The sequence below is a fragment of the Flavobacteriales bacterium genome (assembly GCA_016700415.1).
Taxonomy (GTDB): domain Bacteria; phylum Bacteroidota; class Bacteroidia; order Flavobacteriales_F; family PHOS-HE28; genus PHOS-HE28.
On the sequence record CP065018.1, the window covers coordinates 3,294,001 to 3,351,259 of the forward strand.

General features: G+C 60.3%; 54 protein-coding genes, 2 tRNA genes and 1 pseudogene (2 of these 57 running past the window's edge). 36 read left to right on the plus strand and 21 right to left on the minus strand.

All coding sequences use genetic code 11. The features are described from left to right. The 5 genes from mutS to IPP95_13730 all read left to right on the plus strand — a co-directional run. Positions 1–222, plus strand: partial view of a DNA mismatch repair protein MutS gene (gene mutS, locus IPP95_13710; protein ID QQS72210.1) — the end only. It extends 2,442 nt beyond the left edge of the window; only the last 222 of its 2,664 coding nucleotides appear in the window; its start codon lies off the left edge, out of view; its stop codon occupies positions 220–222. Then, positions 219–3,209 (plus strand): hypothetical protein, encoded by a 2,991-nt coding sequence (locus IPP95_13715; protein QQS72211.1) that lies wholly within the window; start codon positions 219–221, stop codon positions 3,207–3,209. The genes mutS and IPP95_13715 overlap by 4 nt, the downstream gene beginning before the upstream one ends. A 65-nt stretch (positions 3,210–3,274) precedes the next feature. After that, positions 3,275–3,347: transfer RNA gene (locus tag IPP95_13720), tRNA-Gly, on the plus strand. 342 nt (positions 3,348–3,689) lie between these two features. Beyond that, positions 3,690–3,774 (plus strand) — tRNA-Leu (locus tag IPP95_13725). A 7-nt stretch (positions 3,775–3,781) separates the two neighbouring features. After that, positions 3,782–4,603 (plus strand): tRNA glutamyl-Q synthetase, encoded by an 822-nt coding sequence (locus tag IPP95_13730; GenBank protein QQS72212.1) that lies wholly within the window; start codon positions 3,782–3,784, stop codon positions 4,601–4,603. 151 nt (positions 4,604–4,754) lie between these two features. On the opposite strand, the gene IPP95_13735 is transcribed toward IPP95_13730, so the two are convergent. Further along, positions 4,755–5,906 carry a Fic family protein gene (locus tag IPP95_13735; protein QQS72213.1) on the minus strand — a complete coding sequence of 384 codons (1,152 nt, stop codon included), beginning with the start codon at positions 5,904–5,906 and terminating at the stop codon, positions 4,755–4,757. Positions 5,907–6,077: 171 nt separating this feature from the next. Then, complete coding sequence (locus tag IPP95_13740) at positions 6,078–6,380, minus strand: DUF4190 domain-containing protein (GenBank protein QQS72214.1); 303 nt, start codon at positions 6,378–6,380, stop codon at positions 6,078–6,080. A gap of 543 nt (positions 6,381–6,923) precedes the next feature. On the opposite strand from IPP95_13740, the gene IPP95_13745 reads away from it, so the two are divergent. The 5 genes from IPP95_13745 to IPP95_13765 all read left to right on the plus strand — a co-directional run bounded on the left by IPP95_13745 (position 6,924) and on the right by IPP95_13765 (position 12,560). Next, positions 6,924–7,658, plus strand: a complete 735-nt coding sequence (locus IPP95_13745; GenBank protein QQS72215.1) for a hypothetical protein — start codon at positions 6,924–6,926, stop codon at positions 7,656–7,658. A 156-nt stretch (positions 7,659–7,814) separates the two neighbouring features. Continuing rightward, the gene (locus IPP95_13750) at positions 7,815–8,207 is read left to right on the plus strand and encodes a DUF423 domain-containing protein (protein QQS72216.1); all 393 of its coding nucleotides are present in this window, start codon (positions 7,815–7,817) and stop codon (positions 8,205–8,207) included. 70 nt (positions 8,208–8,277) lie between these two features. Further along, positions 8,278–9,894 carry a phosphoenolpyruvate carboxykinase (ATP) gene (pckA, locus tag IPP95_13755; protein ID QQS72217.1) on the plus strand — a complete coding sequence of 539 codons (1,617 nt, stop codon included), beginning with the start codon at positions 8,278–8,280 and terminating at the stop codon, positions 9,892–9,894. A gap of 81 nt (positions 9,895–9,975) precedes the next feature. After that, a complete protein-coding gene (locus IPP95_13760) occupies positions 9,976–11,433 on the plus strand; it encodes a hypothetical protein (protein QQS72218.1) in 1,458 nt (485 codons plus the stop codon). 113 nt (positions 11,434–11,546) lie between these two features. Continuing rightward, positions 11,547–12,560, plus strand: coding sequence for an ABC transporter substrate-binding protein (locus tag IPP95_13765; GenBank protein ID QQS72219.1), 1,014 nt, complete (start codon positions 11,547–11,549; stop codon positions 12,558–12,560). Here the strand turns inward: IPP95_13765 and IPP95_13770 are convergent. The 8 genes from IPP95_13770 to IPP95_13805 form a co-directional block, all read right to left on the minus strand. Then, positions 12,554–13,024 carry a DUF962 domain-containing protein gene (locus IPP95_13770; GenBank protein QQS72220.1) on the minus strand — a complete coding sequence of 157 codons (471 nt, stop codon included), beginning with the start codon at positions 13,022–13,024 and terminating at the stop codon, positions 12,554–12,556. The genes IPP95_13765 and IPP95_13770 overlap by 7 nt on opposite strands. A 12-nt stretch (positions 13,025–13,036) precedes the next feature. After that, entirely contained in the window at positions 13,037–13,558 is a 522-nt protein-coding gene (locus IPP95_13775; protein QQS72221.1) for a DinB family protein, read from the minus strand. 73 nt (positions 13,559–13,631) lie between these two features. Continuing rightward, a complete protein-coding gene (locus IPP95_13780) occupies positions 13,632–14,567 on the minus strand; it encodes a hypothetical protein (protein ID QQS72222.1) in 936 nt (311 codons plus the stop codon). Then, on the minus strand, positions 14,564–14,887 hold the full coding sequence (locus IPP95_13785) for a tetratricopeptide repeat protein (GenBank protein QQS72223.1): 324 nt from the start codon (positions 14,885–14,887) through the stop codon (positions 14,564–14,566). The genes IPP95_13780 and IPP95_13785 overlap by 4 nt, the downstream gene beginning before the upstream one ends. Positions 14,888–14,990: 103 nt before the next feature. Beyond that, positions 14,991–16,520, minus strand: a complete 1,530-nt coding sequence (locus tag IPP95_13790) for a hypothetical protein (GenBank protein ID QQS72224.1) — start codon at positions 16,518–16,520, stop codon at positions 14,991–14,993. Then, entirely contained in the window at positions 16,507–17,412 is a 906-nt protein-coding gene (gene miaA, locus IPP95_13795) for a tRNA (adenosine(37)-N6)-dimethylallyltransferase MiaA (GenBank protein ID QQS72225.1), read from the minus strand. Before miaA ends, IPP95_13790 begins: the two co-directional genes overlap by 14 nt. After that, positions 17,409–17,960 (minus strand): hypothetical protein, encoded by a 552-nt coding sequence (locus IPP95_13800; GenBank protein QQS72226.1) that lies wholly within the window; start codon positions 17,958–17,960, stop codon positions 17,409–17,411. Before IPP95_13800 ends, miaA begins: the two co-directional genes overlap by 4 nt. 134 nt (positions 17,961–18,094) lie before the next feature. Beyond that, a complete protein-coding gene (locus IPP95_13805; protein QQS74281.1) occupies positions 18,095–19,495 on the minus strand; it encodes an HD domain-containing protein in 1,401 nt (466 codons plus the stop codon). Between the two features lie 233 nt (positions 19,496–19,728). Here IPP95_13805 and IPP95_13810 point away from each other — a divergent pair, with 233 nt between their 5' ends. Further along, complete coding sequence (locus IPP95_13810) at positions 19,729–20,160, plus strand: nucleoside deaminase (protein ID QQS72227.1); 432 nt, start codon at positions 19,729–19,731, stop codon at positions 20,158–20,160. 13 nt (positions 20,161–20,173) lie between these two features. Here IPP95_13810 and IPP95_13815 read toward each other — a convergent pair whose 3' ends face one another. The 3 genes from IPP95_13815 to IPP95_13825 form a co-directional block, all read right to left on the minus strand. Further along, a complete protein-coding gene (locus IPP95_13815; GenBank protein ID QQS72228.1) occupies positions 20,174–21,283 on the minus strand; it encodes a glycosyltransferase family 9 protein in 1,110 nt (369 codons plus the stop codon). Positions 21,284–21,340: 57 nt separating this feature from the next. After that, entirely contained in the window at positions 21,341–22,327 is a 987-nt protein-coding gene (locus tag IPP95_13820; GenBank protein ID QQS72229.1) for a hypothetical protein, read from the minus strand. 207 nt (positions 22,328–22,534) lie between these two features. Further along, positions 22,535–23,341, minus strand: a complete 807-nt coding sequence (locus IPP95_13825; protein ID QQS72230.1) for a 2,3,4,5-tetrahydropyridine-2,6-dicarboxylate N-succinyltransferase — start codon at positions 23,339–23,341, stop codon at positions 22,535–22,537. A 203-nt stretch (positions 23,342–23,544) separates the two neighbouring features. On the opposite strand from IPP95_13825, the gene ruvX reads away from it, so the two are divergent. The 4 genes from ruvX to IPP95_13845 all read left to right on the plus strand — a co-directional run bounded on the left by ruvX (position 23,545) and on the right by IPP95_13845 (position 25,921). Next, positions 23,545–23,961, plus strand: a complete 417-nt coding sequence (gene ruvX, locus IPP95_13830) for a Holliday junction resolvase RuvX (protein QQS72231.1) — start codon at positions 23,545–23,547, stop codon at positions 23,959–23,961. 171 nt (positions 23,962–24,132) lie between these two features. Beyond that, positions 24,133–24,714 carry a peptide deformylase gene (locus tag IPP95_13835; GenBank protein QQS72232.1) on the plus strand — a complete coding sequence of 194 codons (582 nt, stop codon included), beginning with the start codon at positions 24,133–24,135 and terminating at the stop codon, positions 24,712–24,714. Next, a complete protein-coding gene (locus tag IPP95_13840) occupies positions 24,711–25,286 on the plus strand; it encodes a hypothetical protein (protein ID QQS72233.1) in 576 nt (191 codons plus the stop codon). Before IPP95_13835 ends, IPP95_13840 begins: the two co-directional genes overlap by 4 nt. Further along, positions 25,283–25,921 carry a thioredoxin family protein gene (locus IPP95_13845; GenBank protein QQS72234.1) on the plus strand — a complete coding sequence of 213 codons (639 nt, stop codon included), beginning with the start codon at positions 25,283–25,285 and terminating at the stop codon, positions 25,919–25,921. The genes IPP95_13840 and IPP95_13845 overlap by 4 nt, the downstream gene beginning before the upstream one ends. Positions 25,922–25,967: 46 nt before the next feature. On the opposite strand, the gene IPP95_13850 is transcribed toward IPP95_13845, so the two are convergent. Further along, positions 25,968–26,471 (minus strand): hypothetical protein, encoded by a 504-nt coding sequence (locus tag IPP95_13850; GenBank protein QQS72235.1) that lies wholly within the window; start codon positions 26,469–26,471, stop codon positions 25,968–25,970. An 84-nt stretch (positions 26,472–26,555) separates the two neighbouring features. On the opposite strand from IPP95_13850, the gene IPP95_13855 reads away from it, so the two are divergent. From IPP95_13855 to IPP95_13890, 8 genes are all read left to right on the plus strand, one after another. Further along, complete coding sequence (locus IPP95_13855; protein ID QQS72236.1) at positions 26,556–27,458, plus strand: DMT family transporter; 903 nt, start codon at positions 26,556–26,558, stop codon at positions 27,456–27,458. 194 nt (positions 27,459–27,652) lie between these two features. Further along, positions 27,653–28,399, plus strand: a complete 747-nt coding sequence (locus tag IPP95_13860; GenBank protein QQS72237.1) for a glycosyltransferase family 2 protein — start codon at positions 27,653–27,655, stop codon at positions 28,397–28,399. A 243-nt stretch (positions 28,400–28,642) separates the two neighbouring features. Next, a complete protein-coding gene (locus IPP95_13865) occupies positions 28,643–30,346 on the plus strand; it encodes a glycosyltransferase family 39 protein (GenBank protein QQS72238.1) in 1,704 nt (567 codons plus the stop codon). Between the two features lie 45 nt (positions 30,347–30,391). Next, positions 30,392–31,558, plus strand: coding sequence for an aminotransferase class I/II-fold pyridoxal phosphate-dependent enzyme (locus IPP95_13870; GenBank protein QQS72239.1), 1,167 nt, complete (start codon positions 30,392–30,394; stop codon positions 31,556–31,558). Positions 31,559–31,856: 298 nt separating this feature from the next. Then, positions 31,857–33,524 (plus strand): amino acid permease, encoded by a 1,668-nt coding sequence (locus IPP95_13875; protein QQS72240.1) that lies wholly within the window; start codon positions 31,857–31,859, stop codon positions 33,522–33,524. A gap of 203 nt (positions 33,525–33,727) precedes the next feature. Beyond that, positions 33,728–35,764, plus strand: coding sequence for a BatA domain-containing protein (locus IPP95_13880; protein ID QQS72241.1), 2,037 nt, complete (start codon positions 33,728–33,730; stop codon positions 35,762–35,764). Beyond that, positions 35,761–37,035 carry a dihydroorotase gene (locus IPP95_13885; GenBank protein ID QQS72242.1) on the plus strand — a complete coding sequence of 425 codons (1,275 nt, stop codon included), beginning with the start codon at positions 35,761–35,763 and terminating at the stop codon, positions 37,033–37,035. Before IPP95_13880 ends, IPP95_13885 begins: the two co-directional genes overlap by 4 nt. Positions 37,036–37,153: 118 nt before the next feature. Continuing rightward, positions 37,154–38,239, plus strand: a complete 1,086-nt coding sequence (locus IPP95_13890; protein ID QQS72243.1) for a COX15/CtaA family protein — start codon at positions 37,154–37,156, stop codon at positions 38,237–38,239. Here IPP95_13890 and IPP95_13895 read toward each other — a convergent pair. From IPP95_13895 to mutY, 5 genes and pseudogenes are all read right to left on the minus strand, one after another. Beyond that, positions 38,129–38,725: a hypothetical protein gene (locus IPP95_13895; GenBank protein QQS72244.1), complete on the minus strand. Its 597-nt coding sequence runs from the start codon at positions 38,723–38,725 to the stop codon at positions 38,129–38,131. The genes IPP95_13890 and IPP95_13895 overlap by 111 nt on opposite strands. 73 nt (positions 38,726–38,798) lie before the next feature. After that, on the minus strand, positions 38,799–40,082 hold the full coding sequence (gene gldE / locus IPP95_13900) for a gliding motility-associated protein GldE (GenBank protein QQS72245.1): 1,284 nt from the start codon (positions 40,080–40,082) through the stop codon (positions 38,799–38,801). Between the two features lie 74 nt (positions 40,083–40,156). Continuing rightward, positions 40,157–40,597 (minus strand): single-stranded DNA-binding protein, encoded by a 441-nt coding sequence (gene ssb / locus IPP95_13905; GenBank protein ID QQS72246.1) that lies wholly within the window; start codon positions 40,595–40,597, stop codon positions 40,157–40,159. Positions 40,598–40,661: 64 nt separating this feature from the next. Continuing rightward, the gene (locus IPP95_13910; protein QQS72247.1) at positions 40,662–42,158 is read right to left on the minus strand and encodes a T9SS type A sorting domain-containing protein; all 1,497 of its coding nucleotides are present in this window, start codon (positions 42,156–42,158) and stop codon (positions 40,662–40,664) included. Positions 42,159–42,283: 125 nt separating this feature from the next. Further along, positions 42,284–43,341, minus strand: a pseudogene (gene mutY, locus IPP95_13915) (A/G-specific adenine glycosylase). 69 nt (positions 43,342–43,410) lie between these two features. On the opposite strand from mutY, the gene IPP95_13920 reads away from it, so the two are divergent. From IPP95_13920 to gcvP, 9 genes are all read left to right on the plus strand, one after another. Further along, positions 43,411–43,704 (plus strand): integration host factor subunit beta, encoded by a 294-nt coding sequence (locus tag IPP95_13920; GenBank protein ID QQS72248.1) that lies wholly within the window; start codon positions 43,411–43,413, stop codon positions 43,702–43,704. 26 nt (positions 43,705–43,730) lie between these two features. Beyond that, positions 43,731–44,270: a tetratricopeptide repeat protein gene (locus tag IPP95_13925; protein ID QQS72249.1), complete on the plus strand. Its 540-nt coding sequence runs from the start codon at positions 43,731–43,733 to the stop codon at positions 44,268–44,270. A 202-nt stretch (positions 44,271–44,472) separates the two neighbouring features. Beyond that, a complete protein-coding gene (locus tag IPP95_13930; protein ID QQS72250.1) occupies positions 44,473–46,023 on the plus strand; it encodes an Rne/Rng family ribonuclease in 1,551 nt (516 codons plus the stop codon). A 104-nt stretch (positions 46,024–46,127) separates the two neighbouring features. Further along, a complete protein-coding gene (locus IPP95_13935) occupies positions 46,128–46,607 on the plus strand; it encodes a RecX family transcriptional regulator (protein ID QQS72251.1) in 480 nt (159 codons plus the stop codon). Positions 46,608–46,676: 69 nt separating this feature from the next. Beyond that, positions 46,677–47,777 carry a peptide chain release factor 2 gene (gene prfB, locus IPP95_13940; GenBank protein ID QQS72252.1) on the plus strand — a complete coding sequence of 367 codons (1,101 nt, stop codon included), beginning with the start codon at positions 46,677–46,679 and terminating at the stop codon, positions 47,775–47,777. A 211-nt stretch (positions 47,778–47,988) separates the two neighbouring features. Then, positions 47,989–48,339 (plus strand): arsenate reductase (glutaredoxin), encoded by a 351-nt coding sequence (arsC, locus tag IPP95_13945; GenBank protein QQS72253.1) that lies wholly within the window; start codon positions 47,989–47,991, stop codon positions 48,337–48,339. Between the two features lie 34 nt (positions 48,340–48,373). Further along, positions 48,374–49,768 carry a class II fumarate hydratase gene (gene fumC / locus IPP95_13950; GenBank protein QQS72254.1) on the plus strand — a complete coding sequence of 465 codons (1,395 nt, stop codon included), beginning with the start codon at positions 48,374–48,376 and terminating at the stop codon, positions 49,766–49,768. A 63-nt stretch (positions 49,769–49,831) separates the two neighbouring features. After that, complete coding sequence (locus IPP95_13955) at positions 49,832–50,023, plus strand: hypothetical protein (GenBank protein QQS72255.1); 192 nt, start codon at positions 49,832–49,834, stop codon at positions 50,021–50,023. A 202-nt stretch (positions 50,024–50,225) separates the two neighbouring features. After that, positions 50,226–53,105, plus strand: a complete 2,880-nt coding sequence (gene gcvP, locus IPP95_13960) for an aminomethyl-transferring glycine dehydrogenase (protein QQS72256.1) — start codon at positions 50,226–50,228, stop codon at positions 53,103–53,105. 38 nt (positions 53,106–53,143) lie between these two features. Here the strand turns inward: gcvP and IPP95_13965 are convergent, their stop codons facing one another. Both IPP95_13965 and IPP95_13970 read right to left on the minus strand, forming a co-directional pair. After that, the gene (locus tag IPP95_13965) at positions 53,144–53,899 is read right to left on the minus strand and encodes an ATP-binding cassette domain-containing protein (protein QQS72257.1); all 756 of its coding nucleotides are present in this window, start codon (positions 53,897–53,899) and stop codon (positions 53,144–53,146) included. Further along, positions 53,896–54,636, minus strand: a complete 741-nt coding sequence (locus tag IPP95_13970) for an ABC transporter permease (protein ID QQS72258.1) — start codon at positions 54,634–54,636, stop codon at positions 53,896–53,898. Before IPP95_13970 ends, IPP95_13965 begins: the two co-directional genes overlap by 4 nt. Positions 54,637–54,796: 160 nt before the next feature. Between IPP95_13970 and IPP95_13975 the strand changes: the two genes are divergently transcribed. From IPP95_13975 to IPP95_13990, 4 genes are all read left to right on the plus strand, one after another. Further along, positions 54,797–54,991, plus strand: a complete 195-nt coding sequence (locus IPP95_13975; protein QQS72259.1) for a hypothetical protein — start codon at positions 54,797–54,799, stop codon at positions 54,989–54,991. Then, positions 54,975–55,604, plus strand: coding sequence for a SprT-like domain-containing protein (locus IPP95_13980; GenBank protein ID QQS72260.1), 630 nt, complete (start codon positions 54,975–54,977; stop codon positions 55,602–55,604). The genes IPP95_13975 and IPP95_13980 overlap by 17 nt, the downstream gene beginning before the upstream one ends. A gap of 21 nt (positions 55,605–55,625) precedes the next feature. Beyond that, positions 55,626–56,717: an NTP transferase domain-containing protein gene (locus tag IPP95_13985; GenBank protein QQS72261.1), complete on the plus strand. Its 1,092-nt coding sequence runs from the start codon at positions 55,626–55,628 to the stop codon at positions 56,715–56,717. Between the two features lie 480 nt (positions 56,718–57,197). After that, positions 57,198–57,259: the 5' portion of a sodium:solute symporter family protein gene (locus IPP95_13990; protein ID QQS72262.1), read on the plus strand. 1,408 nt of this gene lie beyond the right edge of the window; the window shows 62 of its 1,470 coding nt (coding positions 1–62); the start codon lies at positions 57,198–57,200; its stop codon lies beyond the right edge, outside the window.

The window sequence follows — 57,259 nt, forward strand, 5'->3', positions numbered from 1 at the left end:
AAAAAGGAAGCAGGCCCCGCAGTGCCCAAGCCCGCCACCGCCAGCCTTGGCCGCGAGCCGCAGCTCAGCTTCTTCCAGCTCGACGACCCTGCGCTCGAAGGCATCCGCGACGAGCTGGAGGCCCTCGACATCAATACACTGACGCCTGTTGAAGCACTGATGAAGTTGAATGAGATCAAGCGGATGGCAGGAGCGGGCCGATCAAGGCTGAAGAAGGCATGAAGCCCGAAGTGCCGGGCACACCGACCTCCGCGGACCGCTGGGCGGAGCGCTGGGGCTGGGCGATCATCGCGGCGGCGGTGCTGTTGGTCTATTGGCCGTTGAGCACCTTCAGCTACGGCATGGTGCAGGGCGATACGCTCGATTGTTGGATGCCGTGGCGCTGGTTCATCGCCTCGGCCTTGCAGGACGGCCACTTCCCGCTCTGGGACCCCTTCGCGCAATCCGGCTATCCGATCTATGCAGACCTACAAGGCCCCGCGTGGTACCCGATGTCCATCGTGCTGGGCGGCACCATCGGCCACACGCTTTACACCTTGCAGGCGCTCTTCCTCGGCTACGTCATCGTGGGCGGCATCGGGATGATGCGCTTGGTCCGCCGGATCGGAAGTGATGCGCGGATCGCCTTGGTCATCGGCCTGGCCTATGCGCTGAGCGGCTTCTTCACCGCGCACGAAATGCACTTCTACGCGGTGATCAGTGCGGCCCTGCTGCCGTGGCTGATCAGCGCACAACTGCGGCTGATCGAGCGGCCTTCGTGGCGACCGGCGGTGGAGGCGGCCATCTTCCAGGGCCTGCTGCTCACGGGCGGAAACCACACTTTTACCCTCATCGGCACATGGCTGCTGCTGGCACTGATCATCGTGTATGCGGTGCGCGCATGGCGCAAGAGCGACCGCGCCTTCGTCTTCCGGTTGTTGCGTTACGAGGTCCTGTTCGCCGTGCTCACCTTGGTCATGGCCGTCGGTACGATCTACGCGTATGTGGAGGTATCTCCTTATTTGGCGCGGTCCGCGGGCATGACCTACAGCGATGCCGCGGTGAACCCCTTCACTTGGCACGCGGCCTGGTCCTACTTCTTCCCTTATGCTGTGGGCACCGATGCGGCCTGGCTCGGCACCGATCCCACCATGGCGAACGGCTATGTGGGCGTGCTGGTGCTGCTGTTCACGGTGCTGGCCGTTTTCCGCAGGCGCACCGTGGTGGAAAATGTGATCGCCGTCTTCGGGATCCTTTGCCTGTTGGCCTCCTTCGGTGCTGCGCTTCCGGTACATCGGGTCCTCTGGTCCGTGGTGCCGGGCTTGGACCTGTTCCGCTTCCCCAGCTATTACCAATGGTTCACCGCTTTGGCCGCTGCGGTGCTGGCAGCGGGCACCCTTTCCCAATGGCCCGCGTTGATGGCCAAGCGGCCGCGCGTGTTGAAAGGCGCGATCGGTATCGCTATTCTGATCGTCGGGGCAGCGCTGGTGCGGGCCTGGATGATGCATACGAGCGAGCCGCCGTTCGGGCAGGGCGATACGGTTTACGAGCAAATGACCGGCCTCTGGCGCTGGCACCGGGTGCTCCTCGCGGCTCCGGTGTCCTTGCTCGCGCTGATCGGGCTGTGGTGGTGGGCCACGGCGAAAAAGCGCCGCTGGTGGCCGTTGCTCCTCCTGGTCTTTATTGAGATGGGCTGGGCTACCACGCTCGCCCAATGGAACACCGCCCTCGGCGACTATTCCCCCGCGATGCTCCAAGGCCGCATCGATGAGCAGCCCAAGGGGCCCGTATGGCCGGAATTGGTGCCGATGGGCAACAACACCGACGGCTCCGCCACGCTGAAGTACATCTGGAAGAACGTCCAGAATTTCGAAGGAAAGCCCTCGCACGACGGCTTCAATTCCTTCTGGCTGAAGGATGCGAACCGGATCGCGGCGGAGGAGCCGGGCCTGTTCGCCGCCATGAAGCTCCAACCCTTGGTCTACCTCACGGACAGCGTGGTGCAGGCGGGGCAGTACGATCCCGCAACGGTGGATCCCGCCAACGACAGCGCACTGGTGGTGCTGGCGGAAGGGGAAGAGGTGAAGGAAGTACTGCGCCATATGCCAAGCGACTTGGTGCAGGTCACCGGCTTCGACCACGATGGCATTTCACTGCACGTGAAGACCGCCCATCCCACCTTCGCCATGCTGCAACAAGCCTGGTACCCGGGCTGGACGGCCACTGTGGACGGTGTGCCTGCCGATATCCTCCGGGCCAACATCGCCTTCTTCGGCATCGTGCTCCCGGCCGGGGAACACGAGCTGCAGTTCCGGTTCGAAAAGCCGGTGGTGCCATGGCTGCTGGGCATTTCGCTGCTTGTATTCCTCGGGTCGTGCTTTCTCCTGGCCTTCACACGCCCCGCGTCCCTTTCCTCCATCATGCTCAAGGTCGCTTTAGTGCTGCTGACCTTGACCATCGGCTGGGCGCTTTTCGCACACCGCCCCAAGGCGGAACGGCTTCCCAGGGCTGTTGAAAGCCTACTGCACCAGATCGATGTAACCAGCCAAAAGGCTCTGCCCATCGTGATCAACACCGGAAGATACCCTGCGCTCGAACAGCTATTTCAGTGGCGCGAGACACATGCACTGCGCGCCGAAAATGCGCAGCGCGCCGGGAAGGTTCTCCGCCACGTGCAACGATACGCGAACACGCCGTTCTGGTGGATGGACGCGGGCCTGCCTGTGGCTCCGGCAGTGAGGGCCGCGTTGTTGCAACATCTTCAGGTGGACACCGTGTTGCGTGCAGATGGTTTCGACGCCGTGCTGCTGTTGCCCGCTGAAGGAGCGCTGGATGCCACCCCGCTTCACGACGGTTCCAAGGAAGGTGGCGAATGGCTGGACCAAGCCTCTCCATGGACCGCGGCCTATCGTGTGCCGACCTCCGAACTGTTGGCCCTTGCTCCGGGCTCGCTGGTGGTGCAGGTGGCCTACCGGTCCCAAGGAGCGTCGGAACCCTCCATCGTCATCGAGCGGCGCCGGGGCGACCGCATCACCGATTACGAGAGCTTTCCCCTTCCGCACGGCGGCACCGCCGATAGCCTCCTCACCGCCTGCGTGGTGCGCAACCTGCGGGAACTGCGTCATGCCGACGAGGTAGTGGGCGTCTACGTTTGGAACAACGGTCCGGACAGCGTTCAGGTACGGGAATTCAAAGTGGAACGCACCGGCCGCGACCTCTCCCGGTGGTGAATTTGCGGGCGTCAATTACCCGCTGTTGCACCGATCATTAAGACCGTTATATTTGCAGCCCTCAAGCGAGAGTAGCTCAGTTGGTAGAGCACGACCTTGCCAAGGTCGGGGTCGCGGGTTCGAGTCCCGTTTCTCGCTCAAAAGTGCCCTTCATTTCGGAGGGCATTTTTTTTGCTTAGCTGCGAACGCAGTATCGCGGGCCTGCCTACCGCAGGTAGGTTCGAGTCCCGTTTCTCGCTCAAAATGCCTTCCTCCACGGGGAGGCATTTTTGTTTTAGGGCTTGCGGTGGCGGTAAGCGCGATGCATGCGCTCACCCGAACACCAAAAGCATTTCTCTGCGTCTCCGCGCCTCTGCGTCCAATTACCGATCACCATTCACCGATCACCATACCTCTATCAGCGGAGATCCGCCCTTTCAGCGTTATCTGCGTTCCAACCTGCATTCCATCCTCCACGATTGCGTTCATTTGCACACCCCCGCCCGGGTGGTGAAATGGTATACACGAGGGACTTAAAATCCCTTGGTCCGTAAGGGCCGTGCGGGTTCAAGTCCCGCCCCGGGCACTCTTCGATGCACACCCGTATCGCCCCAACCCCCAGCGGCTACCTCCACGCGGGCAACGGCGCGGCCTTCGTGCTGGCGTGGAAGCTGGCACGGGAAGCGGGCGGAAAGCTCCTCCTGCGCATCGACGACCTGGATGCCGAGCGCGTGCGGCCGGAGTACGTGGAGGACATCTTCGAGACCTTGCATTGGTTGGGCGTGGACTGGGATGAAGGTCCTGGGAATGCGGCGGAACTGAAGAGCAGATGGTCGCAGCATTTTCGCATGGCGCGGTACATGGAGTTGGTGGATCAGCTTCGCGAAGGCGGTCATCTGTATGCCTGCGCCTGTTCCCGGAAGGAGATCCAGGACCGCACCGGCTCCGGCGACTATGATGGCCATTGTCGCACGCTGGGTCTGCCCTTCGATCATCCGGACTGCTCGTGGCGGTTGATGTTGCCCAACACCGGCAAGGTGGTTTGGCATACTTGGCCGGACGGGAAGCCACATGAAGCTGCATTGAATATGCCCGACCCGGTTATCCGGCAGCGTAACGGCCGACCCGCCTACCAGATCGCCTCCTTGGCGGATGATGTCCGCTTCGGCATCGACATGATCGTAAGGGGCGAGGACCTGCTGGCTTCCACGGCGGTACAACTGCACTTGGCCGGTCTGCTCGGCCTGGAAGCGTTCCACAAAGCGTTCTTTCTACACCATTCTTTGGTCTTGGACCCACACGGAGCGAAACGCTCAAAATCCCATGGGGCGGATTCCTTGTGGGCGGCGCGGAAGGCGGGTGAGGACCCGATGGAAATTCACCGGTTGGCTGACGAACTTCTGCGGGTAGGTTGACATCTTTGTAAATTCCTGATTCCTGATTCCTGATTCCTGATTCCGACAAGCCTCTGCGTCGGCGGACGGAATCAGGAATCAGGAATTTGCGGATCAGAAAAATCCCATGCCCCGGTTCAGGGTCTCGGACTGTTTGTAAGCCAAAATTGAATTAGCTGTCCATCGCAAATGGCCGCACGGACAAGGTGCGGGCCTGAACGGCACCTCGGCTGCGCTCCACCAATCCGAGTTCCTCCAACTGGGCCAGGTCCCGTTGCAAGGTCTTGGCGTTCAAGCGGGCGTAGGTCAACGCTAGTTCCGGGGAAAGTTGCGTGACGGTGGCTGTGGGCACCTTTCCGCGCTGGTCCTGTAGGCTGCGCGCCAAAGCTTGAAGGCGCTCCCCGTTCACTGTGGCGGCGGGGTCCACCATGGTCCGAAGTTCCTCCTGTGCCATGATGCGGTATTGAGCCTCGGAGACCTCGTTCAACAGCGCTTTCGCACCGTCCGCGAAGCCCCGGACCATATAAGCGATGAAGGGGACCACGTCGCCGTTGGGCACTGCGGCCTGTGCCACCTGCCGGGCGTACTCGCTGCGGGTAGCGGCGGCGTGGACGGTCATGCGGTGGGCGGCGGGGGCGGGGATGCCCGCGTTCAAAAGCAATTGGAACTCCACGAGCCGGGCCGTCCGGCCATTGCCCTCAGCGAAGGGGCGGGTCCAAAGCAGGTAGAGGTGGGTGAGCACGGCCCGGACGATCGCGAAGGCCATGCGCTCTTCCTCATGCTCCGGCTGGAACAAATCGCTTTCTCCCCAAGCGTTCAGCCGCTCCATCATCGGTCCGATGTCCTCTGGCAGGACGTTGCCCTCCGTGTTACGGTCACGCACCGATCGGTAATCCCCGGCTGCGGCACCGGTGGCGGATGGGATCTCCTTCAGCACTTGGGCGTTGAGCACCTGGATGGCCCATGGACCGGTATCCCGGTCGCCGGCCTTGGCCCGTGCCTCGGTCCATTGGACAGCCTTCACCAAGTTCCGCATTTCGCGCTCGAGGAAGACCTGCGAAGGCGGCAGATGCAGGCTGCCCTCCAGCAGGCGGTCCACTTGGTCTTCGCTCAAGCTGTTGCCGGCCAAAGAAGCGTTCGCCACGATGCCTTGGAGCATGGCCACGTAGCTGGTCAAGCTCCCTTCTTGAGGCGGGAGTGCGGCTTCGCGGAGCTGTTGGCAGGCCGCCGTGGCCTCCCCGAGCAAGAGCCAGACCGGATAGGGAACGTTACGCGGGTCCCAACGGAAGCTCAACCAGGGATGTGTCTGCTCATAAGTCCGCATGAATGTCCAAAGATGGACTCATTGCATAGCGTTGATAAACGGGATGATACTGATGTTTTGAACAAGTATATGTCCGTGAAGATGTCCCTAATTCAGTCCACATCAATATCTACGCATAAAATCGCGGGATCTGAGCGCCTGAAAGCGACAAATATGCGTTGGGTCACCGGTTCAGGCGGCCCAGATGATCACCATGATGCTGAAGAACATCGCTGCCCCTCCCAAGATCATGGCAGCTAGGGCAAAACCCTTTCCACGGTCTTCGCGGTCGCGGCATTGGCGGGCTGAGATCAGCCCCAGGACGAAGGCGACCACGCCGCCGGCGAGCAGGATGAAAATGCTTTGTGAGGCAATGCCCACCACCACGGTTGCGATAGCGATTGGGAGGGAAGCGATGGCCTTGGCGTTCCAACGGTGCTTCTCCGGGGTATAGTAGGAGGTGGTGTCCTGCACGGATACGGAAGGACGATCCATGGTGCGGAACATCGCATTGGTTTCCATAGCTGAGATGCCCGGTCCGGATAGCGCATCGGTCGAACTCTGGAGTGGGCCGCCGGATGGGGCTGCGGTGGGGACTGCAGCGGACAGCGGCCCTTCGTTGCCCGATCCAGTTCCCCGTTCCGTGAAATGTTCGTTCACAAGAGCTTCTTCTTCTGGAAGGACGGATGCCGATGTCCCCGCCCGGTCGCGGAGATGTTCTTTCGGCACGGGGCCTTGCTTCCGAAGCCAGGCATATTGTTGCGCCTGCCGGGGTCCCGCACAGCCCACGGACAGACCAAGGAGGAGGGTCAGAAGAAGATCAGTCCGGCGTTGCACGGCGAAATCTACCCGGAAGAGGCGAGCGCCCGAAGGCGGGTAACGCAGGTCTTCAACCGCGGGCCATGGACAACCGCACCGAGGGTAGAGTAGACCTCCAATACGAGCTGCCGGGACTTTTCGCCGGAAAGCCGTCCCCATGGCCGAACTTTGGCCCCGGCGACCGCTGTGTAGGCGGGCGGCCCAATGATGAACATGCGCTTGCGTGCCTCACTTTTCCTTCTTCTGGCCCTGCTCGGCCTGCGTAATGCCCATGCTCAGCTTGGCGTCACCACCTTCGGCTTACAAGTGAAACCGGTGATCCCTTTCAGCTTTTTCGAGCCGGTGAGCAACTTGCAGCTGGAGCACCTCAATTCCACCCTCACGCTCACGGGTGGTTTTGCGTTCGGGATGACGGTGCGAACGGGGATCACCAAGGCCATCTCATTTGAGGTCGGCATCGACCAGATCACCCGGCGGTACGACTTTGCCATCGCCAACGACACCAATGGCTACTCAGACTCCGGCAAACTCCGCTTCGTGGGCTATGAAGTGCCCGTTACTCTGCTGGTATACATCCGGTTGGGGGAGCGCACGTGGATGAACAACGCCTTGGGCGCCAGCGTGGACTTTTATCCCGGGGACGCGAAGAAGGAGTTGGAGTATGCGCAGGCCTACTATTTCCGCCGGAACTGGGCCCAAGTGGGCGTGGTGGGGAATATCGGCGTGGAGTACCGCACGGAGAAGTCCGGCTATTTCTACCTCGGTGCCACCTTCCACCGTCCGTTCGGCGAAATGGCCAAGGCCGATGTGACCTGGTTGGACCGCTATACGGGCTTGACGCCGTACCGCATGAGCACCTTCCTCAGCGGCAGCTACCTCACGGTGGACCTGCGCTATTATTTCCACGAGGACCCGGACAAGGTCAAAGTGCGCAAGAGCCGGCGGCGCCGATGACGTGGGCGCGGTTTGGGAGGTGCAGGAATTTATGGAGGTGAGGGAGGCGAGGGAGGTCAGGGAGGTAATGGATGTGAAGGAGGTGAAAGGGCGGACCATGTTGGACAGGTTCAAAGTCCTTAGCCAACTTTGCACGCTTCAACGAACGAAGGGATCATGAACGAGCGGACATTGGCCTGGGCATCGGGCATCTTATTGCTGGCCGTGGCCTTGGGCGCTTTCGGCGCGCACGGCATACAGGACCACGTGGATGCACAGGCCTACCACAACTGGACCACGGCGGCCCAATACCAGTTCTACCACGGCTTGGCCCTGCTTGGCTTAGCGGCGCTGGAAGGGCGGCTGGCCTCACGTCTGGTGAGCTTCGTGCGTATCATCTTTCTGGTGGGCATCCTTTGCTTCTGCGGTTCGCTTTATCTTTTGGCGGCGCGGGATATCCTTGGTATCCAAGGGCTTGTCAAGGTGCTGGGGCCGATCACCCCGCTGGGCGGACTGATGTTCATGGTAGGCTGGGGAGCGCTCCTGATAGGTTCTTTCCGGAAACCTTGAACTGATGCCGGTCACCCCCCTAATAAGGCCGTGAAGTACATTTGCACCTCCTAAATCGAACACTACGAAGATGAACGAGTTCGGAACGAAACCGAAGAACGCCGACCTGTCCAAGATCGGTCTGAAGAACTTGGGTGACACCTATTGGAACCTGGAACCGGCCGAGCTGGTCGAGCACACCATCGTGAACGGCCAGGGCGTGCTGGTGGACAGCGGTGCCTTGGCGGTGGATACCGGTGAATTCACCGGGCGCAGCCCCAAGGACAAGTTCTGCGTGAAGGACGGCACCACGGAAAACACCGTGTGGTGGGGCGAGGTCAACATCCCCATGGAGCCTGCCACCTTCGAGCGGCTGCGCGAGCGGATGGCCGCATACATGATGGGACGCGACTCATATGTTCAGGACGCTTATGTCTGCGCCGATCCCGCCTTCCGCCTGAACCTACGCTTGGTGGCGGAGCTGCCTTGGAACGCCCTTTTCGGGAACAATATGTTCATGCGCCCCACGCGCGAGGAGCTGGCGGACTTCATGCCCGAATGGAACATCATCTGCGCTCCGGGCTTTCTGGCCGACCCGAAGGTTGACGGTACGCGCCAGCACAACTTCGCGGCGGTGGACTTCACCCGCAAGATGATCCTGATCGGTGGCACCGCCTATACCGGCGAGATCAAGAAGGGCATCTTCAGCGTGCTGAACTTCATCCTGCCCCAGGACCGGGACGTGCTGAGCATGCACTGCTCGGCCAACATCGGCAAGGACGGCGACACGGCGGTGTTCTTCGGCCTCAGCGGGACCGGCAAGACGACCTTGAGCGCCGACCCGCAGCGCCGGCTCATCGGCGACGACGAGCACGGCTGGGGCAAGAACGGCGTGTTCAACTTCGAGGGCGGATGCTACGCGAAATGCATCGACCTATCCCAGGAGAAGGAACCCGAGATCTGGGACGCCGTGCGTTTCGGTGCCTTGCTGGAGAACGTCGGCTTCGAGGAAGGCAGCCAGACCAAAGTTGATTTCAGCGACAAGAGCAAGACCGAGAACACCCGGGTGAGCTATCCGTTGGAGCACATCGAGAACCATGCAGTACCCAGCATGGGAGGCCATGCGAAGAACATTTTCTTCCTCACCTGCGATGCGTACGGCGTACTGCCTCCCATCAGCAAGTTGACCCCGGGACAGGCGATGTACTGGTTCCTTAGCGGCTACACCGCGAAGGTGGCAGGTACCGAGGCCGGGATCACCGAGCCGAAGACCGTGTTCAGCGCCTGCTTCGGTGCGCCCTTCCTGCCGTTGCACCCCACCAAGTACGCCGACATGCTGGGCGAGCGGATGAAGGAACATGATGTACACGTCTGGTTGGTGAACACCGGCTGGAGCGGCGGCGCGTACGGCACCGGCGAGCGCATGAAGCTTCGCCATACCCGTGCGATGATCACTGCAGCCCTGCGCGGGGAACTGGAGAAGGTGGAGTATGCCAAACATCCGGTCTTCGGGGTGAACATGCCGAAGAGCTGCCCCGAAGTGCCGGCCGAGATCCTCGACCCGCGCAACACTTGGAAGGACAAGTCCGGATACGATACGCAAGCGGACCAACTGGCGGAGGCCTTCCAGAAGAATTTCGACAAATACAGGAAGAACGCCAGCGACGAGATCATTGCCGCCGAGCCCAAGTCCCGTGTGAAGGCCTGATCTTTCCCGGCCCGACTTTTGAATGCCCGTTCCTACCGGTCCGGGCATTCTTAGTTTTACCGACCAGCGAACCAGTGAAGGATGATCAAGTGGAGGTTATTGACGACGGTGGGGGCGCTCATTGCCTTTCTGGGGCTTACGGCCCAGGACGATCCGCAGGCGAAGGTGAATTACCCCGAAGACCTGCGGGAGGATTTTTCGATCATCCGCCAGACGTTCGAGCAAGCGCACCCGGACCCCTACAGATACCTCAGTAAGGCGGAGTTGGACCGGTTGTTCGATGCTGTCGCGGCCTCGTTCACCGGCCCGTTGACGGGAGAGGGCTATATCGCGGCCACGCTGCCGGTGTTTACGGCCGTCGGTGATGCGGGCACCCTGCTTGCCCCTCCGGCCCCGCTGGCCGAGGCCTACGAGCACACCGTGCCGCTGATCCCGTTCACCGTGGCGGTGATCGGTGGCCGCCTTTACTTGGATGAAGAACTGAAAGGCTTCCGCAGCCTGCCATCGGGCTGTGAGCTGCTGCGGATCAATGGTCTTTCGGCCACCGATCTGTTAGCGAAGATGAGGAGCGCACAGGTGGCTGAAGGAGCCGACACCACCTTGCTGGACCGGAGCATTGAGCGGGATTTCCCCGTGCTGTACCGGCGCTATGTGGAACCTGCGGAGAAGTTCGACATCACCTTCAGGGCCGGTGACGGTACCACAGGGGAGAAGGAACTTTTCGGGCTCACCAAGGATGAGATGCGGCAGACACACACGCCCAAAGGTTATGACCTGCAGCCGTGGCGCATGGAGGAGCTTCCAGGCATCCGGGCCGCATGGCTCACCTTGGGCACCATGGACAAGAGCGAGTTGGAGCGCCAACGGATCACCCCGGAACGCTTCCTGAACAATGCGATGGAAGCATTGCGCAAAGAGGATGTGTCCACGTTGGTGGTCGATGTGCGGGGGGCCGGCGGCAACGACCTGGGTCTCGCCGAGCAGGTGTTCGCCATGATCGCGCAGGCCCCTTACAGGGTGGTCAAGTCCATATCCATTCGCAGCGGCCGGGTCCCGGACTCGTATCGATATGCCGCGCCGGCCCCGGATTTTTTCGCGTCCGTAGGGGCCATGTACCTGCCAGAGCTCAAGGGCAGGAGGGAGTTGAAGCCGGACGATCCGCGGTTGATGCTTGTTCAACCTGTGTCCAATGCTTTCCAAGGCAAAGTGTACGTGGTCTGCGACGGGCTCACCACCGGGGCCGGTGCTGCTTTTGTCATGCTGGCCAACCGCAGTGGCCGGGCACGCACCGTCGGGGAAGAGACCGGGTCCAACGCATCGAGCTTTTGTAGCGGTGAGGTCCTTGAAGTCACGCTACCACGCAGCGGTTGCATCCTGCATGTGCCTTTGAAACGCTATGTTCCGGAAGGCACACCGGATGGGCCGATGGACAGGGGGGAGATGCCCAAGTATAAAGTGCCGCAACGTCCTGAGGACCTGCCCCAGGGAACGGATTCCGTGCGTGAGGCGCTGGTCCATCTGATCACCGAGATGCAATGAGGCCTTGTGCCGCCGGTGTGTTCTTCATCCCGGTCATCTTCATCTTATTTCTCACGTCGGGTTGCGGTCAGGTAGAGAAGCCTTCCGGATCGGAAGGTTGGAGGCAGGAACCGATGCACCATGCCCGGTTCTTCCAGATCTGGGAGCGCGGAAGCGACCGCATGCTGCTCACCTTCGGTCCCGGGGGAAACACGGACACCACCGGAGTTTTCGTGCAGGCAGGAGACTCGTTGGGACCGCGATCTCCGTCAGGCGCTGTGTCCTTCAGGAAACCCTTGCAACGAGTGGCTTTGCAAAGCACCACGCATGCTTCCTTCATCACCATGCTGGGCTGTGCCGATGCGGTGGTGGGTTGTGCCCACACCGGGCAATTGCTCGATGAAGCGCTGGTGGAAAAGGTCCGCGCGGGCGAGGTGAAGGAGATCGCCTCCGCGGACGGTGTGGACCGCGAGCGGATCTTGATGCTCGCACCGGACGCGCTCTTCACCTATCCCTACGGTTCCGGCGATAAGTCACTGTCGAACGGTGCCGTGCCTGAGGTGCCCGTAGCGGAATACCTCGAAGAGCATCCGCTGGGCCGTGCGGAATGGTTGAAGGCGTTCGGCGTTCTGCTCGGTCGTGAAGCATTGTCGGACAGCTTGTTCGCGGGCATCGAGGAGCGGTATGAGAAGGCCAGGGCTTCCGTTCCGGCGAAGGAGGCGAAGCCTTTGGTGTTCTTCGGGAGTGCATGGAAGGGCACTTGGTCCGTCCCGTCCGGCAACAGCTATATGGCCCGCTTGATCGGTGATGCGGGAGGGCGGTATCTTTTTGCGGACCGGAACGCCACGGGCAATATCGATATAGATCTGGAGACCGTGCTGCAGGAGGGAGCGAAAGCGGACCGGTGGGGCCGGATCCTGGTCCAGGACGGCCCGGTGACCGCAGCGGACCTCGCTGGCGATGATGCACGCATCCTTCAGCTTCGCGTATTCAAGGAGCACGGTTGCTTCTATGCCAACAGCGCCCAGAGCGATCTTTTCGGCCAAGCGGTGCTCGAGCCGGACGTGGTGCTGAGGGACCTCGTCCGCATCTTCCACCCGGAGCTGGAAAAGAAGCCGGAGCCCGTGTACTACAAGCCGGTTCAGTAGCGGACCTGCACCTTTTTCAGCAGCTTGGCCAAGAGCCAGGCGGGGCCGATCAACAAGAACTGCAGGTCTTTCAGGAAGCTCGGCTTCTTGCCTTCAATGTGGTGCCCGATGAACTGGGCTATCCATGCAACGACGAACACCACGATGCAAATGGCCCATAGCGGCCACGGCGCATGCCCTTCCAACCATTGTGAAGCACCCAAGCACAGCGACGCGAACACCGCCATGCCGACGAACAGAAAAAGGGAATGGCGGATGTAGAAGATGTAGAGGGCCAGCAGGGCCAAGTTCACCACGGGGATCGGCCCCAAGTAAGGGACCGGGATGCTGGGGATACTGGTGAGCAGGCCCACCACGGAAAAGAAGATGAGGGGTACTGCGGTCCAGTGGATAGCGACGTTCACCGGGTCGCGGTGGCTTTCGCCGTATTCATCGAACCACTGTTGGATGGGGCGAGCCGCCATGAGTCTTTGTTTTCAGGAAAGATAGCGTTCGCGAACAATGCGCAGGTGGTGCTCGGAATGGCCGGCGATGATCCAGCCTAGCGCGGGGACGGTGACGTGCTTCCCGTTCGCGGTGCCGCTGCGGCCGAGCGCCTCGGCGTCGAAGCTTTCGAACAGCTCCACGGTGGACCGTCGTACGGCTTCCAGTTCACGCATGATGTCCTCGATGTCCCTACGTCCGGTGCGCGCTTCTGCCTGGTACGCGTCCTCGTCCATCCCCGGCAGGTCGGCATGTTCGTTCCGCGCGATGCACAGGGCGCGGTAGGCGAACACTCGCTCCGTATCGATGATGTGTTGGAAGACCTCCTTGGTCGTCCATTTGCCCGGTGCATAGCGGTATTCCCAACGGTCGCCGTGCACCAATTCCCGGGTTTTTAGTTCCTGTTCGGTGGCGTGGCTGAGCGCCGAAGCGAGGTCCTCGCCTTGGGCAGCAAGCAAATACGCACCGTGATAAGCCGGAAAATCACCGGGTCGAGGTCTTTCTATCCTGTTCATGCTGTGAAGGTATGCGTCGGCTCATTGCGAAAATGCTCACTCGTTGTTGGCCTCCGCCGCGGTCCCACAGTGGTCAACGCGTGATCTCCACCGCCTGTACCTCCGGCGCTCCCACCACTTCTTTCAGCACGGTGAACCAGCCCCGGAACGTGCGCCACCAATTGGCCTTGGTGCAGTGGGGATCCGTCAAGGAAACGACGCCGACCGCCACCGAGGGGCCGCATGCCGCTTGGAACAGATCGCGTGATCGCCGGGCATGGACGCCCACGGTGGCCACGTCGAAAGCGGTGATGCCGTCCTTCCCGGCCTGCTCCGCGAAGGCGTGGGCGTTGCCCCAACTACGGCTGCGCGGTCTGCCGAAGGCGGGCACGGCGGTGATGCGGTCAGGAGAAAGGCCGAGTTCGATCAGTTGGTCGCGCGCGGACTGGGCATAGGTGGGCCAGGCGGGTCGCGACGGCGTGTTGGGGAATGTGAATTGGGAATTCCGCTGCAAGAAATTGATATTCTCCTCATTGATGGACATGTGCCCGACGAAGATCTCGGGCGTGCCGGGGTCCATGTGGATCGTCCAGGCCTCTACTCGGACCCGGGTCACCGCGTCTGGAAGTATGGCCTGGTACAGGTTCGGTCGGGGCGTGACGGGCATGTCCAGTAGGGTGTCCCTGTCGGCGATCAGCCGAAATCCCGCGCCGTTGGTCCCGCTGACGTCGATGGCGACGGTTCCCTGTTCTGGATCGTGGAGTTCCACGTCAACACCTTCGCCTGAGCTGAGATAGTAGGCGAACACGCGAACGGTACCGGTGGTGTAGATGTGTGCATAGGCGCTGTCCTGTGCCAGCTGAGCCGCCTCCTGAAGTGCTACGGGTTCCATCCAGCCCTCCACCACAAGCACTTCCCCCCCGGAGGGCCGGTTGATCGCGAGGAAAGGATATGCCTCCAAGATGATGGCCGTAAGCACGACCAGCGGCCCCGCCAAGAGCCACCAGAAGATCCTTCTTTTTCGCTTCATGCGTCCTCCTCCAAGCTGCGCATCAAGGCCTGTAGTTCCGATCTCGCCTTTCCATCGCCGGTCACGAAACATTGGAGGCCACCCGCCCGGCACGCTTCGATCGCCTCCTGCACGCGGCCAAGGTCCGCCAGCACCATGGCCAATTGATAGTAGCAGGCGATGTAGCCGGGGTCTTCGCGCAGCAGCGTTTCCAAGTCCGTGGCCGCTCCCTCCATGTCGCCTGCCCGCTTCCGCTCCAGCGCGATGGCATAACGGAGGAAAGGATCGCCCGGCTCCTCTTCCAGCATGGATCGCAATTGGGCGAGACGGTTGTTGGCCATGGATGGACAGTCAGCGGGTGCCTGATATTTCCCCGTTTGCCGCGCAAACCTACAATGCCGGGCGCGGGCTTGCGGAACGTGGTCCTGTGACGTCAATACTCCTTCAGTGTCCACCCAGCCGCGCCAGTTTGGCCATCAATGAGTCCACCGGAAGACCAGCTCCGACCACGAGGTGCAACATGGGGTCGCCGGTTCCGACAGCCGTCACATTGAGCCCTCCGTCACTGGCCTTGGCCCAGAACTCCGGGTCCCCGTCCACCACCAATATCCTTTCCCGGTGCAGCTGGGACTCCTCTTCTACACGCCATGCCCGCCTGTCCCCACCGGGCATGTATGTGAGGGGCAACCCGGGCTCGCAGACCGGGCAGCCCATGTACAGGAAATAGGCCTGCCCTGCGTTGGAGGCACGGACCACGACGATCACATCCGCTGAGGTCTCCCGGGCATACCGCTCCAGCATACGGCATCGTTCGCGCAGGGTGGACACCTTTTCCATGTAGATCGGAGCGCCCTTGGGATCCGAAAGAGCTTCCGCCCAGACCATGGACGCGCGTTCGTTGCGCAGCGTGAAGGTCACCACCGAGGCCAAGGCGATGGTGAGCATGAAGGCTGATCGCAGTCGCCCGAACGGCCCCAACTGTGCTATGGCCCAGCCTAGAAGGAGGGGGACGGCCAGGAACATCCGCGACAAGGGGAACAGAATGGACATGGTGCCGTCGTGGATCTTCGCAAAGCCGAACGAGATAAGGATGGTGAGCAAAGCAGCGACGATGGCCCAAGCGGCGGTATTGTTGCCTCTCCGGAACAACACCACCATGAGGCCGGCGAGGAGCCACAGCACCAGATGCCCGTTCGGCCACCAGAGCGGGCACAGCCACGCGAAATGGGCGTTCAGCCGGGAAAGCGCCTCCGGGATGAGGCTTGCATGAAAGACCATTCGCCAGTCGAAGACGGTATGGGCCACCTGCTCGGGCCGTGCGGAATAGAAGTGCATCGACCACCACGAGAACAAGAGGACCGGAAGCGCCCCACATCCGGCCCAAAACCATTGGCGGTGATCTTTTGCGGACCGGAGCAGGAAGAATGTGCCGAACGCCGCCACGCCCACCAAAGCGTTCATGTTCACGAAAGCGGCAACGGCCAGCACGGCGCCGATAAGGGCGGAACGTTTTGCCGAAGGGTGCATACCCGCCACCCAAGGGTAGAGCGCGAGAATGGCGAGGCCGTTCAGGTTGGTGAACTGGAGCCCGTGCTCCACGGGAAGCAGGACGGGAATGGCTGCGATAAAAATGGCGGCAACAAGGTTTGCGCGGCGGTATTCGAACAAGGCGAACGACCAAAAGGGCAGCATCGCAAGAACCGCCATAACCACGGGCACTGCCACGATGGGATCGGCACCGAGGCGTACAAAGGGTGCGGCCAGCAAGGCTTCCAGCATCACGCCATAATCCTGGCCATAGAAGAACGGCTCGTGGAACACGCCTTGTGCGTAGTCCCTGGCGGCCGTCCAGACCACGGTAAGGTCATCGCTGGCATAGCCGATGGTGATGGCCAGCAGATGAAACCGGTCCAATATGCCGAGCAGGACGACACCCCAGAAGACGGCCTTGGCGGCGCGGTCAGAGCGATCCATGGATGAGTTGCTTGATCCGCTCCAGGTCTTCAGGTCCGGCCCACTTCCACGCCTTTTCCCGTCGCAGCCATGTCATCTGCCGCTTGGCGTAGTTGCGGGTATGCTGCTTGATCAGCTCGATCACTTCCTCGCGGGAAAGCTTACCGTCAAAGTGCTCGAAGAACTCGCGGTAGCCCACGGTGCGTAAGGCGTTCAACTCACGGTGGGGCAGGAGGGAGCGCACTTCTTCCTCCAGTCCGTCGGCGATCATCTGGTCCACCCGGGCATCGATGTTGGCGTAGAGTTCAGTGCGTGGCACGTCCATGGCAATGCGCAGCACCCGGATGTCCGTGCGTTGGCGATGGCCCTTGTGCTGGGCACTGAACGGTTTCCCGCTCACTATGCAGACCTCCAAGGCACGGATCACCCGTTGCGGGTTGTTGCGGTCGATCACGGTGGAAATGGTGGGGTCCAAGCGGTCCAGTTCGGCGAGCAGGTCCGGGAGTCCGTGCTGTTGGAAGCGGTGCTGCAATTTTTCGCGCACGGCATGGTCCGCCATCGGCATCGGGTCCAGACCGTTGCAGAAGGCATCGAGATAAAGGCCGCTGCCGCCTACGAGCACCGCGATGCCGTGATCGCCCAATAGCTCCTGTAGAACAGGTTCAGCCTGCCGCGCGAACTCGCCCGCGCTCCATGTTTGGTTCAGCTCCAAGTGGCCGAGAAAGTGGTGCTTCACGCCCAGCAATTCCTCTTCCGAGGGCCGCGCCGTCCCGATGCGCATGGCCCGGTAGAACTGGCGCGAATCCCCGCTGATCACCTCGGTGCCGAAGTGCTTGGCCATGCTGGCCGCAACTTTGGTCTTTCCGCTCGCCGTGGGGCCGCCGATCACCACCAGCAGGCCGTTGGCGCTCATTGATACTCCTCGCCAAGGTCGTCCACGCTGCCGCCGTACATGTCGTCCTCGTCGTCGCCCTCCTCCTCGGAATAGTGGTCGTGATCCTCGGCCTCGGAAGCGTCGAACGGATCCTCCTTCAGCAGGTCGTTCCGCGAATGCTCGTCCGGTGCCTTGCCCACGCTCATGGAAACACGGGGATAGGTGAGGGCGGGGTCGGGATCGCCGGTGGCGATGCGTTCCACCAGGAACATCCACATGTGCAGGAAGTCATAGGCGTACACAAATCGCTGGTCAGGGTCACGGATGTGGTCGCCCACCTCAACCTCGTGCATCAGCAGTGGCACTTTTCCTTCCTCCGCAAAGCCCATGTCCGCCAACGGGACCTCCGTGCCTTTGCTCCATTCGGCATCGCTCACATAGAAGCACGCCATTTCATCGCCCTTGAACCCGAAAGCCTCCTTGATGGCCTGTTGAAACTCCAGGAAAGTCTGGCCGGAACCGATCTCGATGTCTCGGAACGCCTCGCTTTCGTCGTCGATCAGTACACGGAACCGGTAGATGAGCATGGGAAGCGGGAATTGTAATGAGAACCGATAGAGAACGCGAATGTAACGGGAGAGTTCAGAGGGGTGATCGGTGGATGGTGATTAGTGCCCCGATGCATATCGGGGGGACGTTCTCCGACACACGGACTCCCGACTCAAGACTCCCGACTCTTTTCAGTCTTCCCGGAATTCGGAGGCGCTTCCATTCCTTTCGCCATCGTCAACCCAAGCTTCGCGCCCTCTTCCAGCATCACCGGCCAGGCGGCGGCTTTGTCGTTATGCACCTTGCCGTCCAGGATCGCGTCCTTGATCACCGTCTTGATATCACCGATCTTTTTACAAGGCGCAATGTTGAAGGCGCGCATGATGTCCTCGCCGGTGATCGGCGGTTGGAAATTGCGCACGTGGTCCTTCTCTTCCACCTCCTTCATCTTCTGTAGCACCACCTCGTAGTTGGCTAAGTAGCGCTTCTTCTTCGCCTCGTTTTTACTGGTGATGTCGGCCTGGCAGAGGATCATCAGGGCGTCGATGTCGTCGCCAGCGTCGAACAGCAGACGGCGTACCGCGCTGTCCGTCACAATGTCTTTGGTGAGCGCGATGGGGCGGAGATGCAGCAGCACGAGGTTCTTCACGAAGCGCATTTGGTCGTCCAACGGCAGCTTCAGGCGGCGGAAAATGCCCGGCACCATGCGCGCGCCCTTGTCCTCATGCCCGTGGAAGGTCCAGCCGTGGCCGGCCTCGAAGCGCTTGGTCTTCGGCTTGGCGATGTCGTGCAGGATCGCCGCCCAGCGCAGCCAGAGGTCGTCGCTCTTCTCCGCCACATTGTCCAATACCTGCAACGTGTGGTAGAAGTTGTCCTTGTGACCGATGCCGTGCTTCTCCTCGGCGCCTTGCAGCTCGATCATCTCCGGGAAGAAGCGCACCAGCAAGCCGCTGCTCAACAGGAGCTTGAAACCGATGCTGGGCACTTTCGCCAGAATGATCTTGTTCAGCTCGGTGTGGATCCGTTCCGCACTGATGATGTCCAAGCGTTCGGCGTTGCGCTCGATGGCCTCGAAGGTGGGCACATCGATGAAGAAGCCGAGCTGCGTGGCGAAGCGGATGGCGCGCAGCATCCGCAGCGGGTCGTCGCTGAAGGTGACGTCCGGCGCCAGGGGTGTGCGGATGACGCCGCTCTCGAGGTCGCGCACGCCATCGAACGGATCGATGAGCTGGCCACGGTCCTCCGCATTGAGCGAGATCGCCAGCGCATTAATGGTGAAATCGCGGCGCTCTTGGTCGTCTTGGATGCTGCCCGGCACCACTTCCGGCTTGCGGCTGTTGCGGCTGTAGCTCTCCTTGCGCGCCCCCACGAACTCCACCTGCACATCGTCAAGCATGAACATGGCCGTCCCGAAATTCTTGAAGACATGCACATGGCCCGCGTCCAACTCCTTCGCCACGGCCTCTGCGTACGCGATGCCGTTGCCTTCGGTCACGATATCGATGTCCTTGCACGGCCTTCCGAGCAGCAGGTCGCGCACGTATCCGCCGATGGCATAGGCTTTCACGCCCATGCGCGCGGCCACGAGTTCCGCGGCTTGGAACAGCGGTTGGACCAGCACACCGACTATGCGGTCCGGGTCCACGGTATGTTCGCTTTGTGTGGTCACGTTGAAAAGGCGTTCCGTTGAACGGGCCCACACCTGCGGCGGGCAGGCGCGAAAATAGGGCTGTTGGAATAGTTTATAGCCGGTACACTTGCACTGCGCGAGCATCTGGAACGCGTTCACCCCGAAGATCGAACACCATGGACGAATTCATGCAAGCCGCCATAGATGAGGCGCGCAAGGGCCTGGAGGAGGGCGGCATCCCCATCGGCTCCGCACTGGTGAAGGACGGAAAGCTGGTCGCCAGCGGGCGAAATAAGCGGGTACAGGAGAAGAACCCCATCCTGCACGGCGAAATGGACTGCCTGAACAACGCGGGCCGCATCGGCAGCTACAAGGGCACCGTGATCTACTCCACGCTGATGCCGTGCTACATGTGCGCGGGCACCATCGTGCAATTCAAGATCCCTAAGGTGATCGTGGGCGAGAGCCGCACCTTCCCAGGCGCTCGCAAATTCATGGAGGAGCACGGCGTGGAGGTGGTCGACCTCGACCTGCCGGAATGCGTGAAGATGATGGAGGACTTCATCGCGGTGAAGCCGGAGCTGTGGAACGAGGATATCGGGGAGTAGGCGGATCGATGGATCAACCGATCACTTGATGGTCAGCGATCTCCCACGCACACTTGAAATGCCCCTCCGGGCAAGCCTTGTAGCCGTGTAGCCCACAGGGGCGGCAATACAGCGACTCAGCCCGATCCACGATACGGCCGTTGGCGTTCAACGGTCCGAAACCGAAAGCCGGTATGGTGCTGCAGAAGACCGCTGTTACTGGGGCGTTCATGGCGCTGGCGATGTGCATCGGGGCACTGTCGTTCACGTAGTTCATCGCGGCGCCTTCCATCAATGCGGCCGTGCCGAGCAGTGAAAGCTTTCCGGCCAGCACCTCGCCACGTCCAGCCTCTTTCGCGATGCGCTCACACAAGGGAATGTCGCCCGGTGCGCCGATGAGGAGGATGCGCCGGTCCGCAGGCAGGGCCTTGATCAGCGCGATCCACTTCTCAGCAGGCCATTGCTTGGTGAACCAGACGGAAGCGGGTGCGATTGTGATGTATTGTCCCCACTCCTCCCGCAGGGTCTCCGCCTCGGGACCCTGCGGAATCATGGCTCCCGCAGGGTCCTCTGCGAGAGACCCTGCGGGAGTTTTTGAGGGTATTGTCTGATCGACATCACTGCGATCCTCCGCCGTAGGGTAAAGCTTCGGCAGCGGCCGCGAACCATCCGTCAAATGCGCGATCAGATCATTCAGCCGGTCCACTTCGTGGATGGTGACCGCGTCGCTTTTCACCGGTTGTTCTCGCAGTACTTTCGGCTCCGGGATCCGGTGCTTCACCTTCCGTGAGAACAGGAAGCTCAGCGGGTTCTTGTCGTAGCCGATGGTCTCCTTTCCGCCGGAAAGCGCCGTCATCAGTCCGGTGCTGAAGAAGCGCTGCGCGTTGATCACATGGTCGAAGCGCTGTTTGCGGAGTGTGCCGATCAGCTTGAACAGTGCGCGGGTCTTGCCTTGGCGCTTGTCCCAAACGTGAAGCGTTCGCAGGAAGGGATGGCCGGTGAAAAGTCCGTCATTGCCCTTGCGTACCACGAGGTCGATGGCCGCGTCCGGGTAGAAGGCATGCAGCTTCTCCAGGATGCTGGTGGCCAGCACGGCGTCGCCTAAGAAGGCGGTCTGGATGATGAGGAACTGCTGCTGTGCCATGGCGGAAGCACCGCAAAGATGCTGTTCGGATCACAAGCTGGCGCAGGTAGCAGCCTTTCACGGAGTGAACGGTACGAACGCGGTGCCGTTCAACCTGTACAAACCCGCATTCTGTGTTCCGACCCAAAGCCCGCCTTGGTGGTCCTTGTAGATGCAGAAAAGCAAGGCTTTCGTATCGCCCTCCTCAAGGGGGAAACGCGTAAGGCTTTCTCCATCGCTGCGCCAGACGCCGTCATCGTATGTCACCATCCACATGTCCCCGTTGTCATCCTCCGTCATGGACAGGAAGTATGGGAACTCTGTTTTCTCGGAGGTTGCGCCTACACCGCTTTTTCGAGAATAGTCCACGAGGTTTGTACCGTTCACCATGGAACTGGTCGGCTGGATGGAATACTGATAGCGCGTGTTGCAGAACCAGAACATGCCATCCTCGTCCTCCAATATCGAGCGGATGCCGAATGAGCCGCCTTCGGGTGTGTCCGTCAATTGATTTTCATAGAGCCAACTGATGGATGTTCCGTCAAAGCGGCATGCACCGAGCGCCGCGGTTCCGAACCACATGTTGCCTTTGTGGTCCTTGTACATGGTGTAAATGCCGTAAGGGTCGAAGGCTGCCTGCGGGTATTGCGCATGGAATGTGTCGGCTTGCGCGGTCTTGGGGAATTCCAGGTGGTACAAGTGTTCGCCATCGTAGCGGTAGGGGCCGCGTTTGTTGTCCCAGCCCATGCGGAACCACAGGTCGTCCGGGCCCAGCTTCCACGCGTTCGGCGCTGTTCCGATCACTTCCAACGTGGTGAACTTCCGCCCATCGAATTTGCAGACCCCTTCCTGCGTGTCGAAGTAGAGGTTCCCGGACCGGTCCTCCTGGATCCCGAGCACGCTATTGCTGCAAAGCCCATGCTTCATTGTGAAACGGACAAGGCTTTTCCCGTCGAATTTGTAGACGCCGTTTTCGCTACCCCCGAACCACATGGCATCATGCGAATCCTGGAACACGACCATCACTTTCGTGCCCGTGCTGGATACGGTATCGCCGCTTAGCATTGTTACTGGCGGATCAACTTGCGCTGCATTTTCACTTTTTGAGTTGTTCCCGGAGCAGGCCGCGAACGAAACCAACAGACCAAGAGTCAGTATTGGTTGGATCATTTGCTTTGCCTTTTTGCTGCGGTTTACCATTAGAAAATGAATGTGATACCGCTCGGACCGGAACGCATTTCTCCGCGTCTCTGCGCCTCTGCGTCGATCTCCTCACACCGCCACGTTATGCTCCCGCAACGCCTCGTTCAACGACGTCTTCCTGTCCGTGCTCTCCTTCCGCTGCCCGATTATCAATGCACAGGGCACACCGTATTCGCCGGCCGGGAATTTCTTCGGCAACGTCCCGGGAATAACCACTGAACGCGGCGGTACGTAGCCCCTCATCTCCTTCGGTTCCGGCCCGGAAACATCGATGATCTTCGTGCTTGCGGTGAGCACCACGTTCGCGCCCAGCACGGCCTCCTTGCCGATCCGGACGCCTTCCACCACGATGGCACGTGAGCCGATGAAGGCACCGTCCTCGATGATCACCGGCGCGGCCTGTACAGGCTCCAAAACGCCGCCGATGCCCACACCTCCGCTGAGGTGGACGTGCTTGCCGATCTGCGCGCAACTGCCCACGGTGGCCCAGGTGTCCACCATCGTTCCCTCGTCCACGTAGGCCCCGATGTTCACATAGCTCGGCATCAGGATCACGCCGGGTGCGAGGTAGCTTCCGTAGCGCGCGATGGCATGCGGCACCACGCGCACGCCCAGCTCGGCATAGCGGTGTTTCAAGGGGATCTTGTCATGGAATTCCAGCGGCCCGGCCTCCATGGTGATCATCTTCCGGATGGGGAAGTAGAGCAGCACGGCCTTCTTCACCCATTCGTTCACCTTCCAGTCATCGCCTGCGGGTTCCGCCACGCGCAGTTCACCGCGGTCCAGGCGTTCGATCACCCCCTCAATGGCGAGGACCACCTCCTCGTCCGCCAACATGGCGCGGTCGTCCCAAGCCTTTTCGATCAATTCGTGCATGGGACAAAGATGGAAACGGATCGGTCGATCGGTCGATCAGCATTTCGACAAGCTCAATGACCTGATCTGACAATCAGACATTTGGATCATCGGGACAAACCGTAACCGCCGACCTTTGCAATTGCATTACTTCGCATTCCATTCACTGATCAACTGGGCGTTCTGTGATCAGGTTATCGAGCGAAGCCGAGATACTGATCAACATGCGCGTCCTCGCCATCGACTTCGGCCTCAAGCGTACCGGCCTCGCCGTCACGGATCCCGCGCGCATCATCGCCAGTGCGCTGGACACTGTGCCTTCCGCCGAGCTGATGGCCTACCTGAAGCGCTACCTAGCTAAAGAAGCCGTGGAGGGCTTCGTGGTTGGATTGCCCTGCAACCTCGATGGCTCACAGACGGACATCACGCCGAACGTGGTGCTTTTCGTCGCTGCGCTGAAGGAGACTTTTCCGAAGATGTGGGTGGAAACGGTGGACGAGCGGTTCACCTCCACCATCGCCCAGCGCACCATGCTTCAGAGCGGCATCGGGAAAATGGCCCGCCGGAACAAGGGAACTGTGGACCGCATTAGTGCGACGATCATCTTGCAAGGATGGATGGACAAGAGCAGAGGGAGGTGAGTCGTGAGTTTTAATAGTCGGGAGTCTATAAGTCGGGAGTCTTGAGTCCGACCGTCCGATCACCTATCGCCAGTCACCTATCACCAGTCTCCATTCACCTTATCAGCGGAAATCCGCTCTTTCAGTGTCATCTGCGTTCCATCCTTCCCCGCCGTAAATTCGCGCCCTTCAATGATACTTCCCATCCGCTCCTATGGCGACCCGGTGCTGAAAAAAGTGGCACAGGACATCGAGCCCGGCCATCCCGGCTTGAAGCAGTTGATCGCCGACATGTACGAGACCATGTACGCCGCCAGTGGCGTGGGCCTGGCCGCCCCGCAGATCGGTGAAAGTATCCGCCTCTTCGTGGTGGACTGTTCGCCCTTCGCGGAGGACGAGGACGGCGAACCCACGGAGGATGCGCACCTGAAAGACTTCAAGAAGGTCTTCATCAACCCCTACATCGTGGAGGAGGAAGGGGAGGAGTGGGCCTTTGAGGAAGGCTGCCTCAGCATCCCCGGCATCCGCGAGGACGTGGAGCGCCAGCCGAAGATCGTGTTGCAGTACATGGATGAGAAGTTCAAGGAGCACGAAGAGGAGTTTGAAGGATTCGCGGCCCGGGTGCTCCAGCATGAGCACGACCACCTGGACGGCATCCTTTTCACGGACTTGATCGCCCCGTTGCGCAAGCGCGTGCTGAAGGGAAAACTCCGCGACATCAGCCGCGGGAAGACCGACGCCAAGTACAAAATGAGATTTACCCCTGTGAAATGAGAACAACCCTTTCCACCTCGATCATTCTTTTGGGCATGCTCCTCTTCAGCGCCTGTGGCGGAAGTGGCGGCCCGGACAAGGAAGGCAACGGCGGGGATACCCTCGCGGTGGCCCGTATCCAGGCCATGGAGGACAGCTTGTACGCACGACCGGGCGTGGACCGGAAAGGCGCCCAGGCCTTGCTGGACGTCTATCTGGCCTATGCCAAGCTCCATCCGCTGGACTCGATGACGCCTGAATACATCTTCCGCGGCGCCAGCATTAAGAGCACCTTGGGCGATCCCCAGAGCGGTATTGCGCTGTACGACCGGATCATCCGTGATTTCCCGCATTGGCGGAAGATCGCGGACACTTACTACCTCAAGGCCTTCACCATCGACAACGGCCTTCATCAAAAAGGGGAGGCGGAAAGCGCGTATAACGAAGTGATCAACCGCTTCCCGGACCACCGTTTCGCTGCGGACTCCAAGCAGATGATAGAGAACCTCAAGTACACCGACGAGGAACTGATGAAGAAGTTCGAAGCGATGAACGCCGATAGCACGCAGGCGCAGGCCTCTTCGGGCCAATGAGCGGGAACGATCGGCAAGCGGCGACCCCGGAGGCTTTGTTGGCAGCTTCGGCTTCGGCCATGGAGCCAAGCTTTTTCCGGGACCTGCTGGAACAGTTGGTGAAGGAGGGCCGCACCACCGGGGCGGACCAGAGCGAGGAGATGGTGGCCTATACCAAGCTCAATTTGGCACGGACCGTGCGCAATGAGAAAACGGTAAAACTGCTCCCGGAGCTGCGCGATGCCTTGGCCCAAGCGCGGGAGATGATCTGGCTGCTGATCACCGAACCGTGGTGCGGTGACAGCTCGCAGGTGATGCCGGTGCTCGTCCTGATCGCGGATGCCGCGCCGAACATCCGCATGCGGGTGGTGCTGCGCGATCAGCACCTGGAATTGATGGACCGCTACCTCACCCACGGCGGGCGGAGCGTTCCCAAGTTGATCGCCATCGACCCCCACGGGAAGGAGCTGTTCACCTGGGGGCCGCGCCCGAAGACTGCGCAGGACATGGTGTGGGCGAACAAGGACCTACCGGAGGCGCAGCAACTGCCGAAAGAGGAGATCTACGCGAAGGTCCACGGCTGGTATGCAGTGGACAAGGGCGTCTCCATCCAGCAGGAGATCTTGGCGTTACTGAATGGGGGCGAAGGTGTCTAGCTAGCTCCATCAGGGTCTCCGCCTCGGGACCCTGAGGCCGGATCATTCAGATCCGCACCAAGGCCAACAACGTGGACACGAGGTTCGGCATGGCCACCTCAGGCATGATGGAGACCGACACGTCATCTTCCTCCTTTTCGCTGGGCTGTTTGACCGAAGCAGCACTCTTCACCTGCTTCACCACGGCGATGGATTCCACCTTGTATTGCCCGTCAGCCAAGGCCTGGACCGCAAGCACGAGCATGGAATCGTCCACTTTGGTCGGGTCATAGGTGACCTTGGCATGGCCGATGGCATCACCGTCGTGGAAGACGATCTCGGTGGTTTCCACGCCGGGCACCTTCACCAGCGCGCTCTTGATCATGCCGCCGCACATCATCTCGCAGGTCATGCCGCTGATGCCGAGGTCGGCGGTGGCCATGGGCTGTCCCTCGGTAATGTTCATCGTGCTCTCCGTGCGTGAGGCCACGGAAACGGCATCGGATGATCCGGGACCGGAGCAGGCGGTGGCCAAAGCGATGGTGGCGATGAGGAGGGATGGCTTGAACATCTTTCGCGGGGTTTGGGGATGCGCGGAGCGCAAAGGTAATCAACCTGTGGACCACCTACTTTCGCGCGCATTTTCACCGGCCCGATGCACGAAGAGACCAAGCCCGACACCACGAAATGGCTGCTCTTGGGCATCCTCTCGCTGATCTGGGGCAGCTCCTTCATTTTGATGAAGCGCGGCCTGTACCAGGACGGCCTTCCTGCGCTCTCACCGATGCAGCTTGCCAGCGCCCGGCTCTTCATCGCCTGGCTCGTGCTCAGCCCTTTATTATTCAAGCACGCACACCTCTTTCGCAAGCACTGGAAGCCGCTGCTGGGTACGGCCCTGCTAGGGAACGGCATCCCCGCGTTCCTGTTCGCCATCGCGCAGACCAGCATCAACAGCTCGCTTTCGGGCATGCTGAACAGCCTCACGCCGCTCTTCACCTTGCTGGTCGGCATCGCGCTTTTCAGCATCCGCATACGGGCCATCAACGCGGTGGGCATCCTGCTCGGCCTTGCGGGCGCCGTGGGCACCATTGCCTACCGCCATGGCGACGGCCTTCCGTCGTGGACCGTCCACGCCGTGCTTCCAGTTATCGGTGCGCTGTGCTATGGTTTCAGTGGCAACATCATCAAGCACTGGCTGTACATGTTGCCTGCTGCGGCCACGTCGGTATTGGCCATCAGCATCGTAGGGCCGATGGGCCTTATCGGCGTGTTGGCAACAGGGCTCCCGCACACCTTGGCCACTGTGCCGAACGCCTGGACCGCTTTGGGCTTTACAGCGATACTGGCAACCTTCAGTACAGGCATCTCGCTCATCCTCTGGAACGCGCTCATCAAGCGCACCTCTGCCGTGTGGGCCTCCTCGGTCACCTATTTCATGCCCATCGTGGCCATCGGCTGGGGCGTCTTCGACGGCGAGATCCTGATGCCCATGCAATTCCTGATGATCGCGGTGATCCTCGTAGGCGTGTACTTGGTGAACCTTGGAACGCGGAAGTGAAGCGGCTGTCCTTGTTCACCACAGAGGCACAGAGAAGGTTATGTCATTTCGTTGCGTTCCCGTTGCGTCCGGCGCGAACGTTGCGGTTCCCTCGCATTCCGTAGCGCCCTGTGCCGCAGGCACGTCTTTGTGCTCTTTGCGTCCTTTGCGGTAGAAACGTCGTTGCGGTAAAATACACCCGATATTCGCGCTCCATGTTCAAAGGCAAAAAAGTCATTGTGGTGCTTCCCGCCTACAAGGCCCAGCACACCTTGAAGCAGACCTACGACGAGATCCCCTTCGACATCGTGGACGAAGTGGTGCTCGTGGACGACAACAGCCCGGATGCCACTGTGGCGGAGGCCAAGCGCCTTGGCATCAAGCACATCGTGGTACACGAGAAGAACACGGGCTACGGCGGCAATCAGAAGAGCTGCTACGACAAGGCTTTGGAACTGGGCGGCGACATCGTGGTGATGCTGCACCCGGATTACCAGTACACACCGATGCTGATCCACAGCATGGTGTCCATCATCGGCAACGGCGTTTATCCCGTGGTCTTCGGCTCGCGCATCCTTGGTGGTGGCGCATTGAAGGGCGGCATGCCCATGTACAAGTACATCGCCAACCGGCTGCTGACCCTCACGCAGAACATCCTGATGGGCGAAAAGCTCAGCGAGTACCACACCGGCTATCGCGCCTATTCCGTGGACGTGCTGCGGAAATGCGAGTACCACCGCTGCTCGGACGATTTCGTCTTTGACAACCAGATGATCGGCCAGATCTTCTGGAACCGGTTCGACATCGCCGAGGTCACCTGCCCCACCAAATACTTCGACGAGGCCAGCTCCATCAACTTCAGCCGCAGCATGAAGTATGGCTTTGGTGTGCTCAACGTGTCTTGGCGTTACTTCTTGGCGCGTACGGGGCTTATGGGGTGGAAGCTGCTCGGAAAGCGGTGAATCGGCCCCCTACCATTGATCATGGAGAGAAGAACCGCAGATGACGCAGATCTGCGCAGATGCGGCCTGCGGCCGAATGCTGTTCCCCGAATTGTGAAATTGGTGACCCGTGATCCGGAATGCCGTGTCCAGGTCTCCGACGCATTATCTGCGTCCATCTGCGTGATCTGCGGTTAACCTTTCAGTAAGTCCGCCGCTAGGCGGGCTAGGATCCAGCCCTCTGCGGCTACCTTCGGGCCGCTCATGCGCAGTCTATCCAAGCTACAGGTCCAGCTGCTGATCGCGCTCGTTGCCGCGCTGCTCTTCATCCCCGGCCTCGGTGCCGTACACCTGTTTGATTGGGACGAGATCAACTTCGCGGAGATCGCCCGCGAGATGCTCGCCACGCACAACTGGCTGCAGCCGCAGATCGGCTACGTGCCCTTCTATGAAAAGCCGCCGCTCTTCATGTGGATGCAGGCCGTCAGCATGTCCGCCTTCGGCGTGAATGAATTCGCCGCGCGCTTCCCGGATGCCATCTGCGGCATCGTCACCTTGCTCGTCCTCTTCCGCATCGGCGATCGCATGCGCGGACGGCTCTTTGGCCTGCTGTGGGTGCTGGCCTACGTCGGCTCCATCCTGCCGCACCTCTACTTCCGCAGCGGCATCATCGACCCGTGGTTCAACCTCTTCATCTTCCTCGGCTTCCTGGCATTCATTCGCATGAGCGATACCCCCGCCAGCGCGGATGTATCTAACCGGGAGAAGAACATCGCCTCGGTGCTAGCGGGCGTTTGGCTTGGACTGGCGGTGCTCACCAAAGGCCCGGTAGGTATCCTGATCCCCGCCCTGTGCGCGCTGGTGTATTGGGTGATGAACCGCTTCAAACTCTACGTCTCCATCCCGCGGGTCCTACTGATGTTCGCCATGCTGCTCATCGTCCCCGGCCTCTGGTTCGGCGCGGACTTGCTCCACAACGGACCGACTTTCATCACTGCCTTCTTCTGGCGCCAAGTGGCCATGCTCTCCTCCGAAGACGCCGGTCACGGAGGCTTCTTCGGCTATCACTTCGTCATCCTGCTCATCGGCTGCTTCCCAGCATCGGTCTTCGCATTGCAGGAAATGCTTAAGTCGGCTAAAAGGTCGGAGAACGGTCGGCAGGCGCCTGACAACCGACAACTCCCGATGAATATCGGGACAACTGACAACTACAGAAAGTGGATGCTTATCCTCTTCTGGGTAGTCCTCATCCTCTTCACAATAGTCAAAACCAAGATCGTCCACTACAGCAGCCTCTGCTATTTCCCGCTCACCTTCCTCGCCGCGCTGCAATTGGAACGCCTGTGGAACGGCGGAAAAGCCACGCAATGGTCACGGCTGCTGATGGGCGCCATCGGAACGCTCTTCGCGGTGGTGACACTTGTGCTGCCTTACCTCGGCATGCATCCGGAGCTCATCGCGCCCTTGCTGAAGAACGATGCATTCGCCCAAGGGAACCTGATGGCGAACGTCCACTGGACCGGCTGGGAAGCGCTGGCGGGCGTGTGGATGGTGGTGATCCTCTACCTCGGCCACCGCTTCTTCTCCAAGGCGCAATACCGTAGCGGCATCGTGACGGTCTTCGGCGGCACGGCGCTCTTCGTCACCATCACGCTGTACTACTTCATCAACCGCATCGAAGGCTACTCCCAGCGCGCGGCGGTGGAGTTCTTCCAGCAGCGACAAGGCGAGAAATGCTACGTGCTCACCAAAAACTACAAGAGCTACGCCCAATGGTTCTACAGCGACATGCCGCCCATCACCGACCCACGGGCGTACGACGAGGAATGGCTCCTGCACGGCGCTGTGGACAGGCCGGTGTACGTGGTGTGCAAGGTGACCAGCGCGGAGGAAGTGGCCGCAATACCGGGGTTGAAGGAGATCGGAAGGAAGAACGGCTTTGTGTTTTGGAAGCGGGAGGTTCAATAGCGCCTGCCTCGCACCGATACCTTTCCGGCCCAATAGGCAAGCACCTTGAAACCCGACGACCTCTCCTACATCCTCAACCACCTCGGCGAAGACCGCGAGGCTGGTTACAACGCCGTGGTGCCACCGATCGCGCAGAGCGGCAACTTCACCTATCCCACGGTGGAGGCCCTGCGCAACGCCATGCGCAACGAGTTCGACGTGCCGCTGTACACGCGGGGCGTGAACCCCACGGTCGCCATCGTGCGGAAGAAGCTGGCAGCGCTGGAACACGCCGAGGATGCCTTGCTCTTCAGTAGCGGCAGCGCGGCCATAGCGGCGGGCGTGATGAGCTTCGTGAAGGCGGGCGACCACATCGTCTGCGTGAAAAAGCCCTACAGCTGGACCACCAAGCTGCTGTCCGAACTGCTGGTGCGCTTCAACGTCAGCACCACCTACGTGGACGGCACCGATGCGGAGAACTTCCGCAAGGCGATCACGCCGGAAACGCGGCTCTTCATCCTGGAAAGCCCGAACTCTATCATCTTCGAATTGCAAGACCTGAGTGCCGTGGCGGCGATCGCGAAGGCGCACGGCATCCTCACGCTTTGCGACAACAGCTACAACAGTCCGCTTTTTCAGAATCCGATCGATCTCGGCATCGACCTCGTGGCGCATTCCGGAACGAAGTACCTCAACGGTCACAGCGACGTGGTCTGCGGCGTGCTGGCCGGAAGCAAGGAACACATCCGCCAAGTGATGGCCAAGGAATTCATGACGCTCGGCGCGGCGCCTTCACCGCACGATGCATGGCTGCTGATGCGCGGCCTGCGCACCTTGGAACTGCGCGTCCATCGCAGCGCCGACAGCGCCGAACGCGTAGCGAACTTCCTAGAAGCGCATCCAAAGGTCTCGAAGGTGAACTGGCCTTTCTTGAAGAGCTTTCCACAGGAGCCGCTGGCGAGGAAACAAATGAAGCGCTGCGCCGGCCTGATGAGCATCCGCGTGAAGGCCGCCGACATCGCCGGTGTAGAGCGCTTCTGCAACGGATTGCAACGCTTCCTGCTGGCGGTGAGCTGGGGCGGCTACGAATCGCTGCAATTCCCCACGGCAGCAGTGATCGGCCCAGGCATGCCGCAGGGTGAACTGCCTTGGGACCTGGTGCGGATCTATGTTGGGCTGGAGGATCCGGAGGCGTTGATCGCGGATCTGGAGCAGGCCTTGGCGTTGGTGTAAAGAGTACCACAAAGGCATCCCTTCGGGAGCCAGGGACACTAAGAACACGAAGACGGATTTTAACCGCAACGACCGCTACGGACGCAACGGTGCGCAACGTATTTGAGGGACTGAATTCCAAGGAGACTTGCGAAGGCCGATCGCCTGTTTGGCTCGGCCATCACCGGGAATGGCGGGGATCCCGTTGCGTCCGTTGCGTCCGTTGCGGTAAACCAGCACCGATCCCTCCCGTATTTCATCTGCGCTCATCTGCGTCATCTGCGGTTATCTATCCGGTCTTTACCTACTTTGCCCGCCCATGTCGAATCAGCTCTTCCGCAAAAAGTCCGTGGAACGCATCATGCGTGACCATGCCCAGCGGGAGGCGGACGGCCATCAGGGCATGAAACGCACGCTCACGGTGCGCGACCTGACGTTGATGGGTGTTGCGGCAGTGATCGGTGCGGGGATCTTCAGTACGGTGGGTGCGGCGGCATACGAAGGCGGCCCCGGTGTGGTCTTCCTCTTCATCATCACGGCGGCGGTCTGCGGCCTCACGGCCTTGTGCTATGCGGAGTTCGCGGGCCGGGTGCCCGTGAGCGGCAGCGCGTATACCTATAGTTACGTCAGCTTCGGGGAGGTGGTGGCGTGGATCATCGGCTGGGCGCTGATCTTGGAATACGCGATCGGCAACGTCGTTGTGGCGATCTCGTGGAGCAGCTACTTCACGAACATCCTGGCGGGCTTCGGGCTGCATCTTCCCACCTGGCTCACCACGGATCCGATGGGTGCCGAGGAGGCCTTCAAACATGCGCTCGCTACCGGGCAGGCCACGGAAGCGCTGGCATGGACCACCGCACCGATGGTCGGCGGCATGCATGTGATCATGAACATACCAGCGGCGTTGATCACCGTGTTGGTGACAGCCTTGGTCTACATCGGCATCCACGAAAGCAAAAAGGCCGCGAACCTGATGGTGATCGTGAAGCTTGTCATCCTGGCCGCGGTGGCGCTGATCGGGCTCTGGTACATCAAGGGCGCGAACTATGTGCCTTTCCTGCCCAACGGCATGGGCGGCGTGCTGAAGGGCGTCAGCGCGGTGTTCTTCGCCTACATCGGTTTCGATGCGATCAGCACCACGGCGGAAGAGTGCAAGGACCCGCAACGCGACCTGCCGCGCAGCATGATGTATTCACTGATCATCTGCACGGTGATCTACTGCATCACCGCGTTGGTGCTCACCGGCATGGTGCCTTCTGCAGAATTCAAAGGCGTGATGGACCCGCTGGCCTTTGTCTTCAACAGGATCAACCTTCCCGGAGTCGGGTTCGCTGTAAGCGTCGGCGCGGTACTGGCCGCCACAAGTGTGTTATTGGTGTTCCAGCTGGGGCAGCCGCGCATCTGGATGAGCATGAGCCGCGACGGACTTTTACCGCCGCGCTTCGGGCACCTGCACCGCAAATTCGGAACACCTGCCTTCGCCACCGTGATCACCGGACTGGTGGTGGGCATCCCGGCACTCTTCGCACCGAGCGACATCATCACGGACCTTACTTCCATCGGCACCTTGTTCGCCTTCACGCTGGTGTGCGGCGGCGTGCTGGTACTGCCGCGCCTTAGCCGCTTGGACGCCCAAGGCCGCAAGCGCTTCCAGATCCCCTACATCAACGGCCGCTTCCTGGTGCCGCTGCTGGTGCTGGCCTACTTCGTGCTCGATCGGGAACGCCTTCTCCACGCGGTGAGCACCATGCACTTGGACCGCCAGGCCGTGCTGCTGACAGCCTTCGCGGTGTTCGCGCTGGGCACGGCGGTACAGTCGTTCCGCAGGCGCTATTCGCTGATCCCGTGCATCGGCATGCTGAGCTGCGCCTACCTGATGATCGAGATCCCCGCGAAAAGCTGGGTGGTCTTCTTCGGCTGGATGGCCGCGGGTTTGGCTGTCTACTTCCTGTACAGCAGGAGGCATAGTAAGCTGAGGGGGGAATAGTTGTCAGTTGCTCGTTGTCAGTTGTCAGGACTGTCCCAGCTTCCTCGCGCAGTGGCTCGGGCGTGTGGTTTTCCGGCTCGGATCTGATAGTAGCCAATGGGGTATCTTTCAAAGTGAACTGGCCAAGAACCCTGACAACTAACAACTGACAACGGACAACTAGGCGAAAGAACTGCCAACTATCAACCACCTTTGCGGCCCCCATGGCCTTCCTCTTCCCCTCTTTTCTCTGGGCGCTCACAGCGTTGGCCATCCCGGTGATCATCCACCTCTTCCAGCTTCGGCGGTTCAAGCGGATCGATTTTCCCAACGTACGCTTCCTCCAAGAGGTGACGCAGCAGACGCGTTCCCGCAAGAAGGTACGGCACTGGTTAGTGCTGCTGGCGCGGATGTTGGCGTTGGCCTGCCTCGTGCTGGCCTTCGCGCAGCCCTACAAAAAGTCCACCAGCGGGGCGGTGAAGGCCGGGCAACGGGCAGTGAGCCTGTACCTCGATGATAGCTGGAGCATGGACGGGCAGAACAGCGGTGGAAGGCTGCTGGATCAGGCCCGCACAGGTGCGCAGGACGCGGTGATGGCCTACAGCCCCACGGACCGTTTCCAGGTGATCACCAACCGTTTCGAGGGCCGCCAACAGATGCTGATGGGCCGCGATGAAGCGCTGGCCGCGGCCGGACAGGTGGAGGTGGGGCCTTACGCCCGTCCTCTTTCGCAGGTGATGGAGCGCCAGCACGAGGCCCTTTCGCGCAGCGATGCCCCGGCGAAGTTGGCTTTCCTTTTCACCGACCTGCAGCGCGTGACCACGGACGTGGACCAATGGACGAACGACAGCACGGTGAAGACGGTGATCGTGCCGCTGGAAGCTGCCAACGCGGACAACCTCGCCATCGATTCGGTGTGGTTCGAGAACCCTGTGCGCCGCCTCGGGCAGACCGAGGCGCTGCATGTGCGCGTGCAGAACTATGGCAAGCAGGAACTGCGCAACGTACCGCTGAAACTCACCATCGACGGGCGTCAGCGGGCCATGGCCACCTTCGGCATCGGGGCGGACACCAAGGTGGATACCGTGCTGAGCTTCACCAACGACGCCACGGGCTTCCATCGCGGACTGGTTTCCATCGACGACCGGCCGATCACCTTCGACAACGACTTCCACATCGCCTACCGTACGGCGGAAAAGCTGCACGTCCTCTTGGTGAGCGGTGGCAATGCGGCCAGCGACAAGGACATCGCAGCGGTGTTCGCCGGTGACAGCGTCCATGCCTTCAGCACGCAGCCGTACCGGCAGATCGACCTTGCCTCGCTGGCCCAGCAGGACCTCGTAGTACTGAACGCACTGCCGGACATCCCCAGCGGACTGGCCAGTGCGTTGGAGGAATTCGTTGCCGGTGGTGGAAGCTTGGCGCTTTTCCCCACTGCCGATGCTGATCCCGCTTCGTATCGCACCACTTTGGCGCGCTTCGGTGCGGGCTTCGGCGCGAAGGACACCACTACGGTGAAGGTGGAACGCATCGACCTGCGCTCGCCCTTCTTCCGGGACGTCTTCAGCAGCATGCCCGCCAACGTGGACCTACCGCTGGTGCGCACACGCTTCGCGATCACCCCTGCGCCTTCCGCGGATGTTTTCCTGCGGCTGCAGACCGGCGCGGCCTTCCTCAGTTCCACGCCTCTGGAGAAAGGTCGCGTCTACCTCTGCGCCGCGCCACTGGACGCTTCCGGCGGCACTTTCAACCGTCACGCGCTGTTCGTCACCTCCATGTTGCGCATGGCGGAACTGGCCCGTCCGATGGGTGCGCTCTACCACATCATCGGTGATGAGGCTGCGATACCCTTGGAAGGTGTGGACCTGCAAGGTGAGGCGGCACCGCATCTGAAAGGCCCCGGCGGCATCGATATCATCCCCGAAGTGAGGCGCACCGTGGGCGGCGTTTCGTTGGTGCTGCACGATGAGGACCTCAGTCCAGGCCCGTATGCGGTGACGGCCAACGACGACACCGTGGCGATACTCGCGCTCGACCTGTCGCGCAACGAGGGCGACCTCAACGCCTTCACGCCGGACCAACTGAAAGAGCAACTGGCACAGCGCGGCATCACCACCATCACCGTGCTGGAGCAGACCGGCAAGGAGCTGGCCGCGAGCCTGAAGGACCTGGACCAAGGCACCAAGCTGTGGAAATGGTTCATCTTGGCGGCTCTATTATTTTTGATCCTGGAGATCTTCTTGATCCGCACCATCCGATGAAAGATGTTCTGCTCCGCCAAGTGAAGGTGCTGGACCCCGGCGGTCCGCTCCACGACACCGTCACCGACCTGCAGATCGTCGATGGCCGGATCACAAAAGCCGGAGCCAAGCTGCCCAAGGGACAAGGGGAGGTGGTGGAGATCGAAGGGCTGCATGTCTCACCGGGCTGGGTGGACCTCCGCGCACACTTCCGCGATCCCGGCGAGGAATACAAGGAAGGCCTCACCAACGGCTTGGACGCTGCGGCCGCCGGTGGTTTCACCGCAGTGGCCGTATTGCCGAACACTGCACCGCCCGTGGATCAGCGGGCCACCGTGGAATACCTGCTGCGGAAAGGGCAGGATCACGCCGTGCGCGTGCTGCCGTTGGGCGCGCTCACGAAAGGGCTGAAAGGCGAGCAGCTCGCGGAACTGTATGACATGCACCAAGCCGGTGCCGTGGCTTTCACCGATGACGTGTCACCGGCCCGGAACACGCGCCTGATGCTGTTGGCCTTGCAGTACGTAAAGAACTTCGATGGGCGTGTGATGGCCTTCGCGCAGGACGCGCACCTCAGCGCCCAAGGGCAGATGCACGAGGGTGTGATGAGCACGCGCTTAGGCATGCGCGGCATCCCCGCCATGGCCGGGTCCATCCAACTGGCCCGCGACCTGGAACTGTTGGAATACACCGGTTCACGTCTGCATGTGGACGTGGTGAGCACGGCTGAGGAAGTGGAGCTGATCCGCAGAGCGAAGGCGAAGAAGCTGAATGTCACGGCCAGCGTGGCGGCACATCATCTGCTACTCGACGACGGCTGCCTGCGCGGCTTCGACACGAACTACAAAGTGATGCCGCCACTGCGCGATCCCGCCCACATCGAGGCGCTGCGCGAAGGCGTGAAGGACGGCACCATCGACAGCATCGTCAGTGACCACCGGCCGGAGGACACCGAGCACAAGAAGGTGGAATTTGCGCAGGCGGCTTTCGGGATGATCGGCCTGGAAACCGCATACTCCGTGGCCAACACCGCGCTCAAGAGCCGCATGACCGCACGCCGCATTGTGGAGCGTTTCTGCCAAGGGCCGCGCGCCGCACTGGGTCTTTCCGTTCCGCACCTCGTGGAAGGAGAGATGGCAGAGATCACCCTGTTCGCGCCTGAGCATCAATGGATGTTCAGTGACAAGGATATTGTGAGCCGCTCGCGGAACACGCCTTTCATCGGCCATCGCTTCACCGGGAAAGCGCTTGGGGTTGTGGCGAATGGACAGGTGAAGCTGAACACGATTTGAACGTCCGCCTAACGGCACCCGCAGCTTTCTGAGGAAAAACCGCAGATGGCGCAGATGAACGCAGATGGTTCCGCTTTGCGGAACTCAGAGCAAACGCTGACAACTAATTTCGCGCCCTATGTTGAACGAAAGCGCGCGGCGTTTGCGGCCAGTTGTGATCTGGTTGTGGGTCGGTTGTGCGATGATCGCCTGTATGGTGGCCATCGGCGGTGTCACCCGGCTCACCGGCAGCGGGTTGAGCATCACGGAGTGGAAGCCGATCATGGGGGCTTTGCCGCCGATGAACGATACGGAATGGCACGTGGCTTTTGAGAAGTACAAGCTGATCCCGGAGTACACCTTGATCAACCAGCACATGACGCTGAGTGATTTCAAGGGGATCTTCTTCTGGGAATTCCTGCATCGCAACTGGGGCCGCTTGATGGGCCTCGTGTTCTTCGTGCCCTTCGTCATTTTCTGGCGGAAGGGCCTGCTGAAGGGCTGGCTGATGAAGCGCGGCTGGAGCATCCTCATCGGCGGCGGGCTGGTGGGTGCGTTGGGCTGGTTCATGGTGGCCAGCGGCTTGCAGGACAACCCGGACGTGAGCCACTACCGTCTGGCGATCCACCTCTGTGCCGCGTTCACCATATACAGCCTCGTGCTCTGGACCATCTTCGACATCCACCGTGGTCGGCGCGGTTACGTCAGCGACGGCACTTCCGCAGGAAAGTGGTCGCGCTGGCTGTTGGCGATCGTCGCACTGCAGATCATCTACGGTGCTTTCACTGCGGGCCTCGATGCGGGCCGGATCTATAACACCTGGCCCTTGATGAACGGCGAGTTCATGCCGGAGAACGTCACCGCGTTCGGCAGCCTTTGGAAGGACTTCACCGATCACAAGGACGGCGTCCAGTTCATCCACCGCAACTTCGCCTGGGTGGTGATGATCGCGATCACCTGGTTCGGCTATGCCAACCGGAAGAACACCGCGCTGAAGGGAGGTGATCGCTGGCTCTACGGTGTGATGCTGGTGCAGTTCACCTTGGGGGTGCTCACGCTGGTGACGCAGGTGTGGCTGCCCTTGGGCGTCATGCACCAATTGGGCGCGCTGCTGCTACTTACCGCTTTGCTGAACGTCCTTCACCACACCGGCTTGGCCGCCCCAGTGGAGGGTGTGCGCGAAGCGGCGGATGTCCGCCCGGATGCGCTCGGTCACGGGAGCTAGTGAGTCCGAGTTGGGCCGCACGTCGAAGTAGAGCGCGCCGTACAGGAAGTTCGAAGTGCTGTCGGTGAGGTAGAACACCATCGGGCTGGCCACGTTGCCGTCCACGTCGAAGATCGTCCCGAACACACGGGCGCTGTCCCGAAGTACTTCCTCGGCCCTGATCCGCGTGGCCATGGACTCGTGCTTTGCCTTGAACTCGTGCGCGTCGTTGATCAGTTCCGGAAGGTCGCCGTGGACGCTGCGCCAGGTCATGTGAACGGCCGCGCGTTGGCCGGGGAAGAGCAGGTCCGTCCAGCAGACCGTGCCATCCCCATCGCCCGTGCCGGCGCCTTTCATCAGGTGGGCATACACGGGAACTTCCGCGGTGAACGGGCAATTGCTCGCAACGGTGTTGGTGCTGTCCACTGGCAGATCAATGCGGAAGTAACCGCGCGGCTTGGGAATAGCGTCGTCAGAACACCCGGAAGCAAGAACGATCAGGAACACGAAGCCAAGAGCAGCAGGCAGCTCAATCGCCCGCCTGACAACCGACAACTGATAACTGACAACCGGGCCCGCCCTAAACCGCTTCATTCCGAATATGGACCTTCACCCGCCGTACCCGCTTGTTGTCAGCGCTCTCCACCGTGAAATCGAAATTGTGCAGGGTGACGCGCTCGCCTTTTTGGGGGATCTTTCCGGTAAGCTCCAGCACAAAGCCGCCCAGGGTCTCGCTATCCCCTTTGTGCTCCTCGAAGAGTTTGCCGTCGATCTCGAGGATGCGGTACATGTCGGTGAGCGGTGCCTTGCCCTCGAAGACATACGTCTGGTCGTCCAGCTTGCTGTAGATCAAGTCCACGTCATCATACTCGTCCGTGATGTCACCCACGATCTCCTCGATCACATCCTCCAAGGTGATGATCCCGCTGGTGCCGCCGTACTCGTCCACCACAATGGCCAAGTGGACGTGCTTTTTCTGGAATTCCTTCAGCAGCTCGTCCAGCTTCTTGTTCTCGGGCACGAAATAGGCGGGCCGCAGCAATGTGTTCCAATCGAAGTCCACGGCCGCGATGTGCGGCAGCACGTCCTTGATGTAGAGCACGCCCACCACGTGATCGGCGGTCTCTTCATACACGGGCACGCGGGAAAAACCGCTGGCAATGATGGCGTCCAGCAGGTCCTTGAAGCTGATCTCCTTGTTGAAGGCGGTCATCTCGGTGCGGGCGCGCATGACCTGCCGGGCCTCGATGTTGCCGAACTTCACGATGCCGCTGAGTATACGTTGCTCCTCGGCCGTGGTGCTGGCGTCGGTCGTCAGTTCCAGCGCATGGCCCAAGGATTCGGCGTCCACGTTCTTCGCGCGTTTCTTGTAGCGCTTTTCGATCACCGTGGTGGTACTGAGCAGGAGTTTGGTGACCGGTGTCCAGAAGAAGCGCAGGCCCAGCAGGGGGGTGCTGAAGAACTGCGCCACACGCATCGGGTGGCTGGTGGCATACACCTTCGGCAACACCTCGCCGAGCAACAGGATCACGGCGGTAACGGCGATCACTTGGATGATGAAGACGAGCCTGTCTCCCATGACCGTCAGGTCGAAGAGGCCTGCCACGGCAATGGTGGACAACACGGTGACGCCGATGTTGGCGAAGTTGTTCATCACCAGGATGGTCGCAAGCAACCTGCGGGGCTTGGAAAGCAGCTCCAGCACATTCGCGCCGCTGGTCCCGCCGCGATCCTTGAGGTCGCGCATGTGGGTGGCGTTCAGCGAGAACAAGGCCACCTCGCTGGCGGCGGTGAGCGCTGAGACGGCCAGAAGCAGCACAATGCCGATCAAAGCGGCAAGGGTGGTCGGATCGAAGTTCCCCATCAATGCAGGGACCGTTCAGGGTGCGCCGCAGGCTGTACCTGCGGCCGGAGAGGTCGGCTTCGTCGTCTCAAAGCTCAGAAAGGAAGGTCATCATCATCGGCGCCCGGGTCGGCCGTTACAGGGGCGGACTGCGTCGCCTGTGCGGGACGTGGTGCCGACGCTTGTGGCGGGCCGTCATAGGAGGGCTTACTGTCCAACATCGTGAGGTTATCCGCCATGATCTCGGTGGTGTAGCGCTCGATGCCGTCCTTCTCCCATTTGCGGGTGCGCAGCTTGCCTTCCACGTAGACCTTGCTGCCCTTCTTCACGTATTTCTCCACCACTTCGGCCAAGCCGCGCCACACCACCACGCGGTGCCATTCGGTCTGCTCGCGCTTTTCGCCGGTCTGGCGGTCCTTGTAAGTCTCGCTGGTGGCGAGGTTGAAGTTGGCCACGGTCACATCATTCTGGAGGTGCCGCACTTCAGGGTCGGCGCCGAGGTTGCCGATCAGGATCACTTTGTTCACGCCGCTCATTGCTTGGGTAGTTGGGTTTGCGAAGATAGGGACCGCTTAGTGGAATGATCGCGGAAACCAGGCCCTACTCGCAGATCACCTTCACCACGCCAAGCGTTCCCTTCTTTCCCAATACCTCCACCATGTACAGCCCGGCTGGCAATCCCTCCCGCTCCAGGGTGTAGGTAGGACCGACCTGCCCGACCGCAGATCGCCGGACCATACGGCCCAAGGCATCGCGCCAGATCACACGTTCCGGGCGGGCGGTGCCGTTGAACACCAAGGCTGCACGGTCGATCATGGGATTTGGTCGTAGACCGATCGCCACAATAGTGTGGGCCTCACATATTCCTGTGGCCAGGGGGGCGCTGTCTAAGTAACGCTTACAAGGAGAGGGAAAGCCGCCCATAACCTTGCTCTGCGGGTATTGGTAGTTGCCAAAGCCGCCCAGAGGAAGGAATTCCCGTTCCAATAATTGAGTTTGGTAGCCCGGGTTCGGGGGGTACCAAGGGTGGGCAAGAAGAAAGCCAAAGGCGTCCACGGTGAAGTTGGAGCCGTAGCGGCTGTCATAAGAATTTGGCTGGGTTGGTCCAAAGCCGGTAAATGTTGCTGACTGGCTCCATAAGCTGTCCGGTGGGGTGGCGGTCAGGTCGAGCTGCACAATACCCTCGTCCACGAACGGTTCTACAGTGTCCAATAGATTGATATAAAGAAATTGACCTGAGTTGTCGAAATTCAGCCCCTTTGCCCGTGAATAAATGGCCGGGAAGGGGGTTCCATCATTGTCGATGCCTAAGGCCATCCCGATCTCGGTCCAGAATTGAATCACGCCGGTGCCTGTGTCGAAGTTGAAGAGTTCGATCTTGCTGGTATCAATTGACACGTCATTCTTGACGACTCCAAGCCGGTCCCCTTGAAGCGAGAAGGTCATCTGGCCCCTTCGATCCAAATTGTCCTTTGGGAAAGTAGAGGGCAGATAGGTGGTGCCGACCTGAGAGGTCACGGGATCAGGATCAAGCCCTGTTCCCGACAAATGGAATGCGTGAAAGGCATCATCATCGTCCGTGTGCAGCACCACCCAATACCCGGTTCCGGTCGCGTCCATGGTGGCACTGATCTTTGCGGTCGTATGTTCCATGAACCAAGTGGTACCGTTCCCGATCACGGCCCCCGCACCGGAGTTCGCACCCATATCAACTTCTACGAATCCAGCCCGCGCGCTGGGCGGTAGCTCATTGATGAAGACGGCATAATGGTCGATCGATCCCGGCACGGGCAGGATCAAGTAGTTGCCAGCCGGAACATTCCACGCCAAGTCGTTCACCGAACCTCCTTGAACGGTTTCGAAGATGGCGTTACGGATGCCGAAGTCATCGGCAAGCAGCAAAAACTGCCCGGCCGTGTCGCTGATGCAGGCGTTGCGCTGGGACACCGTATCGGGCATCAGTTCCGAGATCACGGTTTCGGGACCGATGTTGAGCCACACGCCACTTCCGAACACCAAGTTGGAATTGCGAAGTTGGGCTTGGCCTGTTCCGCCTAAGCCGATCAAGAAAGTCACCAACAGGATTTTACGATACATGGTTTGCCCTTGTGATTTTCGGATGGAATGGCTGAAGGTACAGAATTGTGCCTCTTTTACACAACGGTGGTCGGAATCTGACGGCTTGCTTTTGTCGTTCGACCAGCTCAATTCCAGATCTGTTTTTATTCAGGGTTCTGTTCCTTCGCCATCCACCGCTCGATCAATCGAGGCACCGCCAGCCCGTCCATTTCCTTCAACGGAACACGTTCCCAATCTTCCGGCGGCGCGAATGCCTTCGGCGGAGCCACGGTCCAAAAAACAGCATGGATCACCTGATGGCTCAGCACATGCCGGGCGGCTTCACTACTGTCGGTTCTGGTCCATCCCTGCCCGAAGTTCTTGCGCAGCGCCGTTTCCAACGAGCGTTTTGTCAGTGGCTTTTCGCTTTCGAGCAGCGGAAGCTCATACAACCCGGTCCAGATGTCCTTGCCATTGCGCTGCCGCATGTGATCCCGTTCCCTGCGGCGATGTGCAGGTAGTTGAAGAAGCGGTTTCGGGTCTTCGTCTTACCCTGCTTCACCGGAAGCGATGCAATGGTTCCCGTGGCAAAGGCGACGCACTGCGCCTGTAGCGGGCAATGCATGCAGTCCGGGCTTTTGGGCGTGCAGACCGTGGCCCCCAGTTCCATCACCGCTTGGTTGTGGTCGCCGGGATGCTTCGCGTCTAACAGTTCCGTGGCCAATTCCTTGAACTGTTTTCGCCCGGCGGTGCTGTCAATTGGTGTGTCGATGCCAAAGGAGCGGGCCAGCACGCGGAACACGTTGCCATCGACCACGGCTTCGGGCCGGTGGAAGCAGATGGAAGCGATCGCTGCCGCAGTGTAGTCGCCCACGCCTTTCAGCTTCAGCAGGCCCTCATGGTTGTCGGGGAATTTTCCGCCGTGTTCTTCCATCACCTGCCGGGCGGCCTTCAGCAGGTTGCGGGCGCGGCTGTAGTAGCCCAAGCCTTGCCACACCTTCAGCACCTCGTTCTCATGCGCGGCGGCCAACTTCGCCACGGTTGGCCAGCGCTCGGTGAAGCGCAAATAGTAGCCAAGCCCTTGGTCCACGCGCGTTTGCTGGAGCATCACCTCGCTGAGCCAGATGAGGTACGGGTCCTTCGTCCCCCGCCAAGGCAGGGGGCGGTGGTTTTCCCGGTACCACGGCAGAAGGAGCTTTGAAAACCACGAACGACTTGACATCCAGTGACAAAGATGCGGTGCGGATCGAAAAGAGCGTTATCTTCGCAGCCCGAAAAAAGGAAGGACCGAATGACGAAGGCGGAACTGGTGGCATCCATAAGCGGTAAGACAGGCATCGAGCGCGAGGTGGTGCTCAATACCATCGAGGCGTTCATGGACCAGGTGAAGAACACCTTGGAAGGCGGTGAGGACGTGCACCTGCGCGGCTTCGGCAGCTTTCTGGTGAAGCACCGCGCACAGAAGACCGGGCGCATCCTGAAGAACAACACCACCATCATCATCCCTGCCCACGACATCCCCTTCTTCAAGCCGGCGGACGTCTTCGTGGACAAGGTAAAGAACCGCGTCAAGCAGCCTGCCTAATGGGATTGAAGCGCAACCATTGGCTAATGATCGTTGCCGCCGCACTGGTGGTGGCGCTTCTCGCCATGGCCCCGCGCACACCTTCCGAAGCTGCCGCCAAGAATGCCGCCGACGCCACCAGTGCCCGTGTGAGCGAGGACCCCAACAGCGGTTCCACCCCCACCGCTGACGGCCCGCGCGAAGCGATGACCAGCAAGAACCCCAAGGTCTCCGCCATCCTCAGCGAACTGGCCGCAGGCAAGCCGCCCATGCAGACAATCCTGAAGCTGAAAGCGCTGGCCGACGAGGAGCCGGACAACGTGGAGGCGCAGTACCATCTGGGCCTCTTCAGCTGGCAGACCGGCCAGTACGACAAGGCCATGGAGCGCTTCCGGAAGACCATCGAGCTGGACGGCAAAGAGTATCCGGACGCCTATGCCTACTTAGGCCAGGCCTACGCCTCATTAGACAGCACCGACAAGGCCCTCGCGGCTTTGGAGACCTACAAGACTTTAGTGACCGATACCGCCCTGATCAACGGGGCCGACCGGTTCATCGCCGATATCAAGAACAAGCACCAACACTGAGCACATATGCCCTGCGGTAAGAAAAGGAAGCGACATAAGATGTCCACCCACAAGCGGAAGAAGCGCTTGCGCAAGAACCGTCACAAGAAGAAGAACCGGTAGGCGTTGACGCCCGGCATGGCCCCGTTCCGCATTTGGCGGGACGCGGTCCGCCGTTCGGGCATTTTGCGCCAAGAGGCGCGCAACCTTACCCCTTTTTCCCGTGAGCGTAGATCTGATCATCCGCTCCCAAGGGAGCGAAGTAGCCATCGCCGTCCTGCGCGACAAGCTCCTCATGGAGCTTCACCGCGAGCGGACGGAGCGGGGCTTTGCCGTAGGCGACATTTACTTGGCCAAGGTGCGCAAAGTGGCCCCCGGCCTCAACGCGGCCTTCGTGGACGTTGGGCACGAGAAGGACGCTTTCCTGCACTACTTCGACCTCGGCCCGCAGTACCGCAACAGCTATAAGTTCGCCAAGGGCGCCGTCAGTGGTACGGTGAAGACCTCCCTGCTGGAAGGTTGGAAACCCGAAGTGGACATCACCAAGGACGGCAAACTGTCCGAAGTGCTCAGCGCCAGCCAGAGCATCCTGGTGCAGATAGCAAAGGAGCCGATCAGCACCAAGGGCCCGCGCCTTACCGCGGAAGTGACCCTCGCAGGGCGCTACATGGTGCTGGTGCCTTTCATCAACAAGGTCAGCATCAGCAGCCGCCTTACCGACGAGACCGAGCGCAAGCGCCTCAAGGCCCTGATGCAGGCCATCCGCCCGAAGAATTTCGGCATTATCATCCGCACCAACGCGGAAGGCAAGGCCACCGAGGACCTCGAGGCCGACCTGAAGACATTGATGCAGCGCTGGGACGAGATGTTCCGCAACCTGCACAATGCCATACCGCCCAAGAAGGTGCTCGGTGAGATCGACCGCACCAGCGCCGTCCTCCGCGACGTGCTCAACAAGGACTTCACCAGTATTATCGTGGACGACGAGCTGCTCTACGAGGAAGTGAAGGACACCATCGAGCGCACCGCACCGGAGAAGAAGGACATCGTAAAGCACTACAAGGGCAAGCTCGACATCTTCGACAACTACGGCATCAACAAGCAGATCAAGCAGGCTTTCGGCAGGCAGGTGATGCTGCCCAGCGGCGGCTACCTCATCGTGGAGAAGACCGAGGCCATGCACGTGGTGGACGTCAACAGTGGCAGCCGCAAAGGCGGGCGCAACACCCAGGAGGTCAACGCGCTGGAGATCAACGTGGAAGCGGCACGCGAGATCGCACGCCTGCTGCGCCTGCGCGATATGGGCGGCATCATCTGCGTGGACTTCATCGACCTTTATGAGGCCGATAACCGCCGCACGCTCCACAAGGAATTGAAGGACGCCATGGCCGACGACAAGGCCAAACACAACGTACTTCCGCCGAGCAAATTCGGGGTGATCGAAATGACGCGCCAACGCGTGCGCCCCGAGACCGAGATCGACACCAGCGAGAGCTGCCCCACCTGCGGCGGCACCGGCGAGGTGAGCGCACCCGTGCTCATCATCGACGAGATCGAGAACGGCCTCAACTACCTGATCTCGGAAAAGGACATGAGCGGCGTGAGCCTTCATGTGCATCCGTTCGTTGCGGCCTACTTCACCAAGGGCCTGCCCAGCATCCAACAAAAGTGGTGGTGGCGTTGGAAGAAATGGGTGAAGGTGGTGCCACAGGGCTCCAGCCGCTACCTCGAGTTCCACGTCTTTGACGGCGAGGGGAAGGAGGTGGCTGTTTGATCTTCTTTGAACTCAATCTTCAAGCCATAAGCTGCAAGCCACAAGCTTGGGTTCGTGCTGTTAGACCTCCGGTGGGTAAGCTTGTGGCTTGAAGCTAGCGGCATATGGCTGACCATCAATTCTCCGAACCCGAACTCTTGGCCAAAGCCCGCGCCTATTGCGCCCGCCAAGAGCGTTGCCAGCAGGAAGTGCGGGACAAGGCCTATTCGTGGGGTGGGCATCAAGAGCAGGTGGAACAGATCATCGCGCAGCTCATCGGTGAAGGTTTTTTGAACGAGGCCCGTTTCGCGGAGCACTACGCCGTGAGTAAAAGCAGGCAGAAGGGTTGGGGCCTACGGAAGATCGAACAGGCCTTGAAGGGGAAGCGTGTTTCGGAAGCCTGCATCACACTTGGCTTGAAGGCGATCGATGGCGAAGAGGCATCGGACCAGTTGCAAGTGGCCGCGGCCAAGCGCTGGGAAAAGCTGAAGCACGAGGAGCCGTTCATCCGGAAAGGAAAATTGGTCCGGCACTTTATGGGCAAGGGCTTTTCGGTGGATGAGATCGGGGCGGCGTTGGAGGCTTTGCGTTCCGAACGGGGTTGAATTCATCTTTTCCGAAGCGTTGCACGCGCAGTACCTTCGCGGCCCGAAAGAACCGGGCTTTCCCGCACCATGATCACCATCGACAAGATCACCGACCTCGCCGAGCGTCTGGAAGCACTGAAGGGCTACTTGGAGATCGAGGACAAGCGGGGACGCATCCTGGAAGAGGAGAAGTACACCCTCGACCCGGATTTCTGGAACGACCAGAAGAAGGCGCAGGGGGTGATGCACAAGATCCGCGAGCTTAAGCGTTGGGTGGTGATGTACGAAAATGTGAAGCGTGAAGTGGACGATGCGGGCGTGACCTACGAGTTCTTCAAGGCCAAGGAAGCGAGCGAGGACGAGCTGGAAATGCAGTTCAAAAAAGCGTCGGATGCCTTGGAGGAGCTGGAGTTCAAGAACATGCTCAGCGCCGAGGAAGACCCATTGAGCGCGGTGGTGCAGATCACCAGCGGCGCGGGCGGCACCGAGAGCAACGATTGGGCCCTGATGCTGCTGCGCATGTACCGCATGTACGCGGAGAAGAGCGGTTATCAAGTGAAGATCCTCGACTACCAGGACGGCGAAGCCGCAGGCATCAAGCAGGCCACCATGGAAGTGGACGGCGAGTTCGCTTTTGGCATGTTGAAGAGCGAGAACGGCGTGCATCGCTTGGTGCGCATCAGCCCCTTCGATAGCCAGGCCCGGCGCCACACCAGCTTCGTCAGCGTGTACGTATTCCCCTTGGTGGACGAAAGCATCGACATCGACATCAATCCGGCGGACATCTCTTGGGACACTTTCCGCAGCGGCGGCGCAGGTGGCCAGAACGTGAACAAGGTGGAGACCGGCGTACGCCTGCGCCACGCGCCCACGGGCATCATCATCGAGAACACCGAGACGCGCAGCCAGTTGGACAACAAGACAAAGGCGCTGCAATTGCTGAAGAGCCAGCTCTACGAAGCCGAATTGGAGCGCCGAAGGAACAAACGCAGCGAGATCGAAGCGGGAAAGAAGAAGATCGAGTGGGGCAGCCAGATCCGCAACTACGTCCTTCAACCGTACAAGTTGGTGAAGGATGTGCGCACCAGCTACGAGACCAGCAGTGTGGATGATGTGCTGAACGGCGAGATCGATGAATTCCTCAAAGCGTGGTTGATGCAGAACGGACAAAGCCAGAAAGTTGCTTGACGGAATGGTGCAGTTGTCAGTTGTTCGTTGTCAGTTGTCAGGCGTAGCCACATTGGCAGTTCTGAGTCGGGAATTCTGAAGTCGTGAGTCATGGGTCGGCAGCCGTCCAATCACCAATCACCATTCGCCAATCACCATTCGCCAATCACGGATAACCTCAGATCCGCGTAAATCCGCTCTTTCAGCTTCATCTGCGTTCCATCCATCCACCATGTCTGACTGGACCATCTACCACAATCCCCGCTGCTCCAAGAGCCGTGAAGCGCTCGCCCTGCTGAAGGACAACGGCATCACCCCCAAAGTGGTGGAATACCTTAAGGACACGCCGACGCGAAAGGAGCTGGAACTGCTGGTGATGCAGCTCGGCCTTCCGGCGGTGGATCTGGTGCGCAAGGGCGAAGCGCTTTTCAAGGAAAAGTACAAGGGCCTTGAGTTGAATGAACACGAGTGGATCCGTGTTATGCACGAAAACCCCGTGCTGATGGAACGGCCCGTAGTGGTAAAAGGACACAAGGCCGTTATTGGAAGGCCAATGGGAAACGTAGAGGAACTCATCAAGTAAAGACGGGAGATTTATCGCCCCAACAGAAAAAACCATGGACTACCGCTTAGAAAAAGACACGATGGGCGAGGTAAAAGTGCCCGCCGACAAATACTGGGGCGCACAGACCGAGCGCAGCCGCAACAACTTCAAGATCGGGCCGCCGGGCAGCATGCCGAAGGAGATCATCCACGCCTTCGCCTACCTGAAGAAGGCCGCCGCGCTGGCAAACCTCGAACTGGGCAAACTTCCCCAGGAGAAGTGCGACCTGATCGGTAAGGTCTGCGACGAGATCCTCGCCAGCAAGCTGGACGACCAGTTCCCGTTGGTGATCTGGCAGACCGGCAGCGGTACCCAGAGCAATATGAACGTCAACGAAGTTGTGGCCAACCGCGGGCACGTCATGCAGGGCGGCAAGCTCAACGACGCCGAGAAAGTGCTCAAGGCCAACGACGACGTGAACAAGAGCCAGAGCAGCAACGACACTTTTCCCACGGCCATGCACATCGCGGCCTACACCGCCGCCGCCAAGGTGACGCTGCCCGGGGTAAAGAAGCTCCGTGACACGCTGGCCAAGAAGAGCAACGACTTCAAGGACATCGTGAAGACGGGCCGCACGCACTTCATGGACGCCACACCGCTCACGCTGGGACAGGAGATCAGCGGCTACGTGCAGCAGTTGGACAACGGCATCCGCGCAGTGGAGAACGCGCTGGGGATGATCTGTGAGCTAGCGCTGGGCGGGACAGCCGTCGGCACGGGCCTGAATGCGCCGAAGGGTTACAGCGTGCTGGTGGCGAAGAAGATCGCGGAGCTCACCGGCCTGCCGTTCGTCACCGCGCCGAACAAGTTCGAGGCCTTGGCCGCACACGATGCGATGGTGGAACTCAGCGGCGCCTTCAAGCGCTTGGCCGTTTCACTGAACAAGATCGGCAATGACGTGCGCATGCTCAGCAGCGGTCCCCGGGCCGGCATCGGCGAGATCATTATCCCGGACAACGAGCCCGGCTCCTCCATCATGCCCGGCAAGGTGAACCCCACCCAGCCCGAGGCGCTCACCATGGTGTGCGCACAGGTGATCGGCAACGATGTGGCCGTGAGCATCGGCGGAATGCAAGGCCAGTTCGAGCTGAACGTCTTCAAGCCGGTGATCGCCGCGAACGTGCTGCAAAGCGCGCACCTGCTCGGTGATGCCTGCATGAGCTTCAACGACCACTGCGCGAAAGGGCTGCTGCCCAACAAGCCCGTGCTGAAGCAGCACCTGGAGAACTCCTTGATGCTCGTCACGGCACTGAACACGCACATCGGCTACTACAAGAGCGCCGAGATCGCGAACAAAGCGCACAAGGAGGGCACCACGCTGAAGCAGGCCGCGCTCACCTTGGGCTACGTCACCGCCGAGGACTTCGACACCTGGGTGGACCCGGCGAAGATGGTGAGCGGGGGGTAGGTGTTCTGCTCCTTCAGTGGTCTACTCCAAGGAACCCTGAGGCAGCCTTACTTTTGATCGGCAATGACGGGCGAACAATTGCAAGCCGAGGTCATCAAGAAGCTCGAAACGGCTCCTGATGGGATTCAGCAAGAGGTGCTGGATTATTTGAATGACTTTGAACGTTTGAGCGAGGAGAAACAGAAGCGCTATGTTGCCTTTCTTAAGAATTGCATCGAGGACCGCCCTCTGCTGTTGCGTCTATCCCGATCATAGGACTGCCTGTGGCGGCTCCGCCGTTCCACAAGTTCAGATCCCGTAAATCCTGTAATCATGTCCCGTTCGGGTCATCAGCCCGGGATCTATCACTTATCCCGTCCAACACAACCTCGTTTTTTGTCCATTGCGAGTTGACGGTCGTCAATCGTCAACCACCCGGCCAAGTATCTTTGCGGCCCATTTTTAGCACACCTCCATCATGTCCCTCAACTCCTATCAGGAACGCCACATCGGACCGGACGCTCGCGAGCTCTCCGAAATGCTCGAAGCCATCGGTCAACCTTCCTTGGATGCGCTCGTGGAGCGCACGCTGCCGGACAGCATCCGGAGCAGCGCGCCCATGGGCATCGGCGAGGCGCTGAGCGAGCGCGAGCTGTTGGAGCACATGCGTGAGCTGGGCGCGAAGAACAAACTTTCCCGCAGCTACATCGGCTTAGGTTACAGCGGCACCATCACGCCTTCGGTCATCCGCCGGAACGTATTCGAGAACCCCGGATGGTACACGGCCTACACGCCCTACCAAGCGGAGATCAGCCAAGGGCGCCTGGAGGCACTCCTGAATTTCCAGACCATGGTGGCCGACCTCACGGGCCTGCCGATCGCCAATGCTTCCCTGCTGGACGAGGGCACCGCCATCGCCGAGGCCATGCTGATGTTCCACCACGAGCTGGTCAAGGAGCACCAGCACCGCAAGGGCTTCTTCGTGGACGCCGGCCTTGCCCCGCAGAGCATCGACGTGCTGCGCACCCGTGCCGAGCCACTGGGCATCGAGCTGGTGCTCGGGAACGTGCAGACGGATGCAATACCGGACCATTGCTTCGGCATCGCGCTACAATATCCGGCCATGGACGGTTCCGTGGGCGACCATCGCCAATTCTTGGCCGGACTTAAGGAACGAGGCGTGAAGGTGGCCGTTTGCACGGATCTGCTGGCGCTCACCCTCCTTGCGCCTCCCGGTGAATGGGGTGCGGACGTTTGTGTAGGCAACAGCCAACGCTTCGGCGTGCCGATGGGCTATGGTGGCCCACATGCCGCGTTCTTCAGCACCACGGAGGAGTTCAAACGCTTGATCCCCGGCCGCATCATCGGCGTGAGCAAGGACCGCCGCGGGAAGGCTGCCCTGCGCATGGCCTTGCAGACGCGCGAGCAGCACATCCGCCGCGACAAGGCCACCAGCAACATCTGCACGGCGCAAGCACTGTTGGCTGTGATGGCCTCCTCCTACGCATTGTACCACGGCCCGGAAGGATTGATGGAAATGGCCAAGCGGATCCACGGCTTTGCTGGGCAATTGGCCCATGGTGCCAAGGGCTTGGGCTACGGCCTGAAGAACAGCACCTATTTCGATACGCTCACCTTCGCTCTGCCCGCCGACGTTTCCGGGGATCAGGTGCGCAAGGCCATGGAGGCTCGCAGCATCAACCTGAGCTATCGCGGCGATCTGGTCGGCATTGCGCTGGACGAGACCGTGCGCGACGCTGATGTGAAGGACCTGCTGGCCGCTCTGGCCGAAGCAGCCGGAAAAAAAGCTACTGAGGCTCCCGGTGAGAACGGCGCACACGAAGCGATCCCTGTCGCGTTGAAGCGCGGAACCCCGTTCCTCACGCACCCTGTCTTCAACAGCTACCACACGGAAACGGAGCTGATGCGCTACCTGAAGCGCTTGGAGAACAAGGACTACTCGCTGGTGCATGGCATGATCCCCTTGGGCAGTTGCACGATGAAGTTGAATGCGGCCACCACCCTGATCCCGTTGATGTGGCCGGAATGGGCGGGCCTGCATCCTTTCGCCCCGGTGGCGCAGGCAGGCGGGTATCAAGTTTTGGTGAAGGAACTGGAGCAATTGCTGGCCAAATGCACCGGCTTGGCCGCGACCAGCCTGCAGCCCAACAGTGGCGCACAGGGCGAATACGCAGGGCTGTTGACGATACGGGCCTATCATCACGCCAAAGGCGACACGAAACGGGATATCGCCTTGATCCCCAGCAGTGCGCACGGCACCAACCCGGCCAGCGCCGTGATGGCCGGCATGAAGGTGGTGGTGGTGAAGGCCGATGCCCGCGGGCAGGTGGACGTGGCCGACCTGAAGGCCAAAGCCGAACAGTACAAAGACAACTTGGCCTGCCTGATGATCACCTACCCCAGCACGCACGGCGTCTATGAGGCGGCGATCAAGGAGATCATTGGCACGGTGCATGCCAACGGAGGATTGGTATACATGGACGGCGCCAACATGAACGCCCAGACCGGCCTCACCTCGCCTGGCGAAGTGGACGCCGATGTGTGCCACCTGAACCTGCACAAGACCTTCGCTATCCCGCACGGTGGTGGCGGGCCCGGCGTTGGACCCATCTGTGTGAACGAGAAGCTGAAGCCCTTCCTGCCGGGACATTCCATGGTGATGACCGGCGGCGAACAGGCCATCCCGGCGGTGAGCTCGGCACCATGGGGTAGCGCGCTCATACTGCTGATCAGTTATGCCTACATCAAGATGCTCGGCGAGCGGGGGCTCACAGATGCTACCCGCTACGCGATCCTAAATGCCAACTACTTGAAGACCAAGTTGGCAGGCCAGTATCCGATCCTCTATAAGGGCGACGTGGGCATGGTGGCGCATGAAATGATCCTGGATTGCCGCGACTTTAAGCGCACTGCCGGCGTGGAGGTGGAGGACATTGCCAAGCGATTAATGGACTATGGCTTCCATGCGCCCACGGTGAGCTTCCCCGTGGCGGGCACCTTGATGGTGGAACCTACCGAGAGTGAGAGCAAGGCCGAACTGGACCGCTTCGTGGAGGCCATGACGGCCATCCGACAGGAGATCGCGGACATTGTGGAAGGCAAACTGGACAAAGCCGACAACCCGCTGAAAATGGCGCCGCATACCGCTGACGAGGTCATTTCCGATAGCTGGCAACACGGCTACGGAAGGGAGCAGGCCGCATTCCCGGTGCAAGGCATCCGGGCCGGAAAGTATTGGCCTACCTCAAGTCGTGTGGACAATGCGTACGGTGACCGGAACCTGGTCTGTAGTTGCCCACCGATCGAGGCCTATGCCGAGGAGGAGGCCACGGCGTAAGCTGCGGGGAATGAGGAGTTGAACCGGGCCGGGCCGTGCTACGAAATGGCTTTGCGCACCTCGCGCATCAGGCTGCCCGCGAAAATGAACTCGTTGAGCGCGGCGTTGTCGCTCTTTAGGAGTTCATCGCGCGTTCCCTGCCACATCAACTGCTTGTCGTTGATGAAGAAGATCTCGTCCGCGATGCCCATCACCGAGTTCATGTCATGTGTGATCACCACGGTGGTGGTGTTGTATTCTTTCGTGATCTCTTCGATCAGCTCATCGATCACGATGCTGGTCTGCGGGTCCAGGCCGCTGTTGGGCTCGTCCACGAACAAGTATTTCGGGTTCATGGAGATGGCCCTGGCGATGCCCACGCGTTTCTGCATGCCACCGCTGATCTCGGCCGGGAATTTCTTGTCGGAGCCCTCGATCTTCACCCGCTTGAGGCAGAAATGCGCCCGTTCCAGCATTTCCCTTACGCTCATGGTGCCGAACATCCGCAAGGGGAACATCACGTTCTCCAGCACGGTGAGCGAGTCGAAGAGCGCGCTGCTCTGGAAGAGCATGCCGATCTCCTGGCGCAGTTGCCGCTTCGCTTCCTTGTCCATTTCCTGAAAGCACCTCCCGTCGTAGAGCACTTCACCCTTGGTGGGCGCATAGAGACCGATGATGCACTTGGCCAGTACGCTCTTGCCGCTGCCGCTCTTGCCGATGATCTGGCTCACCTTGCCTTTCGCAAACTTGACGTTTATGTCGTGGAGCACCTCTACGGCACCGAAGCTTTTGTACAGGTGTCGCACCTCGATCATAGCAAGAGTAACTGGGTGAGCAGGTAGTTCATGATCAGGATCACCACGTCGCTATAGACCACCGCCTTGGTGCTGCTGATACCCACCTCGCGCGTGCCCCCGGTCGTGTAATACCCTTGGTAGGCCGAAACGCTGGCGATGATCACGGCGAAGACCACTGTCTTGATCAAGGCATAGGTGACGCTGTAGGGGTCGAAATCATATTGAACGCCCAAGATGTAATTATCCGAGCTGATGATCCCGCTGAGCGTTCCGGCCATCCATCCCCCGAAGATGCTCAGGAACATGCTGATGATGATCAGGAAAGGATTGATGAGGGCTGTGGCGATGATCTTCGGGAGGATGAGGTAGCCGGCGGAGTTGACCCCCATGATGTCCAACGCATCAATTTGTTCCCGAACGCGCATGGAGCCGATCTCCGCCGCTATCGTGGAACCCACTTTGCCTGCCAAGATCAAGGAGATGATGGTGGGACTGAACTCAAGAATGGAGCTTTGCCGAACGGTGAACCCCACCACATACTGGGGGATGAGGGGCGAATTGATGTTCATCTTGGTCTGGATCGTGATCACCGCCCCCATGAAGAGGGAGAGTAATGCGACGATAGCCAAACTCCTGACGCCCAGTAGGTCCATTTCCTCCAAAGTGCGCTTCCAGTAGATACTGAGGCGCTCCGGCTTGGAGAAAACCTCACCCATGAGGATGAAATATCGGCCGATGTGGAAAAGGAGCGCCATGGAGGGGAAAAAGACCGGCTAAAGTAGGGCATGCGAACTTCCGCGAAATGTTCAGGGGGACCTTTCATCCACATGGAGCGGCTGCTAACTTTGCCAACCCCGCCCCCCGCATCCCGGCATGTCCCAAACCCGATCATTCAACACTGGCACTTCCTTTTTCATGATCGGGATATGGATGGTCTTCATGGGTTGCGCCTCGCACCCTCGTTATGGCGCTGCCCCGAAGCACAAACGCGGCTGTGACTGCCCGAAGTGGAACGCTGTTCCGGTGAAGGAAAAGAAGGATGAACTGCGCGTGGACCTGACGGAGAGGAACAACGATCTTGCGAACCTGAACGATGGCAGCAGCCACTGATATCCTCCGTCTCCAAGCCCACCTGCCCCGCACCGCGTGGCCGGTAGTGGCAAACTGGCTGCGCCGCAATCCCGTGCTCGTCCGCATCAGTCCTCCCCGTAGCACCAAACTGGGTGACTATCGGGTGGCGACGCGGACGCTGCAGCACCGGATCTCCGTCAACGAAGACCTCAATCGTTTTGCGTTCCTGGTCGTTCTGGTGCATGAGTTCGCGCACTATGCGACCTTTCAGAAATACCGTCGGCACGAACCGCACGGTGCGGAATGGAAGGCCGAGTATAAACGCCTCATGCGCCCGCTCCTCAGCCGCGAGGTCTTTCCCGCTGATGTGCTGCGGATGCTTGTGTTGCACTTGGACGACGCCCCGAGCAGCAGTTGCACGGACCATGGTCTCATGCGCGTCCTCCGCCGCTACGACCGCGAACCGCGGCCATTTCTCGAGGAACTGGAAGATAATACCGTGTTCCGCTTCAATGGAAAGATCTTCGTCAAGGGACGGCAAATGCGCAAGCGGTTCCGCTGCCGCTGCCTCAACAACCGCCGCATCTATTTGATCGACCCCACCGCCGAGGTGCATTTGGAGCATGCCTTGGCCTCGCGTCGCGCCTCATAGCGCCGCCATTCAAACCGTGATATGACAGACAAGCATACCTATTGCATCATCATGGCCGGAGGTATCGGAAGCCGCTTCTGGCCGATGAGCCGCACCGCGCATCCCAAGCAATTCCTTGATTTTCTTGGTCATGGCCGCACGCTGATCCAACAGACCTTCGACCGTTTTCTCGATGTTTGCCCGGCGGAGAACATCTACGTGGTGACCAATGCCCAATACGCGCCATTGGTCCACGAGCAACTGCCGGCCCTCAGGCCTGAACAAGTGCTGTTGGAACCGGACCGCCGGAACACCGCGCCTTGTATCGCCTATGCCAACCACGCCATCGCCAAACGCGATCCGAAGGCGCTGATCATCACCTCGCCCAGCGACCATTTGGTAAAGGATGAAAAGGAGTTCCAGGCCCGGCTGAGGATCGCTTCGGAACAGGCTGTAGTGGAGGATTGCTTAGTAACGCTGGGCATCACGCCGGACCGCCCCGACACCGGTTACGGCTACATCCAGTTCAGCGACCAAGGCCCGGCGGAAAGGCCCGAAGTGAAGCGTGTAAAAAACTTCACCGAAAAGCCCGACCATGCCAAGGCGCAGCAATTCCTGGACAGCGGTGAATACCTCTGGAACAGCGGCATCTTCATCTGGTCATTGGCCAGCATCCGGAAAGCCTTCAGAAAGCACCTTCCTGAAATGGAAGTGCTCTTCAGTACCGGTGAAAACGCATACGGTACGCCCAACGAAGCGGAGTTCATCGCCAAGATCTACGGGACTTGCGAGAGCATCAGCATCGACTACGGGATCCTCGAAAAGGCGGACAACGTATACGTGGTGGCCGGTGATTTCGGCTGGAGCGACCTCGGAACTTGGGGCAGCCTATACTCCCAACTCCCGAAGGATGCCAACGCCAACGCGGGCACGAGCAAGACCGTGCGCGTCTATGATGGCAAGGACAACATGGTACACGTGCAGGACGACCGCTTGGTGGTGCTGCAAGGTCTGGAGGACTTCATCGTGGTAAGCACACCCGACGCGCTGCTCGTCTGTCGCAAGCACGATGAGCAGAAGATCAAGGGCATCGTGCAGGAGCTGACGAAGGATATTGGGGAGAAGTACATTTAGTTGTCGGTTGTCAGTTCTCAGTTGTCAGGTTTGCGACCCGGCGTTCTGTACGCTGTGGCTGGTTCTGCATCAAACGAGACAACTGTCCGTCCGCGCTTGCAGCGCGAGTTTATCTGCCGAAGGCACGGCTTGCGTGCCGGAGGCATGGCGTGCGCGGTCCGATACGTATCGGTCCACGCCTGTGGCGCTTCAATTTGTTCGTGAACTTGTCTTAGAGCTGGGAAACAACGGAATGGCCTAGACCGAAAAAGCACTGTGTCTGTCCTGACAACCGACAACGAACAACTGACAACCAAGTCAAGCTAATTCCTCAGCACTGGCAAGCCTCACAGAAGCTTCAGTCATGAATTATCGAGCAAATTCAACGGTATTCAGTACCTTCGCGCCGCAATTCTCGGAATGACGGCCTGAATTTGGCGGTCGCTTGGCACAAGTCGGGCCTTTGGTTCCTTTCACACTTAAAGCCCCTCTGCCCCGCTTTTGCATTGGATCGACGCCAGCATCCTCATCGTTTACATGATCGCCCTTGTGGCGATCGGTGT

What these genes read in the sequence shown, in the direction of transcription:
- IPP95_13925 (QQS72249.1), top strand. Translation starts at nt 43,731, where the DNA reads ATGATCGTTGCCGCCGCACTGGTGGTGGCGCTTCTCGCCATGGCCCCG.
- IPP95_13805 (QQS74281.1), bottom strand. Translation starts at nt 19,495, where the DNA reads ATGGGCGTGAAAGCCTATGCCATCGGCGGATACGTGCGCGACCTGCTG.
- IPP95_13760 (QQS72218.1), top strand. Translation starts at nt 9,976, where the DNA reads ATGATCAAGTGGAGGTTATTGACGACGGTGGGGGCGCTCATTGCCTTT.
- gldE (QQS72245.1), bottom strand. Translation starts at nt 40,082, where the DNA reads ATGGGGAACTTCGATCCGACCACCCTTGCCGCTTTGATCGGCATTGTG.
- IPP95_13820 (QQS72229.1), bottom strand. Translation starts at nt 22,327, where the DNA reads ATGCTAAGCGGCGATACCGTATCCAGCACGGGCACGAAAGTGATGGTC.
- IPP95_13890 (QQS72243.1), top strand. Translation starts at nt 37,154, where the DNA reads ATGTTGAACGAAAGCGCGCGGCGTTTGCGGCCAGTTGTGATCTGGTTG.
- IPP95_13845 (QQS72234.1), top strand. Translation starts at nt 25,283, where the DNA reads ATGAGCGGGAACGATCGGCAAGCGGCGACCCCGGAGGCTTTGTTGGCA.
- IPP95_13810 (QQS72227.1), top strand. Translation starts at nt 19,729, where the DNA reads ATGGACGAATTCATGCAAGCCGCCATAGATGAGGCGCGCAAGGGCCTG.
- IPP95_13730 (QQS72212.1), top strand. Translation starts at nt 3,782, where the DNA reads ATGCACACCCGTATCGCCCCAACCCCCAGCGGCTACCTCCACGCGGGC.
- gcvP (QQS72256.1), top strand. Translation starts at nt 50,226, where the DNA reads ATGTCCCTCAACTCCTATCAGGAACGCCACATCGGACCGGACGCTCGC.
- IPP95_13825 (QQS72230.1), bottom strand. Translation starts at nt 23,341, where the DNA reads ATGCACGAATTGATCGAAAAGGCTTGGGACGACCGCGCCATGTTGGCG.
- IPP95_13885 (QQS72242.1), top strand. Translation starts at nt 35,761, where the DNA reads ATGAAAGATGTTCTGCTCCGCCAAGTGAAGGTGCTGGACCCCGGCGGT.
- pckA (QQS72217.1), top strand. Translation starts at nt 8,278, where the DNA reads ATGAACGAGTTCGGAACGAAACCGAAGAACGCCGACCTGTCCAAGATC.
- IPP95_13740 (QQS72214.1), bottom strand. Translation starts at nt 6,380, where the DNA reads ATGGATCGTCCTTCCGTATCCGTGCAGGACACCACCTCCTACTATACC.
- IPP95_13850 (QQS72235.1), bottom strand. Translation starts at nt 26,471, where the DNA reads ATGTTCAAGCCATCCCTCCTCATCGCCACCATCGCTTTGGCCACCGCC.
- IPP95_13920 (QQS72248.1), top strand. Translation starts at nt 43,411, where the DNA reads ATGACGAAGGCGGAACTGGTGGCATCCATAAGCGGTAAGACAGGCATC.
- IPP95_13965 (QQS72257.1), bottom strand. Translation starts at nt 53,899, where the DNA reads ATGATCGAGGTGCGACACCTGTACAAAAGCTTCGGTGCCGTAGAGGTG.
- IPP95_13875 (QQS72240.1), top strand. Translation starts at nt 31,857, where the DNA reads ATGTCGAATCAGCTCTTCCGCAAAAAGTCCGTGGAACGCATCATGCGT.
- ssb (QQS72246.1), bottom strand. Translation starts at nt 40,597, where the DNA reads ATGAGCGGCGTGAACAAAGTGATCCTGATCGGCAACCTCGGCGCCGAC.
- IPP95_13935 (QQS72251.1), top strand. Translation starts at nt 46,128, where the DNA reads ATGGCTGACCATCAATTCTCCGAACCCGAACTCTTGGCCAAAGCCCGC.
- IPP95_13880 (QQS72241.1), top strand. Translation starts at nt 33,728, where the DNA reads ATGGCCTTCCTCTTCCCCTCTTTTCTCTGGGCGCTCACAGCGTTGGCC.
- fumC (QQS72254.1), top strand. Translation starts at nt 48,374, where the DNA reads ATGGACTACCGCTTAGAAAAAGACACGATGGGCGAGGTAAAAGTGCCC.
- IPP95_13840 (QQS72233.1), top strand. Translation starts at nt 24,711, where the DNA reads ATGAGAACAACCCTTTCCACCTCGATCATTCTTTTGGGCATGCTCCTC.
- ruvX (QQS72231.1), top strand. Translation starts at nt 23,545, where the DNA reads ATGCGCGTCCTCGCCATCGACTTCGGCCTCAAGCGTACCGGCCTCGCC.
- IPP95_13780 (QQS72222.1), bottom strand. Translation starts at nt 14,567, where the DNA reads ATGAAGCGAAAAAGAAGGATCTTCTGGTGGCTCTTGGCGGGGCCGCTG.
- IPP95_13910 (QQS72247.1), bottom strand. Translation starts at nt 42,158, where the DNA reads ATGTATCGTAAAATCCTGTTGGTGACTTTCTTGATCGGCTTAGGCGGA.
- IPP95_13750 (QQS72216.1), top strand. Translation starts at nt 7,815, where the DNA reads ATGAACGAGCGGACATTGGCCTGGGCATCGGGCATCTTATTGCTGGCC.
- IPP95_13765 (QQS72219.1), top strand. Translation starts at nt 11,547, where the DNA reads ATGCACCATGCCCGGTTCTTCCAGATCTGGGAGCGCGGAAGCGACCGC.
- IPP95_13800 (QQS72226.1), bottom strand. Translation starts at nt 17,960, where the DNA reads ATGCTCATCTACCGGTTCCGTGTACTGATCGACGACGAAAGCGAGGCG.
- IPP95_13955 (QQS72255.1), top strand. Translation starts at nt 49,832, where the DNA reads ATGACGGGCGAACAATTGCAAGCCGAGGTCATCAAGAAGCTCGAAACG.
- IPP95_13865 (QQS72238.1), top strand. Translation starts at nt 28,643, where the DNA reads ATGCGCAGTCTATCCAAGCTACAGGTCCAGCTGCTGATCGCGCTCGTT.
- arsC (QQS72253.1), top strand. Translation starts at nt 47,989, where the DNA reads ATGTCTGACTGGACCATCTACCACAATCCCCGCTGCTCCAAGAGCCGT.
- IPP95_13770 (QQS72220.1), bottom strand. Translation starts at nt 13,024, where the DNA reads ATGGCGGCTCGCCCCATCCAACAGTGGTTCGATGAATACGGCGAAAGC.
- IPP95_13860 (QQS72237.1), top strand. Translation starts at nt 27,653, where the DNA reads ATGTTCAAAGGCAAAAAAGTCATTGTGGTGCTTCCCGCCTACAAGGCC.
- prfB (QQS72252.1), top strand. Translation starts at nt 46,677, where the DNA reads ATGATCACCATCGACAAGATCACCGACCTCGCCGAGCGTCTGGAAGCA.
- IPP95_13785 (QQS72223.1), bottom strand. Translation starts at nt 14,887, where the DNA reads ATGGCCAACAACCGTCTCGCCCAATTGCGATCCATGCTGGAAGAGGAG.
- IPP95_13835 (QQS72232.1), top strand. Translation starts at nt 24,133, where the DNA reads ATGATACTTCCCATCCGCTCCTATGGCGACCCGGTGCTGAAAAAAGTG.
- IPP95_13715 (QQS72211.1), top strand. Translation starts at nt 219, where the DNA reads ATGAAGCCCGAAGTGCCGGGCACACCGACCTCCGCGGACCGCTGGGCG.
- IPP95_13985 (QQS72261.1), top strand. Translation starts at nt 55,626, where the DNA reads ATGACAGACAAGCATACCTATTGCATCATCATGGCCGGAGGTATCGGA.
- IPP95_13980 (QQS72260.1), top strand. Translation starts at nt 54,975, where the DNA reads ATGGCAGCAGCCACTGATATCCTCCGTCTCCAAGCCCACCTGCCCCGC.
- IPP95_13735 (QQS72213.1), bottom strand. Translation starts at nt 5,906, where the DNA reads ATGCGGACTTATGAGCAGACACATCCCTGGTTGAGCTTCCGTTGGGAC.
- miaA (QQS72225.1), bottom strand. Translation starts at nt 17,412, where the DNA reads ATGAGCGCCAACGGCCTGCTGGTGGTGATCGGCGGCCCCACGGCGAGC.
- IPP95_13975 (QQS72259.1), top strand. Translation starts at nt 54,797, where the DNA reads ATGATCGGGATATGGATGGTCTTCATGGGTTGCGCCTCGCACCCTCGT.
- IPP95_13970 (QQS72258.1), bottom strand. Translation starts at nt 54,636, where the DNA reads ATGGCGCTCCTTTTCCACATCGGCCGATATTTCATCCTCATGGGTGAG.
- IPP95_13790 (QQS72224.1), bottom strand. Translation starts at nt 16,520, where the DNA reads ATGGATCGCTCTGACCGCGCCGCCAAGGCCGTCTTCTGGGGTGTCGTC.
- IPP95_13775 (QQS72221.1), bottom strand. Translation starts at nt 13,558, where the DNA reads ATGAACAGGATAGAAAGACCTCGACCCGGTGATTTTCCGGCTTATCAC.
- IPP95_13855 (QQS72236.1), top strand. Translation starts at nt 26,556, where the DNA reads ATGCACGAAGAGACCAAGCCCGACACCACGAAATGGCTGCTCTTGGGC.
- IPP95_13815 (QQS72228.1), bottom strand. Translation starts at nt 21,283, where the DNA reads ATGGCACAGCAGCAGTTCCTCATCATCCAGACCGCCTTCTTAGGCGAC.